The organism is Flavobacterium piscis, from assembly GCF_031457575.1.
Lineage (GTDB): Bacteria > Bacteroidota > Bacteroidia > Flavobacteriales > Flavobacteriaceae > Flavobacterium > Flavobacterium piscis_A.
Genome location: NZ_JAVDWQ010000017.1, coordinates 1 through 57,671, shown reverse-complemented (window position 1 = coordinate 57,671; position 57,671 = coordinate 1). Strand labels below are relative to the sequence as shown.

Sequence of the window (57,671 nt, the reverse complement as noted above, 5' to 3'; positions counted from 1 at the left end):
GCACTTGAGAATGACGAAAAATTAATGGCGTATGAAATTGTAGAATTTGAAAAGCTAATTGAATCACAATATATTACACGAAGTATTCAGGGACGCGCGGATGAATTGGTTGTACAGGCCAAAGAATTAAATTACCGCAATACCATTTCAAGCAAATTATCGAATTTGTCCCTTCAATTGTACGGAATTATGCTGAAAACCGGTTATGTAAAAAGCGATGAAGAATATAAATATATCGATGATTACTTTAATAAACATATATCAAAGCTAGATGAGAGCAAGTTTGGCTTCCGCGAAAAATATTGGTTTTATAATGCTAATTTATGGCGGAGTTTTCTGGTTCAGGATTTTCTGGCGAGTTACAAATATGCTTATAAATGGGTAAGACTTTTTTATGATAATCCGAATATGATTTACCAGAATCCTGTATTTTTTCTAAAAGGAAATCATTATTTTTTAGAGTCTCTTTATATGTTGAAATATATATCGAATTTCAAAAAATATTTAACTCTTTTAGAAGAAACTATTCAGGATCCTAAATTTCCGGTAAACGATAATATTGCCTCACTTTCATTTTTATATGTCTACAACAACAAGTTAAATTTTCATATCCTGGAAGGAACTTTTGCTGAAAGCGAATATTTAATTCCTGTAATTTTAGAAAAAATAAAATTACACAACGAACATCTTGATGAACATCATGAAATGTTGTTTTATTATAAAATTGCCTGTATTTACTTTGGAAATGAAAAATATAATGAATCAATCTATTACCTCGATAAGATCATCAATAATAAAAATTTAACGATGCGCGAGGACTTAATGTGCTTTGCCCGCATCTTATCATTAATCGTTCATTACGAGTTAGGTAAAGATTATTATTTAGAAAATCATCTTAAAAACACTTATAAGTTTTTATTGAAAATGAATGATTTACATGAAGTCCAAAAGGAAATTATTAAGTTTCTGAAAAACCTGAATAATTTTTATCCTGCCGATATCAAAAAAGAATTTATAAAGATGCGTCAGCGTTTTATTGAATTGGAAAAAAATACTTATGAAAAAAGAGCTTTTTTATATTTAGATATTATTTCCTGGCTGGAAAGCAAAATAGAAAACCGAAAAATTGCTGATGTCATGAGAGAGAAAGCAAAACTAAATAGTCGTTAAACATGAAAACCCGATAAATTTCTATCCGATTTCGCTTTTAAGTCATTTTTTATTTAGTTTTAAAACAATTTCTAATGTTACACAATCTAACAAAAGTTATTTTATGCCACAGAAAGCTCAAAAAGGCATCTTAAAAAATCTTAACTTATGCTCAACAAAGTAATAACAAAACCTTAACAGCAAAACCTTTAAATATACCTGACCTTTGTAATGTAATAAACTGGTTATTTATTATTTTGGTTTTGGTTAGTTAAATGATGCCGGCGTCTTTTAGATGTCGGCATTCTTTTTTGCACAACTTGTTTCAGGTTTTCTTTGCTACAGGCTTCAGGTTACTTTACTTTGAACAAAGGCTTATTGCTAAATTCACTAAGATTTTCCGTAAAGTTTCACGAAGAATCCTGCTTTATCTAAAGCTGCGGTTACAGAATGCATAATCCAAAACCTGATACCTGAACAAAACGCAGAGTTAATCCTTTAATCTTTCGTGTAAAATTTTAAAGTAGGGAAAAGCTTTTAATAATCGGCTTCCATGCCAGGAAAACATTTCGCCATCTACAAAAATAGTTTTGGCATGATGGGTAAAACGACCTATTTCGAAAGCATCTTCTTCCTTAAAAGGATAAGGTTCTGAAGAAAGAAATACCAAATCAGGATCTCCTTCCAATCGCATTTTTTTGAGTTCAATTTCCGGATAACGGCCTTTGTCTGCGTATATATTCTGAAAATGATTGAGTTTTAATAATTCATTTATATACGTATCATTTCCGGCAACCATATAAGGATCTTTCCAAATAAAATAAGCTGCTTTTTTAAGGGAAATATCCTGAACATATTTTTTGAAATCGTTTAAAGCAAAACTCAATTTATTATTCCATTTTTGTGCTTCGGTCCTGCAATTAAAAAGTTGTCCAAAGTCTGAGATCATTTGAAAATTATCTTCAATAGAAATAATATTAGTTACCCACACAGTACAAATGGCACTTAATTGCTCCACAATATCAAGAGTATTTTCTTCTTTATTACAAATGATAATATCCGGCTGCAATAATCTAATTTTCTCTAAATGAACTTTCTTGGTTCCTCCAACAACCTTTTTCGTAGATTTTAGATGATACGGATGCACACAGAATTTAGTAATTCCGATAATCTTTTCTTCTAAACCTAAATCATAAAGTAATTCTGTTTGAGACGGTACTAACGAAATAATGCGTTTTGGTGATATACTAAAAGCATGTATGGTACCGAGCTGATCTGTGAGTTGTTTCATGTTTTTGAAGTTTCAAGTTTTTTTGTTTCAGGATTGAAGTTTGTTGAATTTCGTTTTTTTACACTAGAGATTCACAAAAGTTGCACAAAGGAAATAATTTAACATGGTGAATCTCTGTGAAAAAACTTTGCGAATCTCTGTGGTAGAAAAATTATGTTCAAAGTCAGGCAACCTGAAACTTTAAACCTGAAACCTGAAACTAAGAATTCCTTCCATTTCCTGTTGCACTTTCAATGCTTCTTCTCTTGCCTTTTCTGCAAAATCAGTTCCTTTAGAAGCATAAATAATCGCTCTTGCAGAATTTACAAGTAATCCAATTTTGTCATTCATTCCGTATTTGCATACTTCTGACAAACTTCCGCCCTGGGCGCCAATTCCAGGAACTAACAAGAAACTGTCCGGAACAATTTTTCTAATTTCTGCAAAATACTCTGCTTTGGTTGCGCCAACAACATACATTAAGTTATGGCTGTTTTTCCATGTTTTAGAAGTTTCTAAAACCTGTTTGTATAATTCTTTTCCGTTTGTAATTAGGGTTTGAAAATCAAAAGCCCCTTCATTAGACGTTAAAGCCAACATGATAGTATGTTTATTTTCGAAAGCTAAAAATGGCTCAATTGAATCTTTGCCCATGTAAGGAGCAACAGTTACACTATCAAAATTTAAATCTTCAAAAAAAGCTTTTGCATACATGCTTGAAGTATTTCCGATATCGCCACGTTTTGCATCGGCTATGGTAAAAATATCAGGATAGTTTTCGTTAATATAATTGATCGTTTTCTGTAAAGACATCCATCCTTTTATGCCATACGCTTCAAAAAAAGCAGTATTGGGTTTGTATCCTACAGTCAAGTCATGTGTGGCATCAATTATGGCTTTATTGAATTCGAAAACAGGATCTTCGGTTTCTAATAAATGTGTGGGTATTTTAGTTAAATCCGGATCTAAGCCAACGCATAAAAATGATTTTTTCAGAAGAATTTGTTCGTGTAGTTGTTGTGTTGTCATTCTTGATTTTTTAGTTCTTCTAATTCAAAGAAATTATTTTTTAGAAAGTAGGCAAAAATAAAAAAAGCCATTCAATTAAGAATGGCTTTTTGGTTTTATATTGTATTTAGATTATAAATTACCTAAATATACAATTTCTGTTCTTCTGTTTTCAGCTCTTCCTGCAGCCGTTTTATTAGACTTAACCGGTTTTGATGCTCCAAAACCTTGTGAAGTTAAATTAGAAGGGTTGACACCTTTTTCAATCAAAGCATCCATAACAACTTTTGCCCTGGCTTCTGATAATTTTTGGTTAGCCTTAGCATTTCCTACATTATCTGTATGACCGTTAATTGCAAATTTAGCATTCGGATAATTTCTCAAAATCTCCTTAATAGCATCTAATCTTCCTAAAGTTTCACCTTTATTAGCATCACTTAAAGTAGCTTTACCTGTTACGAAGAAAATAGATTTTGCTTCTACTTTCAATTGTTCTAATATAGCTTTTGTAACCTTAGGACAACCTTTGTTGTCTGCAGAACCGGCAATTAGCGGGCACTCATCATCTTTATCTAAAACACCATCTTTATCGGCATCTAAATCCGGGCATCCTTTATTTTCTACCAAACCAGGAACATCAGGACAGGCATCATCTTTATCTAAAACTGTATCTCCGTCTGTATCTGGCCACGGACAACCTTTGTTTTCTACCGGACCTGCAATTGCCGGGCAAGCATCAACGTTATCAAGCAATGTATCTCCATCAGAATCTTTCCAAGGACAACCCTTATTTTCAACCGGACCTGCAATTTTAGGGCAAACATCATCTTTATCAAAAACTTTATCACCGTCTGTATCAGGCCAAGGGCATCCGTTATTTTCTGCAGGACCTGCAACTTTAGGGCAAGCATCATCCTTATCTATTACACCATCTTCGTCTCTGTCTTTAAATTTCTTCTGATAAACCGGGATTTTAACTCCCAAATGAAAATCGACTGCTTTAGATTCTTTTGAAACTAAATTGGTAATTACAGAACCAGAACCAATAAAGAAAGCCCCGACACGTAATCCTGATCCAACCTGCATTCCGCTGTATTCCATCCAGGTCATCGGCACATAAAAACTAAACCACCGGCTCTCATAACGAGGCGTTAAACTTACTCTGTCAGCAATACTGGTTCCGTTTAATTTGGTATTATTAACCATACTAATATCCCCATTAAGGTTCAGGTAAAATTTATTATACATATTCCAGTCTACATCAGCATGAAGTGCGGTTGGCAAATTTGTTTTTACTCCTTTTGAAGTAGAAACAGGAGTATAATTATCATTTAAGAAATCGTATAAATTATCTGCGTCCTCAATCATTTGTTGAGTAACATTTCCATCTATATTGTAGGTATCAAGCCTTGATTTTTTATAATTTATAGAACCAATGTCAGTAACAGATAATCCAAAACGTAATTTATACTTGTTTAAATCCCTGAAGTTATTATCAGCTGGTTTCGCATTATTTAAATCGTATTTATCATAATCAGGTCTCCACTCATAAACAAACCCTAAGTCAAGACCAAATCCGCTTGAATTAATATCAAATTCATAGTCTTCATTAGTTTCAAAATCCTGGCTTGCACCAATAGTAAGTTCCCCTTTTGTGGTTAAAATTCCATCTTTAGGATTAATTACATTCTCTGTAAAAGTTACATCAACATTCTTCCCCTGAATATAACCATTAACACCACCTTGCAAGTATTTTGCAGTTAAACCTCCTTTTAAGAAATGCTGCTTGTTTTGATATAAAACTGCAGCATAGGAAATTCCTAATTCTCCCCATGAATTTGTAGCGCCATTTGGATTACCTCCATTAAGGTTAAAACTTTCAGATTCATCTAAACCGTCTTTAACCTGATCTATCAGATTTCCATTAAAATTTCTTAAATTAGTAAGTGTTCTGGCCCTTGTAAATACTGCCAACGTATGTTTTGGAGCAATATTAAACATAAATGACGGCCCCATGATATCAAAGTTAACAATACCGTTATTATTGAATGTAGGTGTGACTTTAGCCTGACTATCAAAATCATAGCCATCTTTATAAACATCAAAAAGTCTAACGCCATATAAGTCATTCCCTACCGATCCGCTCAAGGAAAACAAGTTTATATCAGTTTTAAAACGAGAGTCAGCTATAGATGCAGGATTAAAAAGGACACTTTGTACACCGGCATAGTTATCGTGAAAATAGCCTAAATAAGATTGCGCCTTAGACGCGAATGAGTTGATTAAAATTAACAAAATGAGTAATTGTTTTTTCATTAAAATTTGAATTTTAGGGTTTAAGTTGGCGGCAAAACTACAACATTACAATTGATAATAAGTTATCAAAACATTGAATTCATATAACATCTGCAATAAATTATGTAAGAAAAAAAACAAGTCTGTCTTTTAATTTTGTAACAAACATAAAATCAATTAATTTATGATCCCAAATATTGGAATTTCAACAAAGAATTTAAAGAAAAGCACAACTATATTAGCCACAATTTTATCAAACGAAATGACGTTATATGTAAAAACAAGAAAATTTCACTGGAATATTTCTGGAAATAGTTTTATGGAACTGCATAAATTATTTGAAGACCAATACCGAGTTCTGGAAAATAATATTGATGAAGTAGCAGAACGTATTAGTCAGCTTGGAGAAAAAACTATTGGAACCATGACAGAATTTATTGAAAATTCAACTCTCAAAGAATCTCCAAAAGAATACGTTTCACAAAAAAATATGCTTGAAGAACTTTTACAGGACCATGAGCAACTTATTACAGAATTCAGGGATTATATTCCTGTTTTTGAAGGAGAAAGCCATGATGTTGGATCTTCAGATTTTGTTACAGGATTATTGCAACAGCACGAAAAAATGGCATGGATTCTAAGACGTTATCTGGTCTAAAACAATAATCTGTGAATTATATAATATTTCAATAAATACATGTAATGGATTTACCTGAATAAAATCGGAAATTTACAATTCAATTAAAAAAAATACATTATGAACACTACTGAAATAAAAGGAAACTGGAACGAGTTGAAAGGGAAACTGAAACAAAAGTATGCTGATTTAACTGATGACGATTTAATGTTTGCCGAAGGAAAAGAAGACGAAATGTACGGAAAACTTCAGCAAAAATTAGGAAAGACAAAAGAAGAATTGAAGCAAATTTTTTCAGATTTGTAAATCCTTTCAAATTTACCAGTGTACCGCCTAATTTATTTAGGCGGTATTTTTTTGATTTTCAAACATTAATGTTTTCAGTTGCTTAAAAGCTTATATTAAATCCAAAAACAAAAAATAAATTAATTATCTTTAGCCATATTTAAAAAAAATGAAACTATTTATAAAATTTGACATCAACACAATTTGCTCTCTTTACTTAAAAGAAAAACTGGAAGAACAAAATCTAAATTTTTCTTCTTTGGGGTTTGGAGAAATTGAACTTGAGGAAAATCTTAGTATAGATGCATTAGAAGAACTTAAAAAAAAATTAAGTCCTTTTGGTTTCGAAGTTGTAGAAAATCAAAAAAGCGTTTTAGTTCAAAAAATAAAAGATGCTATTATTGAGTTAGTTTATACTGATGATAATAATAATTATAAAAGCTCTGCGTATCTGGCTGATAAGTTAAATCATAGTTATGGTTATTTGTCGAATGTTTTTTCTGAGGTAACCTATTCCTCTATTGAAAACTTTATAATCATACAAAAAATTGAAAGAGCTAAACAATTGATGCTTATTAATGAAATGAGCCTGACTGAAATTGCTTTTTTACTTAATTATTCAAGTGTTGCCCATTTGAGCACTCAATTTAAAAATACAACCGGAATAACCCCATCTTCATTTTTAAGAATTATTAAAAAACGAAGAGAAAATTTAAAATAAACCCAAACACCCATATCAATGCAAAAAAACGCATTACATATTTTATTAGCTGATGACGATGAAGATGATCGTCTTTTTTTTAAGGATGCTTTTGAAGAAGTAAAAGTACAAACCAAAGTTGAGTTTGTTTTCGATGGTTTACAATTAATGGAGCATTTGATGAATCCTGATACTAAATTGCCTGACATTTTATTTCTGGATTTGAATATGCCAAAAAAAACAGGGAAAGAATGTTTGATTGAAATTAAAAAAACAGAGCATTTAAAAAATTTAATTATTGCTATTTATTCTACATCATCTTCTGATGAGGATATTGAGGATACTTTTATTCATGGAGCCAATATCTATATTAAAAAACCAAGTGATTTTAATGCCTTAAAAAAGATAATAAATGAGGTCGTAACCTTAAACTGGCATTATCATACTTCAGGATTAAACCGGGATAATTTCTTGCTAAGCCTAAAATAATTGAATTATAATGAAATGGATACCTAATTTTAATTCTTCAGGATCATTGAGGGTTATTTTTATAATAGCCATTTTCATTTTATTGTTTCTTTCATCGATTGCATACAAACACAATCAGGATTTAAATGAATCCAGTAAATTGGTAATGCATACGTATGAAATTAACATTCAGTTAGAACAATTGATGTCGGCAATAAAAGATGCCGAAACGGGTCAGCGTGGTTACATGATAACCCGAAACAGCCGTTTCCTTGCACCCTATCTTTTTTCACGGGATAAAGTGAATACATCTTTTATTACCTTAAAAAAACTTACAGAAAACAGTCCGAAACAACAGGAAAACCTCAAAAAGCTATTCAAATTAATCATTCAACGGTACGTTTCGTTTGAAAATTGTTTAAAATACAGCGAACCCAGAACCTACGATAAAAGAAAATTGGACAACCATATGTTTGGCGGTCGGATTTTAATGGAAAATATTCGTTTTCAGGTTGATAAAATGAATGATATCGAGAAAAAGTTTTTAGAGAAAAGCTTAAAAAAATACGATGAGGAAATTTCACTAGGACCATTATTTTCAATCTCTTTATTTTTAGCTGCATTAACTTTTATTTTACTTGCTTACAGACAAATCAGTAAGGATATTGTCCGATTAAAAATTTATAATAAAAAACTTTTAATCTCCTCAGGTCTTATGACCGAATCTGAGGCGATTGGAAAGTTCAGTACCTGGCAATGGGACCTGGACACAGACAAAATTGATTATTCTGATAATCAATTCCGTCTTTTAGGAGTAGAACCTAAATCATTTGTTCCTAATAAGGAAAGTTTTTTAGATTTTGTACATCCCGAGGATAAAGAAGCAATCGAAGAATCTATGCAAGGTATTATTGATAATAAACACCTTCCTTTTATTTATTATAAAGTGATCCGTAAAGATAATCAGGTGAGACATTTTAAATCTACAGGAAAACTTTTAATTGATAAACAAGGCAGTAAAATTTTACTCGGCATTAATTTTGACATTACAGACGAGCATTTATTAAACATAAAGCTTCAGGAGCGTAATAAAGAACTAGAAAAAAGCAATCAGGAATTAGCGTCATTCAATCATGTTGCAAGTCATGATTTGCAAGAGCCCCTAAGAAAAATTCAAACTTTTATTTCCAGGGTTTCTGATGCTGACAGGGCTATAATATCTGATAGCGCAAAGGAATATATTACTAAAATTGAAACTTCAGCCAAAAGAATGCGGGTTTTAATTGATGACTTATTACTATTTTCACGAACGAACACTACTAAAAAGGAATTTATCAAATCAAACCTAAATGATTTGTTTGAGAATGCAATTGTAGAATTAGCCGAGGTTATTGAGGATAAAAAAGCAAAAATATCCGTTTCCAAATTACCTAAACTATTAGTTATACCTTATCAGATAGAACAGCTTTTTATCAACCTTATTGGAAATTCCTTAAAATACAGCCAACCAGATTTGATCCCGGAAATTAATATTGAATCTGAAAAAGTTTTATCAGCTGATAATCCGGAATTATTAGATCAGTCTATAAAGAAATATCATAAAATTACTTTTAGAGATAACGGAATGGGATTTGATCCTCAGTTCAGGGAAACCGTTTTTGTATTATTTCAACGCTTACATTCAAAAACAGAGTTCCCCGGAACCGGAATTGGGCTCGCCATCTGCAAAAAAATAGTAGAGAACCATAAAGGTTATATTATTGCTGATAGTGCCATTAATCAAGGTTCTGTTTTTACGGTATATCTTCCTGAATAAATCCTTTAAAAATGCCTTATAAAACGTTATATAAACCCATAATGGGAATTATATAACGTTTCTTTTTTATGCTGTAAAGTAAAACTTATGATTGCTTAGCATCTTTGTAATGTAGTAATGAAGTAACAATTAAATAATGCCTTTATCAAATACATCATTTTTAAAAACAGGCTTTATAGTGATAATATTAGGCTCATTTTTATCCTGTAAAAAGAATGAACCAATTGAAAAGACAACAACTAAAAAAGACGTTCTTACAAAAAACAGCAAGGAAGAAAAAGAAGCTTACTTTTTTATTGCAGCATCAAATGTAACTAAATCGATTATTGCAAAAAGTCAGTTGGCGCAACATAAAAGTTTAAAAAACTCAGTCAGGGAAATCAGTACAATAATAGAAAACAATCAAAATCTGTTATTACAGGAAATTAATAAAGAAGCCCTAAAAAAATTGATTATAACCACTGAAGTTAGTTCAACAGTTGCAAACGATGACTTATATAATTTGATTGATACCGTTAATGTGAAATTTGATAAAGCGTACATCAGTTCGATAGTAAAATCTTTATCAGAGCAAATTAAATTATTTGAATCCATTGCTAAAGAAACGCAGGATGCGTCAATTTTAAAATTAGTTCTTTATTATTTACCCAAACAATACGAGCTTTTAAGAGAGGCAAAAAAAATTCAAACAAACTTATAACCAATTATTAATTAAATTTTAAAATTATGAAATCAAATTTTTTATACGCCTTAGCCCTTTTTATGACAGCTTCATTTGGAATGCTTCACGCACAGGACGATAACGTAACTACTGAGTTTGGTATTAAAGGAGGACTAAACATGTCAAACTTTTATAAAGATGATGCAGACGACAACAATGTATTATTCGGTTTTAATGCCGGTGTTTATGCGACGTTGCCAGTATCTGATTTTATTGCCATACAACCCGAATTACTTTTCACGACAAGGGGTTCAGAATTAGAGTTTGACAATCCTGGTGATAATCAAAAAATTAAATTCAAATTAAACTATATTGAACTTCCTCTGTTAGTAAGAGTAAACATTACCAGAATGTTTAATATACATGCTGGGGGATATGCATCTTATCTAGTGAGTTCTAAAGTTACAGGTGAAGGGCCTCTTGATTTTGAAAACGAATATGACACTGATGATTTCAACAAATTTGATGCTGGTCTTGCTGCCGGTATTGGATTGGACTTTAACCCTTTAAGTGTTGGATTGCGTTACAACTATGGATTAACAACGATCGTTAAGGATGGTGACAATTCATCAGATTTAAAAAACAGCAATCTGTCTTTATACTTGTCATACAAATTAAATTAATCAATTATTAACCATAAATAATTAACACCATGTCAAATTTATTATACACAATTGCAGTTATCCTTGTTATTCTTTGGGCTTTAGGGTTCTTTGTATACAGCGCAGGAGGTATTATCCATATTTTATTAGTAATTGCCGTTATCGCAATACTATTCAGACTTATTAAAGGTCGAGGAATTTAAAAAGTAATTATTAAAAACAAATTATATTAATCATTTAAATCAAATATTATGAAAACGAGTAACACAATTTTAGGAATTTTAGGAGCTGCAGCTGCAGGAGCATTTATCGGAGTTTTATTTGCACCGGACAAAGGATCAAATACAAGAAAAAAAATCAAAGATAAATCAAAAGATTACAGTGATAACCTTAAAGAAAAAGTGGATGGTATCATAAGTACATTAAGTACAAATGGAAAAGATATCATTGAAGAGGGTAAAGCTAAATTCAATCAGGTAAAAGATGAGTTTAATGCTGCTAAAGATGAAGCTAAAACTGTAAAAACTAACTATTAAAAAAGTGAAATTTTTAATCATAAATACACCTTATTATGGAAACTAATGCAACAACAAACGAAAACATCTTTGAAAAAGCTGAAAACTATACCAGAACGAGTTTAGAATTAGTTAAACTCAGAACAGTATCTGCATCGGCAGATGTTCTTTCAACAATAACATCGAAAATAGCTGTTGGCGCTGTTGTTGCATTTTTTACCTTGTTTCTAAATATTGGATTAAGTTTATGGATTGGAAAAGAACTTGGAGAATATTACTATGGTTTTTTTATCCTGGCAGGATTTTATCTGATTGTTGCAATCGTATTACATACTTTTCAACATTCACTAATTAAAACTCCAATTGGAAATCTGGTTATTTCCAGTATTTTAAAGGAAACTAAAACTGATTTAAACGAAACTGATCAAACTCTAAATTAAACTGTTATGGGGACTGTTAAAGGAAATGTTTTTGATGTAGAAAGATTAAATCAGATGATTCGCGAAACAGAAATTCGACAAGATTTGGACTGGATTGCAATCAAAGATGAAATTAAAGAACTTAAAGAGAATTTAAAACCTCTTAATTTGATCCGAAACACGGTTGAAGAAGTCAATGAAGCCGTAGGTTTCAAGAGTGATCTTGCCCAATCAGCTATAAGCATTGGAATAGGTTACCTGGCTAAAAAAATAGTAATCGGAAAAACCAACTCAACTTTTAAGAACATCATTGGTTCAATTTTGCAACTTGCCGTAACAACGCTGGTTTCTAAACCATCACATCATGAATCTCAGCAAGAAGAATCATTACCAAAACAAAATGCATGGGAAAAGTAATTGTCTCAACTAAATTAAAAATATTATGGAAAAGATAAACGAAATAATAATAAAAAATGGTGTGCACATTTACTCTAATTTCTACAAATGTTTTGAATATACAAGAGTATTTTTAGGTATCTAACTCGTTTATACGTTTCTGCTATAACAAACGGTTAAACAGTTAATACTTCACTATAAATCTAATTATTCAATTAGAGCCTTAGAAGAAAAAGCAAAGTCTACTCTTGTAAACTTTGCTTTTTTGCATTAAATTATGGCTGAACAATAAAGAAGTCTAAACTTAACAAATTGTTATTTATAATTTTGATAGATTGGAAGTTTTAAACCAACATACAGATTAATACCTTTTGAATTGTTCGAAAATAAATTAGAAACAAGGGACCCCGAACCTATAAATAAAGGACCAGCCCTAAAACCTGTTCCTATTTGAGTACCGCTGTATTTCATCCAGGTCACCGGAATATAAAAGCTAAATTGTCTGGTTTCATATCGCGGTGTAAATGTAACCGAATTAGAAATTGCAGTTGCATTCACTTTTTCTGCACTTACCAATCCAAAATCACCACTCAAATTCAAATAAAATTTATTGTCTATGTTCCAGTCAAAATTGGTATGGAGAGCCGTTGGCAAATTTGCTTTTACCCCTTTTCGTGAAGAAGTAATTGCATAATTAGCATCGAAAAACTCAAAAATATCATCTGCATCATCAATATCATCCTGGGTAACACTTCCTGTAAGATCGTAAGTATTCTCGACAGTATTTTTATAGTTAAGCTTGCCAATATCAGTTACAGCTACTGCAGCTTTCAATTTATATCGGTTTCCAACACAGGTATGACAGTTGCCACGATACTCGTAGGTAAAGCCTAAATCAATGCCTAAACCTGCTGATGTGGCATCAAACTCAGGGTCTTTTCCATTTTCATAATCATAACTTGCAGACGTTTTTAATGTACCGGTAGTGTTATATTCACTCAAAGCCGGATCAATATCATTTTTATTGAATGCAATACTCAGGTCTTTTCCGTTGATATAACCGTTTACACCTGCCATTAAATATTTAAATGTAATACCGCCTTTTATAAAATGTTCATCCTTATCCAGTAATATAGCGCCATAGCCCGCTCCAATTTCTGCCCAGGAATTGCTAACGGCATTGGGGGTTCCTCCAGTAATCAAAAAACTGTTCGATGCATCAATATCCTGATTAAGTTCATCAATCAGCTTTCCGTTTACATCAATAAGATTGGTTATGCTTCTTACCCGGGTAAAAAGAGCTATACTATGTTTTGGTGTAATATTCATCATAAAGGAAGGCCCTAAAATATCTACATTAAAATTCCCTCTATTGTTCGTTTTAATGTCTTTCTTTCCCTGTGCCTCAAGGTCATATCCCCCATCCAGCACCTCGGCAAAATTAACACCATACAAATCATTTTGTCCCGTTGAACTCACAGAAAACAAAGTAACATCGGCTTTGTATTTTGAATCTACAATAGCAGACGGATTGAATAAAGCTCCCTGAATTCCGGCATAATTATCATCCCGAAACCCAAAATACGATTGTCCCTGAGCATAAAATATGCTCCCTAAAAAGCAATAAATTAGTAAAGTTTTTTTCATAAATTATTTTTAAACAGTTAGTTAGTATGCCTTTTTACATTTATACAGGCATGCAAATATTCTAAAAAAAAGCCATAAAAAAAACTTAACTAATTGTAGATTAGTTAAGTTTTACTATTTAAGTGATAATTCAGAAGCTTCTTTCAGTTTTTTTAAAAGGTTCTAAGATTCTAAGTTGCTAAGTTTCTAAGAAAAAAAACTCCAAATAGAAATGCCGCAAGCCTTCTTCTCAATCTCAAAAAAAAGAGACTGTTTTGCATCTCGCAAAACAGTCTCTTTTTAAATTCTTAGCAGCTTAGGCCCTTAGAACCTTAGCAGCTTATTTTAAAATACCTCAGAAGCTTCTTTCAGTTTCTCCATATTGTTCACCAATTGTAACTCGGCAACAATTTTCTGGATATCACCATTCATGATATTTCCTAAATCGTATAAAGTCAAACCAACCCTGTGATCAGTTACACGCCCCTGAGCGTAGTTGTACGTACGAATCTTAGCCGAACGGTCACCAGAACTTACCTGAGAGGTACGTTTTGTAGCATCTTCGGCTTCTTTCTTGGCCAGTTCCTGTTCGTATAAACGGGAACGTAAAACGCCTAAGGCTTTATCTTTATTTTTATGCTGTGATTTCTGATCCTGACATTGCGCCACCAATCCGGTTGGAATGTGCGTTAAACGTACAGCAGATTTCGTTGTATTAACCGATTGTCCTCCAGGTCCAGATGAACAGAAGAAATCTACTCGAACATCGTTCATATCAATCTGTACATCAAACTCTTCCGCTTCCGGTAAAACCATTACAGTAGCTGCAGATGTATGTACACGACCCTGAGTCTCCGTTTGAGGAACACGCTGAACGCGGTGAACGCCCGCTTCAAACTTCAAAGTTCCGTAAACATCTTCTCCCGAAACCTCAAAAATAACCTCTTTAAATCCTCCCGAAGTTCCTTCGTTCATATCGACAACCGAAGTTCTCCAGCCTTGGTTCTCACAATATTTAGTATACATTCTAAACAAATCCCCGGCAAAAATACTCGCTTCATCCCCACCCGTTCCGGCACGAATCTCCACCATCACGTTTTTAGCATCTTCAGGATCTTTAGGGATCAGCATAAACTTAATTTCTTCCTCCAGTTCAGGCAATCTTTCCTTTGCTTCGTCTAGCTGCATTTTGGCCATCTCGGTCATATCAGCATCACTTCCATCCGCAATAATTTCGTTTGCCTCCTCTATATTAGCCATCAAAAGCACGTATTCATCACGCTTTTCAGCCAATGCTTTCAGGTTTTTGTACTCCTGATTCAATTGCACATAACGTTTCTGATCAGAAATAACATCCGGCTGGATAATCAAATCCGAAATCTCGTCAAAACGCTGTTTTACTATTTGAAGTCTATCTAACATTTTCTAATTCCTTTTATTGGAGTGCAAATTTACGAAATTTTTGTTGAAAATTCTATCATTACCTATTTGAGTTTTTTAGCTAGAATTTTTAATGGAATTATGATGTTTTCAGGAGCTGATTCCTGCTATCCGCTATATCTTTTTAGGCAGAAAGTTATGGTTGAATTAGATGTTTCAGTTTACCAAAAAGGGATATAGCTTCTATCAGGGCTAGGAGTTTTGTTTTCCAAAAGAAGATTTTACGGCTTTCCGTAAGGTTTTGTGACTTAAAGAAATTATGTTTGATAAATTCATTTTTAATCGGTTTTTTCGGTGTTAATTTATCTGTCTTGAATAGATATTCTAATAATTTATTAAAATTTACCCGCTTTAATTTAATAAATATTTTGTAAGATTGCGTTGCTTTTCAAAAACGCAAAAAATAGTTATAAATCAATATAAATTAACTTATTTTTAAATTTTATCATCTATTAAAAATGAAGAACTTTTTCAAAAATATAATATTATTTACTCTTTTTTGCTCCCCCTTCGGGGGCTGGGGGGATGCATACGCCCAATTATATCCGGTGCAGTTAACACCAGTTTTTAATAGTCCGTACAGTGTCAAAATATCAGATTATGCTACCAGCATGGATACAAAAATGCAGTTGCTGATCAATCCTACTGATATTGCTATATCGCAAAGGCAGGTACGCCTGAAATTGTACATACAAGGAAACGGACTTAACATACAAAGCAGCGATTTTATACAAGGACAGCGGCCAATTTTTATAAATGGCGGTGAATTGCAGACGCTGACCAATACTGATATTTCTGCCCTTTTCAGGTTAGAGAACCTGCAGGGAATTTCTCCCGCGCAATATGCCAATGGCTTACCCGAAGGCATGTATAGCTTTTGTTTTGAGATGTACGATTTTGTGACCAACCAGAAGATCTCACAAAAAAGCTGTGCCAGTTTATACCTGATCTTAAACGATCCGCCGCTATTAAATACACCACAGCGAAACGAACAAATTGCCTCGACAGAGTTTCCGAATATTTTATTTACCTGGACACCGCGCCAGAGAAATGCAACGAATGTATCGTATAAATTTGAGTTAAAACAGCTTATTGATCCTACATTAGATCCTCAATTCGGGTTTCAAATGTCTCCTGTTTTATATGAGGAAACACTTTTTGGAACTGCTTTGCTGTATAATGTAAGCATGCCCATTCTTACTCCTGGATTGCGTTATGCGTGGCGTGTAAAAGCGATTTCTACGACAGGACTTTCGGAGAATGCTGTTTTTAAAAATGACGGATACAGCGAGATATATTCGTTTAAATATACCGCTTCCTGTGCTGCGCCCACCTTTTTATTAAGCGAATCCCAAAGTTCTAAAAGTGTAAAAATCACATGGGAAGGAGTACCGGAACACACTCGTTATCAATTACAATACAAAAAACAGGATGTTCGTAATGCGCAATGGTTTTCGACTAATAGCTTAAACACGCAAAGTTTAATCACCAATTTAGAGCCGGGAGTTACCTATCAATTCAGGGTAGGTTCAAGCTGTGATCCCGCAGCTGAAGGTGTTCAGTCGTTTACCTATTCCGGAATCAGCACTTTTACGACACCTGTAGAAAGCACCGGCGTTGCAGCCTATAATTGTGGAATTATCCCGCAGATAAATATTCAGAACCAAAAACCGCTTACGAATTTAATACAAAGCGAAACGTTTAAGGCCGGAGATTTTCCGGTAACTATTTTAGAACTCCAAGGTGAAAACAGCCCGTATTCAGGACGAGGTTATATTGTTGTGCCTTATCTGGGAGATACTAAAATTGCAGTTGAGTTTAATAACATCGTGGTCAATACCGATTATCAATTGATTAGTGGTGTTGTAGAAACAAGTTATAATCCGAAATGGGGAAATGTTGTTGATGTAAAAGAAATAATTGACGATATAAAAGGATTACTGGAAGAAATAGCTGATCTCTTTAATAAAGCCGATGAATTAGAAAAGCAAAAAGCGGCGGGTACAACTAGTGAAGAAGATTATAATAAGAATTGGAAAGAAATATATACTGGTCTGGAAAAAGCTAAGGAACAATATAAAACATTAGTAAATGCTCCTGATATTCCTGAGGACTTAAAGGAAAAAGTTGCTGATTTAGATCCAGTTTTTGTTGAGTTGGCTTCTAATAATTATACAACGTCAGGCAATCAAAACCAAGAGAATTTAGCAAAAACAAACGCAGTTTTTGATGAAGTAAATAAGTTTTTTAGCGAAAAATGTGATGCTTCTTTAAAAAGTATTGTAGCCTTTTTAGCAACAGAAAAAGTTAATTATTTAAAATTAGTAGCTAGTGAAGTTTCAAAAACGACGGCATCAGTTTCAGGTAGCAAGACATATATGACTTCTATTTATGATGAAGGAAAAGGAATTTTAAAAATAACTCATTATAAGGGGTGGAGTATTAGTAATCCGGTTCAGAATTTGTTTTTGATTGAAACCAATGATGCAGAATTAAATAAATTAAAAGTCACAAAATTTTGGTTAAGCTACGCTCCTAATAGTGTTGATGGATATGCAGCTGGAGTTGAGGTAGTGGTTTATTTTAAAGATCCTGTACCAGATGTGGCAGACCCTTTTTGTACACAAAAAACTACTATTGTCAAAGGTGTGTCTGCACAAGCCCAGTTTGCAGACGCTATGGGACAGATGGTTTTTTATGGAGCTTTAGGATTAGGTTCAGTAGAAGCATTAGCGAGCGTAAAAGCAACCGAATGTATTACAGGATTTACACTTGATGCAGGGTTTCAAATGGGTATTAATGCTATTGTAAAAACATATTTAAAAGAAAGCTTTACAACGAAACAATTAATGAAAGAAATTTCCCTGCCAAGTGCAGCGACAAGTTGTGCAACAGCTGCTTTGGTAAATAAATGTGGAACGGGATGCGCAGGTGTTAGTGGTTTTGTGGTCGGTTTTAGTGATGATGTTTGGAATCAAGTAAAAAGCGGAAAAAGTATATCAGAGGTAGAAATTAGCCAAAGTACTTTAAACGGTATAAAACTGGGGATTTTAAATATCCTGGTTCAAAAAGTAGTTACTTTTGGGATAGGTAAATTTTCTGCCTGGAGAGGTAAATATACATCAAAACAAGTCGAAGATGCTTTAGAAGATTTGCAGGCACATCCTGAAAAATATGGGGTTGAAGGTAATGTTGTAGCAAACACTTTGAAAAAGGTCGTTTTAGGGAGCGAAGATTTAAGCCAATTTGCTATAAAATTTAGAAAAACATTAAGTGTACCAAACCACAGAGGAAATGTTGCTGTATTCGAATATTTAGATACTAGTGGGAATTTAATTAAAAAAGCTTTTACTACTGAAGTAGGTAATGATACTCATGCAGAGCAATTGGCGAAAATTTGGTTTGAGAAAAATGGCATTTCCAAGAGTGTTGTAAAACGTATTTATAGTGAATTAGAACCATGTGAATTAGGATCTGCTTGTAAAAAAATGCTCAACGACGATTTTCCAAAAGCAGGAAAAAGTTTTTCTTACGATTATCCAGGTGGTGATAATGCGACTGTTGATGTTATTACAAAAAGGAGGAAAGCTTTGGAAGATAGATATAATGAATTAATAGAAATTTTAAAATAAATAACTATGAATTTTAGAGGACAAAAAATTATTTTGGCAGAAAATATAAAAAAAATATTGGACGAAAATACCATTTTTATAATTGAAAAAATCGGACTCCCAAAAAAAATTATATATAACGAATATCTTTATTTATCTGAACCATATCTAAAAGATAAAGTATACCTAGTATTAGGTAAAATCCCCAATACAAATACAGAACATTATCTAATTATTAATATAGAGACAAAAGAAGTTTTCCACGAATGGAACTATGATAATATTCAAAATTTAGTTTTCTTAAATTCAAGTATTGAGAAATCGTTAATGTGTCGCTTTACATATGATTTTTTTATTCGTCGTTTAATTTTATCAGAATCATTAGGAGGATATTATGACAATTGTAACTACGAAAAATATGCTAGTTTGTTAAAAGAAATGATATTTGATATAGATAAAGAAGCTACCGAAAAAGGAGCTTGGGCAAGTTTGATCAGCGAAATGAGTATGGGTGCAATATAATATGTGAACAGGAATTTTAACTATCGTAGTTCAAAAAGTAGTTACTTTTGGTATAGGTAAATTTCCTGCCTGGCGAGGTAAATATACTCCAAAACAAGTCGAAGATGCTTTAGAAGATTTACAGGCACATCCTGAAAAATATGGAGTGGAAGATTTGGGGAATGTACTGGAAGACGTAGCATTGATAACGAGTTCTAATGCATCTAAACAGGCTCGAATTGTAATGATTTCAGAATGGCTGCGAAATATGGGTAAAAAGAATAGTGAGATAAATAATATCATTTCTGGCAAAGTTGATTTATCAGCAGGAGTTTCAATAATTGAATTAAAAAAGGGTGCTAAGGTATGGAGATTTGAACGAACAGTTGGAAATATAGAACCTGAAAAGCATTTTTTTACTGATGCTTATGCAGCAGATGGGGGGGTTAAGGCAGTTGGATTTGCAGACCCATCAGGATACAAGTTAGTGACTTATGAAATTATGGAAAACACACAAGTTTTAAAGACCAAAATGAATACAGGATATATACAATATATTACTGATAAGTTACAAAACAATATAAAAATAATTCTAGAAGAAGGAGCACACTAAAAAATAATTTTATGGATAATTTAATTTTAAAAAAAATAGATGGTGTAATTCAGGAAATAAGAAGAAAATATGAATCGAGTGGCATTACTGCTGCAGATATATTTATCATTTTGTCTTTTGAAATGTTAAGATGTGAAATCGTTTTGAAAAAAGTAAGTTCAAATTCAGTTTCAGCTATAAGAGAAATTGCGTCTACAACATCACATTTTTATTACTTCAGGGATTACCCTTTTTTATATAATGTTGTACAAGATGTTTATATTGAGATAAGTAAGATTGATGGCAGATTTAATGACGCAGATTTTGAGAGTTCTGTTAATTTTGGATTAGATAGCTGGACAAGGCATGTATCTGATACTTCAAGTAGCTTATTGAAAGAACTTCCGATGTCATATTTCACAAAGTAATGAATAGATTCTTATAATAACTAATTAGTGTAGGAAAGGAGAGCCTGATAAAATTAATGAAATATTTGATGCTTTAAAAATAAATCCTAAACAGGAAATAGACGGTGCTAATTCATGGTTAAGAAATACAGACAGTGAATATAAGATGTTAAATAGATTAGCAAATGACTTAAATGTTATTAAAGGAAAAATTTATAAGGAAATAAGAGGAGAGCTTAGGATTGTATCAGAGAGACCTTATTGTCCCTCATGCCAAGGTGTAATTCAATAATTTAGTGAAATGTTTCCAAACGTAAAATTAATATTAATAGATGGAATTAAATAAAATAAAAATAGCTACAGGAAATCCTACTATAGTAAAAAATATTATAGAAGATTTTAATAAAAGATATCAAACTAACTTTTCAATTGAATCAATAGAAGATTGGGATGGAGTCGAATTCGTAATTGTTAATGTAAATTCTTCCTCATTAGATGATATTTATCTTTTAGGTTTCTTTCATGGAATGGAAATTCAAGACCTTCGTCAAAAAGGAGAAATTGACTACTGAAGAATTACTAGATAAAGCAAAATAGTAAATAACAATCAGTATATACCAGCAAGTAGTTACTTTTGGTATAAGCAAATTTTCTACATGGCGAGGAAAATATACACCAGAACAAGTTGAAGATGCTTTAGGAGATTTACAGGCTCATCCTGAGAAGTATGGTTTAAAACTAAATAATGTTTTTAAATATGGAAAGTACTTTTTTTCAAAATTGAAGTTAAATTCATCATTAACTGAAACTGAAAAATCTATTGCAGAAGAATCCCATCAAATATTAAACCCGAGCTGTGCGAAGTCTCCCGACTTCGTACCCGTTCCCCGATAAGCGTCAATACTAAGTATTGATCTGTAAGAAAAACAACTGTATTTGAGCAAAAAATATTGTGCAAGACGGATACAAAATAAGGGATTAAAAGTTACCACATTTTATTACAGCAACCGTTGTAGATTGGGTGGATGTTTTTACAAGAAAAAACTACAGAGATATAGTTGTAGAATGTTTAGATTTCTGCATTACAAGCAAATCCATATATTGGAGCGGGGAATTTTTAATGGAATTATGATGTTTTTTAGGAGCTGTTTACTTCGTCAGTTCGCTATTGCTCGGGTCCTGCTATCCGTTATATCTTTTTAGGTAGATTGTCTACGGTAAAATTAAGAAGTTTTCGTTTGCCTAAAAAGGATGTTGCTTCTATCAGCGCTACACTTTTTTCAGTAGGCGAATCATAAAAATTGTTCAAAGATGATTTGCCGAAATTATTCCTATTTTTTCGATGAGTTCCTACTCTTAAAAATTAGTCTAAATGTGTAATTAGAAACAAAACTAAAAAAGCCTGTAAAAATTTACAGGCTCCTTAAAATTAACTTTTTGCAACTTTATCTTTATTCGTTATAACATTTACTTCCATGTTCGTGAATGTCTAAACCATCAACTTCTTCTTCTTTAGAAACCCTGATTCCCATAGTTTTCTTCAAGATGAAAATCACTACAAAAGAAGCTCCAATAGCCCAGGCTCCGATACCCAAAACACCTATTGCCTGTACACCTAATTTTTCAAAACCTCCTCCATACATCAAACCACCATCAGTAGCAAATACACCAACTAATAAAGTTCCAAGTGCACCACAAACTCCGTGAACAGAAACAGCTCCTACAGGATCATCAATTTTTAATTTTTTATCAATAAATTCAATCGAAAACACAACAGTTATACCACATATAATTCCAATCAGGAAAGCACCAACCAGACTAACTGCTGCACAACCTGCTGTTACCCCTACTAAACCTGCCAAAACACCGTTTAATGTCATTGAAACATCTGGCTTTCCATAAATCATCCAGGCTACAAACATAGAAGCAATTCCTCCTGCAGCCGCTGCTAAATTTGTCGTGATTACAATTCCGGCTACAGCAGTAACATTATCTCCTGATATTGCTAATTGTGACCCCGGATTAAATCCGAACCATCCTAACCAAAGTATAAAAACTCCTAAGGCTCCTAATGTAATACTATGACCAAGAATTGCATTTGATTTTCCATCGGTATATTTACCAATTCTTGGCCCTACCATGGCAGCAGCTACTAACGCAGCCCATCCGCCTAATGAGTGTACTACAGTAGATCCTGCAAAATCAACAAAGCCCAATTTAGCTAACCATCCTCCGGGATTCCAAACCCAGCTTCCCGAAATTGGATAAATTATCAAAGTCATTAATAATGAAAAAATCAGGTATGTTGTGAATTTTGTTCTCTCAGCAATAGCTCCTGATACAATTGTAGCAGCAGTAGCAGCAAAAACAGTCTGAAAAAACAAACTGTGCATGTCTTTTGCACTGTCAAAAAACCAACCTGGTGTCCCTATAAACCCGGCAATCGAGTCTCCGTACATTAATGAATACCCAACTGCCCAGAAAGCTAAACTTCCGATACAGAAATCCATTAAGTTTTTCATGATTATATTACTTGTGTTTTTTGATCTTGTAAAACCGGCCTCAACAAGTGTAAAACCAGCCTGCATAAAAAACACTAAAATTCCGCAGATTAAAATCCACATTATATCCAATACAGTATTCGTATCCATAGTATATTATTTAAATATTAAAAATTTCTTGATTGATTAATTTACTGCGTCAGTTCCTTTTTCTTTGGTTCTGATTCTATATGTTTCCTGAATTTCAGAGACAAATATTTTACCATCACCCACCATTCCTGTATAAGCTGATTTTAATATAGCTTCAACAGTTCTTTCTAAAAAAGGATCCGAAACGACAATAGAAATATAGCGTCTTTGAATATCAGACGTACTATAAGAAATTCCTCTGTATACTTCGCCCTGTTTCTCGTTACCAACTCCGGTAACATCCCAATAGCTAAAAAAATTCACTTCAACCTGATGTAAAGCTTCTTTAACTTCATCGAATTTGGATTTTCGAATTACTGCTTCGATTTTTTTCATAATAAAAAGGTTTTTAGTTTTTGATTTCGGCAGTAAAAATATATATTTTTTAACATACCCCCATATTTTTTATACATGTATAGCTAAATTTTTATTATTTTCACAATTACACCCCTGTTTTTTAAGCCTGTTAATAAAATAACATGCACTTTTTTAACAACTATCCCTCTCGTAATTTTCTATAATACAGGTTTTCTAATAGAATGAGCTGTTTTTTAGTACAGAAAAAATATTAAATCATAGTAACAATTATTAATTCATTAAACTGAAAAAAACAGGAAGAAAGCAACAGGAGTATTACAATGAAATGTGCTAAAGCAACAAAAAAGTATCTGCGGAGAACTGGAAAACAAATAACTAATCTCCTCTAAATTCCAATAAACTATTAAATCTGAGAAAACTAAATTTATGATTTTTATCCGGAGCTGATTACTTCGTCAGTTCGCTATCGCCCGGGTCCTGCTATCCGCTATATCTTTTTAGGCAGATTGTTTACAGTAGAATTAGAAGTTTTCGTTTGCCTAAAAAGGATGCCGCTGCTATCCTACCGTCTGGACACAAGTATAAAAACAACACGAATTTCACAAATTGACACTAATTAGTTTGTGAAATGAATTTCACAAAAGTAGGTTACCCCATTAAAATTTGTGCAAATTCGTGAAATCCGTGTTCAAATTGAATTATAATATTTGTGTCCAGACGGTAGGCTGCTATCAGAACTCATATTCCAGGAATTACTTTAGGAAACGATTAAATCAGTTTTAAATTAATTCATATATTTGAAACCGTACCCGCAACAACAAGACACAATACTAATAAACCATCCTTACGGTCACTGTTACAAATCAACTTAAATTAATTACCAGATAACAATAACTCAAATATGGAAAATTTCAACTGGACATCCTTTACAAAAAAAATAGCGATCAAAGCCAGCCTTAAGGATATCTACAATGCCTGGACAAAAGCTGATGAATTAGAAAAATGGTTTTTAGAAAAAGTTTCTTTTTTTGATATAAATCAGGAACTGTTAAGCAAAGACAAAAATGCAGAAGAAGGCCATACTTATGAATGGCTTTGGTATTTGTATAATGAACCCATGACAGGAAAAATCATTTCTGCCAACGGGGAAAACGAATTGCAATTTACATTTGAAGGAAATTGCCTTGTGGATATAAAACTGAGTGAGGCAAATAGTTATACAATCGTAGAGTTACGTCATCATAATATTCCAACAGATGAATATTCGAAACAATACATCAGGTTAGGCTGTTCAAATGGCTGGCATTTTTATCTTACCAATTTGAAATCGGTTTATGAAGGCGGATTAGATTTACGAAATAAGGATAGTAACTTAAATCCTATGATTAATAATTAAAAGATAATAATCTCTTCCATCAAACAATATTTAAAATAAACCACTCTGCACTGAAAGTGCAGAGGTTTGGTTGGCAGACTGAAAGTCTGCAAGGTTGCAGTACTTATTTATTAGCCACAAATTACACAAATTCTCACAAATTAATTAGCGCTAATTTGTGTAATTTGTGGTTAAAATATTTTTAGAAGCTAAATCTAAATGAACTAAAGTGCATAGTTTTAAACTACTTCTGAGACCAATAAAATAACACCCAGCATGCCCTTAGATAAAAAATATAGTATAATCTTCATTATTCTTTTTGTCTTCTTCATGTTTTACAAACCTGCAGTTTGTTTTCTGATGTTGGGAGCAACATCATTGTTTTATGCAATTTATTGTATATTATCTTTAAATAAGATGGACAAATACGGAATCGAAAATCTTGGTAAAATTGTCTCTTATGAATCAGATAACGAAGGTTACAAAACACTGTCATTGAATATCAAATCGATGAAGGAAGAAATTTTTCAGGAAAACCGCTTTTGCACACATCATCAGATTTAGACAAATTTCAATCATATCACTCCCATTAACAGCAGTTTCAAAATTATGTTTCTAATTAAATTTCAGAAGTAATCATAAAAAACACCTCACACTAATTTATTCATACACCTTTTTCGAGTCTTTATACCTAAATATAAAAGACTCAATACAATTTTTCACAAGTCAGTTTCTGAATTGGTTACTTTCAGGTCTTCAAAAGAGATAACTAAAAAATTAACTAAAGAAACCCAAGATGAAAACGACAAAAAAGGTATTACTTTTAATTACGCTAATCTCACTCTGCGCCTGTAAAAAGGATGCAAAAGGAGAAAAAGATAATTATACAACTATACAAAATAGTGCCGCTGCTGCTGATTGTTTAGCACCTGCCAATTGGTTTACAATGGTAAACAACACCAGACAAACCCCTCCGCCAAATGAAGGGCCAACAAGCGTATTTGCCAACAATGCAACAGTAACCAATTGTGACTTTCACCAATGGTCGTGGCAAAAATTTCTTTGGCTCACCAATGAGGTTAATGGAATGCCATCCTTTATGACAAATCTGATTCAGGTGAATTCGGCAGGTCAGCGATTAGATCCTGCTAACGGAATCGTTTTAACGGATACTGCTCAGGCAAGTTCTGCCACTGATATTTTAAAAACACCTAATTATCCATCGGGTGTTCCTAAATCTACGACGGTTTATTATTCTATTTTTATGGATAAACTGATGTACACAACAATGCTAAAATATGGTCCGATAGCAAAAAATGACCCTTCTAAAGTGAAAGGTATAACCTTTCCTGTAGGCTCATTAGAACTTAAAACTTCCTGGATTGATGCAAGCGTTCTTAAAGATCCTTCTTCGTATTTTACTACTCAGGGCGTGATCAATGGGGTAAAAACCAAAGTGGCTCTTTTAGGAATGCATGTCGTAGGAGTTGTAGAGAACCATCCCGAATTTGTATGGGCTACTTTTGAGCATGAAAATCTTGCACCTTCTTACGATTGGTCAAAAGCGACGCCAACAACTGATGCACCAGTGACCAGTACTGTTGATTATCCTTTCTTTAATAAAAGCAGTACTGCAACGGTTACAAATATAACTTCAGGAAATGGAATTTATACCGATGTGTTTTCGGTTTATAAATATGGTGTTCCGGTTGAAAAAGCAATGAAAGGTTCTTATGATGTTCAGCTTTATATGAAGACCAGCCAAAATGGTTCGGAGAACTTCAATAATATCCGTACTCTAAATCAAAGCGTTAAGTCGCAGCTGACAGGAATCTGGAATAATTATTTTTACAATGGTTCAATATGGATCAATACTGAGGGATACAAAACTACTCAGCAACAAGCCGCTTTATTAGACTCGTTAAGTGGTACTCTTTCAGAATCTACTCCTGGAAAATTGACCAGAGGTTCTGTTGCTGCCTACAATATTACTATGGAAACCTATGTTCAGGTAGGATTTGCCCCTAAATCAATACACCAGACTACAGTGAATAGCCTTGTGAATTGTTTCTCCTGTCACAATGCTTCTCACAGATCAAATCTTTCTCCCCTTTTTATTAGCCATGTCTTTAATGGATATGTAGGAAGCCTGAAGGGCTTAACCAGAAAACAAATCAAACAGGAACATGTTAAGGAAATCATGGACGACTATAATTTGCGCCTAAAATTAAAATAACCAAATAGTAAACTACTTTAGTTTTTAAAGCAAAAGATCAAATTTAAAAGCGCAAAAACCACAAGCCTCTGTTTGTGGTTTTTATTGAAATACATTACTCCGATCTCTGCAATGTCTCTGGCTTTGTACATTTTTTTGCTCTTAAGAATTGTAAAAGTTAAAATGTCCCTGACTTTACATTTTACTCTCAAATAAACTATGACTAAAAAAAGAGTTGTACGGATTTCCGTAAAATTGTTAAATGGAAAGGAGTTACTTTTGAAAACGATTTAATCAGTTTTAAATTATTAATTTATACATTTGAAAAATAACAACGGCGATATAACATTCGCATACATACCCGAATATGTGGGAGATTGGCGAAATGGAGTTTCGTGTATATACTAGTTATGCCTTATTATAAAAAAACGAAGAGAATTCAATAACCTAGAGAACTATGCCGATACTAAATGACATAATTGATTGGGCGGAAAATAAGCCAGTTTTTTGGCAAATAGCAATTGACCGCTTAATTAGAAATAATGAACTTACTGAAAATGACATTTCAGAACTCAAAGAAATTTGCAAAGTGGATTATGGATTATCTGAAGTTGATTTTAATGAAGTTGATTTTGACGATTTAAGAAATTTCGCAAATAACTCAATTAGCAGTGATGATGTGATACTTTCTAAAATTTCCAATGTAGATAATGTAAACGCTCTCTCTAAAGCTAGTGAATTAGAATTTGCGCCAAAAGGTTTAACAATTGTCTATGGAGATAATGGTTCAGGAAAATCAAGTTATGTGAGTATTTTAAAACACGCTTGTAATACAAGAGGTCATAAACCAAAAATAAATGTCAATTTATATGACCCTGCTTGTTTTGGAAAAGATAAAAAGGCAGATATAGAGTACACAACTGATGGGACAAATTTCAATACAGTAAATCTCGTAAACGAACAAGTAAATGACTCTGTTTTAAAAAGTATTGATGTTTTCGATACATTTAGTGCAAATCATTACATTGAAGGAGAAGATGAAATTGCTTTTATTCCACAAGGTTTATCTATTGTCGAAAAATTAGCACTCGATATAAAAAGGGTTGAAAACGGACTAAATTCAGAGTTGTTAAGCCCTGCTTTACAGAAATTTGACCATACACTTTTGGAAGTCTCTGATTGTTCAACTGCAAAAAAATTTCTTGAAAACTTAAGTTCAAATTCAACACTTGACGAATTAAGGGCAGAATCAATTTGGAATTCAAGTAAAAGTTCTAGAATTGAAGAGTTAAATGTAGAAATTGATAAATTAAAAGCAACAGATCCGAAGAAAAGTTTAAAAGAAAATGAAGAAAAAATAAAGCGTTTCGAAATTTTACAAAACAAATTTCAAGCGCTAGAAAACAACTTAACCGGTGCAATTTTAATAGAGTTAAAACAAACATTAAATAATCTTGTAACAACAAGCGAAGCTCTAAAAGAATCTTCTGAAAAAGCATTTTCTGAATTGCCAATTGAAGGTGTTGGTAATAGTTCGTGGAAATTACTTTGGGAAAGTGCTCGAAAATTCTACAATGTAAGTACCGAAACAGAAAATTTTCCAGAAGTAAATGAAGACAGCAATTGTCCACTTTGTCTACAAGTTTTAGATGAAGATGCAAAAAATAGATTTGTGTCTTTTGAAAGTTTTATAAAAAATGACATTCAAAAATCTTATGATGAAGCATTTGATAAATTTGATTTAGCAAATGAAAGTTTAAATAGAATAGATTTCTCTTTTGAGGAACAAAAGCCTACAACTATTGAACTTGATGAAATAATTGATGATTATTCACAAAGTCAAATACAATATTTAGAATTGCTTTCAAATCAAAGGGATAATTTAACAGGTCTTTTTGAAAGGAAAAAAATAGTTGAAGTAATTGACTCAATTGAAATTGAAAATACGCCTAAAACGTTAATTCAAGAATTAATTAAAAGCTTAAAAGAAACAAATGAAAAATTAAAAGTTCTATCAATTGAAGAAGATTTAAAACCACTCAATAAAGAATTAAATCAATTAAAAGGAGAAAAAAAGATTTTCGATTTTAAACCCAAATTAGCTCGCGAAATTTATCGTCAGAAAAAAATAAAACTACTTAATCAGTGCATCAGTAAATGTACTACTCGAGCAATTACGACACATAGTAATGAGTTAGCGACAAAATATATCAGTCAAAATCTTAAACAAAACTTCAAAAACGAACTTTCAAAACTAGGTTTTAAAAATATTAAAATAGAAACCGAAACTAAAGGACAAAGAGGTAAACAATACCATTATTTAAGACTTGACGAACAAAATGCAAATGGAATTGTATTAAAAGACATTTTAAGTGAAGGAGAACATAGATGCATTTCATTAGCTACTTTTTTGTCTGAATTATCCACTTCAGAGCATAAAAGTGCTATAATTTTTGACGACCCAGTTTCATCTCTAGACCATAAATGGCGAAATAAAATATCAAAAAGAATTGCAGAAGAAGCTTTAAATCGACAAGTTATAGTTTTTACTCATGACATCACGTTTCTGCTAATGATTCAAGAGCATTCTGAAAGTCTGAATTGTAATTTAGACATAAAGAGTCTTACAAGAAAGAAACAAGAAACAGGACTAATTGCAAGCAATCCACCTTGGGATGCTTTACCAGTTGGAAAGCGTATTGGATTGCTAAAAAATGCATATCAACAATTAGAAAAAATTGAACGAACTGAAACTGAAGAAGTTTATAAAGAACAAGCAAAATATTTATATGGCAAACTTCGAGAAACTTGGGAACGTTTTGTTGAAGAAGTATTCTTAAATGGAGTGATTCAAAGATTTGGCAGAGCAATACAAACGCAACGTTTATCAAAAATTGTGGATTTAACGGATGAGGATTATAATCTAGTTGACACAAATATGAGTAAATGTTCTACTTATTTCACAGGACACGATACCGCAGGAACTTTAATTGAGGAAATGCCTGATTCTGCTGAATTTCTTGCTGATTTAACTATATTAGAAAATTATATAGCTGAAATTAGAAAACGTAGAAAATAACAAGGCATAATCGTCGTTTGGCAATATGGCGGGATTAGGCTTGGTTTGAAGATGGTTTTGTACTTGGAAAATTAGTCATTAACCGAAAGTTTAGACTTCTTTAATCCGCCACATCCCCAAGCAACCAAACGTCAGGCTGTGAAAAAACCTCTTTAAATTTAGAAAGTATCCAGAGGGCTACCGGAGAAAAATCTCAAATATGAGATTCTCATGAGGTCTATTTTAGTTTTTTCACAGACTGACGTTAGCGGTCTGCTCCATTAGAATCAAAAAAACTGAATAATAGACATTAAAAAAACAATTATTCAATAATTAAGACTCTTTAAAATGTATAATGAAAGTTTCAAAAATTTAGTGAATTTAGCCTTTAATAAAAGTATCGAATTCTATAAAAATGAAAATAATTTAAACAAACCTAATCCCTATTTTATTGGTTTTGGTAATTCAAATTCCAAAATTTTGATTTTAGGAAAAGAAAAAGGTTTTGATGAAAGTAATTTGAAACAATTACAATATGAAAGTATAGAAAACCCAAGTGAATGGAAAAACTATATTGAAAGTGGAATTGTATCGAATAGAACCAAATTTTACGATTCAGAACATTATATAAATGTATTCCGCCCATATTTAACAAAAATGAAAGGTGGACATACTTGGACTAAATATTACATGTTATTGAAAAATATTTATCCTCAAATTGAGAAAAATGGAAATGAGTTTTTAGACTATGCTTTTTTAAGTGAAATTAATTTTGAACCATCGAAATTAAGTAAAATCAAAGTTTTCAACAATTCTAACAGAATCGAATTACTAAAAAATGATTATTACAAATCGTTTAATGTAATAATATGTGCTTGTGCCGACTACTTAACAGATAATCAAATAGAAGATTTTTTTGACGTGAAATTTGAATCTGATTTATCAAATCCAAGTGAAAAATTAAAAATATTCAAAAATGAAAATCGAGTATTAATTAACACTAGACAATTAAGTATGAATATCAAAAATGATTATTTAATTAGAATATCAGAAGTTGCGAAAAAGTACTTGTAAAGCATTATAAATCAAAGAGCCGAACCGCTAATCCCCCGCTACCGCACGAATCCTTTCGTGTGGTACGTTCCTACTTAAACATCAAACATCCTAAAAACAATTATATCATCAACTAATCCTTGTCTTGAATAATCAATTGCACTACTATATACATAATCCTCTGCTTTATAGACTAATCCCTCTTCAACAGGATTGGTATGTACATAATCAATTTTTTGCTGTATAACCTTATTACTCCATAATTCAATTGGTTTATTATCGTGTTAATGCTTTACATTAGAACCCTTTCCTACTTCTTTTTAAAGAAATCTAATAAAATTCCTTCCTGCTTTCTCTCGTATTTTCTTGTATGCTTTTGGCAATCGATTGACTTGTAAATCTCTTTAAATCTTCTATCAATAATTCAGGATTTTGACCTTTTATACTTCTAAAAACCTAAATGCACATGATTAGTCATAATACATCACGCATGAATCTCCAAACCCTTATTTTTTGACAGTATTCTAAACTCTCCAGAAACAAATCTTTATACTCATTCCTTGTAAATACATCAAGCCACCCCACAACAGCAAAGCTTATAAAGTACAAACCCTCCGGATTATGAAACTTGTAATTCCTACTCATAATTACCTTTATTCTTTACATTTGACGTTATTGATCAACAGCCACACGAAAGGATTCGTGCGGGAGCGGGGGCCGTGGCATTGAAAAAGTTGTTGCTCCATAAACTAATTATTTTTTTTTATAAAACAATATTATAGATAACGGAAAATAAGCCAAAAACAGATTTTTTGCCACATTCCATAAAAAAATAGAGCTTCCTTCTATAAAAGCAAAAAATAAAAGAATCAATAAATAAAAGATTATTGGAAACAAAAAAAAGTATTTTCTTCTTTCGCATTCATCCCTAAAAAAAAATCTTAAAAATGAACTGAAATACAAAATAGTAAAGCAAAACAATTCCATAAAATAGACCAAACCCTCTTCTTTACTATGAAATCCTCCAGATAGATCTATTTTACATAACATGATAATTAATATAGATCCTACTATGTAGTTAATAGCTCCATAAAGTTTATACTTAAAAAAAACATAAAACATTAACACTACTATTATAATAATAAACAGTAACAATACTATTTCTAGCTTCATAACTTTCTAATTTACAGTTATTTTATATGCCTCAATATCAAATACGCCATTAATATTGATTTTTCTTTCCACCCCTTTAATCTCTTCTACTTTTATATTATTCTCAGAAATGCCTTGTTCAATTAAATATTTTTTTGTATTCTGAACTATATCTTTACTTACTTGCAAATAATCAGAAATTAACACTCCGTCTGCGGTTGCAAGTGCTCTTCCATCTGAAAAAAACACAGGGACATAAAATACTTTTTTACCTATTTTTTTTTGCAATTTCATAATCAATGATTCCTTTCATAGAACATTTATTTTTAGTAACAAAATAAACCATTCGACTGAAAATTTTCGTGTCTAACTTTGAATTATCCAATTTAAATTTTTCAGATATTAACCATGACAAATTTTTCATATAAAGAATATACCAATTTGGTCTAACATAAATTTGATCCGGATAACCTCCGTCAGTCAGAGCATGCTCTTGAAAGGTAAAAATAGAATTACCATACATAATAAAATCACTTGATTTATTTGTCAAATAAATATCCTTTAAAACTTGCTGAAGTGTCTTTCCTTTAAATATTGAAATTTGTAATTGAACGTCATCCAAAAAATCAATTCCATATTTACCTAAATAATAATTAAAAAACTTTATCCATGGTTTTACCTCACTCTGCAAAGAATTTTCAGATTCAATTTTCCATTCATTAGTATATTTTTGAATAGTTAATGAATCTACATTTTTTAAATCTTTATCTTCTAAAACATCTTCAGGTTTTAAATTACCAATTTTCGTATGAGCATAAGTATCTCCAAATCGATGCAATAATTTTCCTAGTTCATTAATATCATTGGTTTTCGGATTTAAAAATTTTATTGCAGTAAAAAACTCTTCAATTCCATGAAACCCTCCTGTTAATGAATGAATATTTTGCTGGGAACCATTCATATGTGCCCATGTATCATTCATCTCAAATTTCGTTTCACTATGAATTGTAGTATCTGGTGCTTCTGTTGCTTTAGCCAACTCTAAAGCTTTAGCAGGATTCATCCCTAACATAAGAGAAACTAAATAAACTGTAGAATAATGGCCATCTGTTTCATACTCCCCACTAGCCTGACTCTGAAACGCATACAATTTAAACACGGGATCATTAATCTGTTTCCAATCCTGATGATTCAGGACTGTTCCTGAACTATAATCCATCAATAAATCAGTGCTTGATTCAGTTGTTTTATACGTTTCAAAAGGATGCTCCAGTTTAAAGATTCCGTGACCTAATTCGTGTGCAGGAGTTTTCCCCCCAGTCCCCGAAGGGGGAGCAAATACATAACCAAACTGACCGTTCAGACGCATATAACCGCTTTGTCCGGTAGAAGCTTGTTTATCAGTTATAAAAAGCACATAACTATTGTCTGTTCCTGTGTATAATGCATTTATAGCCTGTTGTTCAGTACTGTAGGTAGAAGTTAGTGTATTCTTTTCAGTCTTAATTCTATTTCCTGAAACCACACTGCTAATATTCAAAACAGGCTGTTTTGTGAAATTGACTTTTACTCCTGCTTTATCATAAATTTTCTGAGTAATGGCAATTATTTCGTCCAGCTTATTCTTGGAAACGTCATCTGTAGGAACCAACGCCACATTCACCTCTTTTGATGAAATATGTACCAGCATAAAAGCGCCTATAACTTTCCACTTATCCCCTTGTTTTATAGTGACCAGTATTTGCTCTTCGGCATAACTAAGGTTTCCTTTTAATACTTAATATTGCTTTAAAGTTGATTTTGATACTGTTAGTTCCTTAAAACAAAACGTGAGTCGACTATTAAAATTTCAAGTAAAAACTTCTTTTTTTTCAGTATTTCAAAGAACAAGCGTAATATTTGTAAACTTTTATTGTAATTATTTCTTTTTATTCTAAATCAATTTCAAAGTGATTCATTTTTTTGATTATAATCATCCAAACAACAAATTGTAAAACTAAAAACACACCCATACTAATTAATTGAAAATGAACAGATCCACTATTAATTTCATAATAATAGTAAGTCCGTATATATTCAACCAAAACCCCATTCACATCATGCCAGCTAGTTACTGATTCCTTTGTGAAAATTTTATTGAGAAAGTTTATTAAATGAATTAGATTCAAACCGCTAAAAACTAAATATGATATTAATGTATTTTTTCTGATATCATATATGTTATAGAAAAAAATTGGTAAACTCATAAGAAGATAATACCAACAATATATTAGTACAAATGGAGATGAATCAATCATACTAGTAATAATCACAGAAAAAAGATATATTAAAAATAAGTTCTTCAACAAAAACAAATTAAACCTAAGTCGATTACTGTCCATACATTATTTTTTTAAATTGATTTCAAATGCAGCTGTTCTAAAAAAACCTGTATTCATATTAAATTTTATATTCATATCTTTTATTGGATTTACTACTATGTTTCTATAAACTCCATCCTTAGAAATATATAATTTTGTTTTATCTACAACATCAAGAGCTGTTTGATAATAATCAGTATTTTTCACTGCATCAAATGATGCGGCAATACGACTAGGATTAGAATATAAAACAGGAACATAAAATTTGACTTTTTTCATTTTTTTTGCTATTTCATAATCAATAATTCCTTTTAATGAACACTTATTCGAAACTGCAAAATTTGTCATTATTTCAAATAGCTTAATATCGAAATTAGAATCTTTTAAATTATATTTCATTGATAACAGCCAAGCTAAATTTTTTACATAATCTAAATACCAATCTGGTCTCAAATATATCTTATCAGGAAAAGAACCATCAGATTTCGCATGATCAAGAGTTGTACCTAAATATTTTTCCCCTCCATACATAATATATTTATCAGTCTCAGAAACTAAATAAATATCAGCCAAAGCCTCATTTAAAGTTTTTCCATTAAAAATTTCTCTTTGCTTTGTGAAACTTGTAAAGAACCCCATCCCCGATTTTTTTAAATAATAATTGAAAAATAAAATCCAAGGTTCTACCTTATCCTTTAATCTTACACTTCCTTGGCCCTTCCATGATTTAATCACTAATTTTTCATTTTCAGGATTTTCATATAAATTATATTTATTTAAATTATTAGGCTTTATATTATCCAACTTTGTATGTGCATAAGTATCCCCGAAACGATGTAGAAGTTCTCCTAATTTAGAAATATTTTCCTTTGGTGTATAAATAAATTGTATTGCGGTTAAAAATTCTTCCGTTCCATGGAAACCCCCAGTTAAACTATGGATAGTTTCTTGATACTCACCATCAATCCAAGTGTCATCTAATTCAAAATCTGTTTCACTATGAACATCAGTATCTGGTGCTTCTGTAGCTTCGGCTAACTGTTTGGCTTTATCTGGACTCATTCCTAGCATAAGAGAAACTAAATAAACTGTGGAATAGTGGCCGTCTGTTTCGTACTCTCCACTAGCCTGACTCTGAAATGCATATAATTTAAACACAGGGTCATTAATCTGTTTCCAGTCCTGATGGTTTAAAATAGTTCCTTCACTGTAATCCATCAACAAATTTGTACTTTTTTCAGCTGTTTTATAAGTTTCAAAAGGATGTTCTAATTTAAAGATTCCGTGACCTAATTCGTGTGCGGGTGTTTTCCCCCCCGCCGAAGGGGGAGCAAATACATAACCAAACTGACCGTTCAGACGCATATAACCATCCAGCCCCTTGCTTGAAGGTTTATTGGTTATAAACAGAACATAACTATTGTCTGTTCCTTTGTATAATGCATTTATAGCCTGCTGCTCTGCACTATATGTAGACGTAAGTGTATTTTTCTCCGTCTCAATTGTATCTCCTGCTTCATTATCTATATTTAAAACCGCTTGTTTTGTAAAATTAACTTTTACTCCTACTTTATCATAAATTTTCTGAGTACTGGCAATAATTTCATCCAGCTTATTCTTAGAAATGTCATCGGTAGGAACCAACGCCACATTAACATTTTTAGATGAAATATGAACCAGCATAAACGCACCAATTACCTTCCATCTATCACCTTGTTTTATAGTCGCTAATATTTGCTCTTCAGCATAACTAAGGTTTCCTTTTACTTTTATTGTAAATACTTTATCATTTCTGTCAAAGTCGATTTTAGCGCCATTTTGGGTTTTAAATACAATACTGTCTAATTTTATATTGGCATCTGTAACGATTACAGTTCCCAGTAAAGTATCTGTATCGCCATTTAAAACCGCTTTGTAAGGCAGTGCAACGCCACCTACTTTTTTATATAACTTTTCTAGCGCAACAGGTGGTTTCTCCGGCATTACATCAAAAGCATATTTACTTTCATTACCTGAAAATGAAATGGAAATTCCTTTGGCTGTAAATGCTGTTGCCTGACCGCTTTTATCTACACCATCAGTATTTTCCGGAGTTGGTTTTCCTCCCAAGGCAGGTTCTGTAGGCTCATTACTTCCGTTTCCGTCTTTGTCTACATTATAAGTATTTCCTTTGCTATCTGTAATAACAGTATCTTTTCCTCCGGGAATGGTTACTTGTTGTCCATCAACACCATTTACTACTATATCACCATTGGCATTGATAACAATGTCTTTTATCACAAACGGAACCGTTTCTTCGATCTGACCTCCTTGTCCCTCGCCAGTGAAATCTTCTACATCGGTAACATTTTTCCAGTCCGGATTGTAACTCGTCTCCACAACACCACTTATCAACTGATAATCAGTATTAACTACAATGTTATTAAACTCAACCGCAATTTTTGTATCGCCCAGATAAGGCACAATAATATAACCTCGTCCTGAATACGGGCTGTTTTCACCTTGGAGTTCTAAAATAGTGACAGGAAAATCTCCAGCTTTAAAGGTCTCACTCTGAATTAAATTGGTAAGCGGTTTTTGGTTCTGAATATTTATCTGCGGAATAATTCCACAATTATAGGCTGCAACGCCGGTGCTTTCTACAGGTGTCGTAAAGGTGCTGATTCCGGAATACGTAAACGACTGAACTCCTTCGGTTGCGGGATCACAGCTTGAACCTACCCTGAATTGATAGGTAACTCCCGGCTCTAAATTGGTAATTAAACTTTGTGTGTTTAAACTATTAGTCGAAAACCATTGTGCATTGCGAACATCCTGTTTTTTATATTGTACCTGATAACGTGTATGTTCCGGTACTCCTTCCCATGTGATTTTTACACTTTTCGAACTTTGGGATTCGCTTAATAAAAAGGTTGGCGCTGCGCAGGAAGCGGTATATTTAAACGAATATATCTCGCTGTATCCGTCATTTTTAAAAATGGCGTTCTCTGAAAGCCCTGTGGTCGAAATAGCTTTTACCCGCCATGCATAACGCAATCCAGGAGTAAGAATGGGCATGCTTACATTATACAGCAAAGCGGTTCCAAAAAGTGTTTCCTCATATAAAACAGGAGACATTTGAAACCCGAATTGAGGATCTAATGTAGGATCAATAAGCTGTTTCAACTCAAATTTATACGATACATTCGTTGCATTTCTCTGACGTGGTGTCCAGGTAAATAAAATATTAGGAAATTCTGTTGAGGCAATTTGTTCGTTTCGCTGTGGTGTATTTAATATCGGTGGATCATTTAAGATCAGGTATAAACTGGCACAGCTTTTTTGCGAGATCTTCTGGTTGGTCACAAAATCGTACATTTCAAAACAAAAGCTATACATACCTTCAGATAATCCATTGGCATATTGCGCAGGAGAAATTCCCTGCAGGTTCTCTAGCCTGAAAAGGGCCGCAATATCAGTATTGGTCAGCGTTTGCAATTCACCGCCATTTATAAAAATTGGCCGCTGTCCTTGTATAAAATCGCTGCTTTGTATGTTAAGTCCGTTACCTTGTATGTACAATTTCAGGCGTACCTGCCTTTGTGCTATAGAGATATCAGTAGGATTGACCAGCAGCTGCATTTTAGTATCCATGCTGGTGGCATAATCCGATATTTTGACACTATACGGACTATTAAAAACTGGTGTTAACTGCACCGGATATAATTGGGCGTATGCATCCCCCCAGCCCCCGAAGGGGGAGCACTGTAAAAACAGGATAAGTAATATTATATTTTTGAAAAGGTTCTTCATTTTTTAATACATTATAGGCAGATAAAAGGTTATAGAAAAGCGGGCTGTTTTACTTTGCAAAAGTTGTAAATAGTTCAATTCATCATTTTTTGCTAAAATACATTTTATCTGTAAAAGTAATCTCATTAATTAATTAATTTTGTTTTAAAGGCTTAACAAAATGAGTGCAAAAAAAAACATCATTCTATCTTGGTAAATGTTTTTAAGGAACATTTTTTTGTAAAAACCTAAACTCAAATGTTTAAAACTCTTATATTTTACTATTTATTTGAAATCAATTTTTGAAAAATTATTATTGATTAATTTTTCAAGCCTTGATATCATATTGTCTTTTTTCTTTCAGCATATACTCAAACAAAGCAATCTCTTTTTCATGCAATTGGATAACCTTTTCAATTGGATTCTAATTATTAATTATAAATCCAATTCCATTATCATTGTTATTAAATGTATTTGCAATAACATTTACTACTTGCTCCTCATCAAAATTCTAAAACGCTTTCACGAGAGTTCTTAACCCTGCTCCACGAAGTATTCTCTTTAAAAAATAGCGATAGCTGTGCGAAGTCTCACGATTTTGTACCCTCTCCTAATAATCGACAATACAAATTAAGATTGAATAAATCTCAAGCTAATCCTGTTACTTAAAAATGTACAGCATTTAAACCATGACTTTTAAAAAAAACTCAATTTTCATAAGGCTTTCAAATGAATTTTATGCAGATCATCTAATAAATCCATTTCATCATCTGGTAGGAGCTGCAAGGCAATTTCCAGTAAATTCACAACATTGGTATCCGTAACAGCGGTTAAACTGGACAAATTCCTGGCATCATCATTAAGCAAAATTATACTTGCTTTAAGGAGATTTGAAACCATCATATTCAATTCACTATAACCAGATACTTGTAATGTTACACTAAACGAATTGCGATTATCATTCTCTTGTTTTAATTTTCTGAATTTATTTACTTTAGTCATTGGCTCTATAAATTATGTTGCACTTTGATTATGTTGTATTTCCATCATTTAATTTATTAATTGCTTTTTTTCGGAACCGAAATTACAAGTAATAGTTTACATTTTTAGGATTGTATACAACCGATAAATAAATTAAAAATCATCCCTATAACTCCCCAGTTGTGCGATGTCTCCCGAGTTCGCACCGGATTTTATAAGCAATAATTATAAAAACAATGAAAATCAGGGAGCGATTCGCACCCCAGATCTGCGAAGTGTTCTTCTTAAATGTCACAGGTTGCTGTGCGAAGTCTCCCGACTTCGTACCTGTTTCAATAAGCAATTGCTACTTGGCAAGTATTTTTCTTCAAATAAGATTTAAACTTTATTGGACAGAGAAATGCAGAACGGATATAGCATGCGGGTACGAAGTCGGGAGACTTCGCACAGCACCCGGAGTTACAATAGGTGACGAAGGTTCAACGCAACTTCATGTAGAATTTGATACTTTATTGTGTAAGTAATAATTAAATCTTCGCCCGCTACACAAATTGTACTTGATGAAAAGCTATATTATTTGCATTTATAAAATTTTGCTGTGTCTTTTATTTATATTTAACTAATAGTCAGATACTTTATAATGTATTCGTTGGCAAGATTAATTTTTCTAGTAAAGAAAAAAAATATATTTTTAACTATCAAAAAATCAAATTAATAGAAATTATTATGAAAAAACAACTATTTATTTCATTAACAGCTTTGTGTTTTAGCATTTTAAGCAGTTGCAATTCAAAATCAACAACTCCCGAAGATACCGGTGTAATTACAACCGAAACCAATGAAATACCTGACGAGATTGTAAGCAATTCAAAACTGAAAGTATCCTTTAATTTTAACGGAAGAACCTTTAAAAATGATTTAAATCAGCCCAAGGAATTAAAAGGAATGCGAACCGACGGAACTAATTGGTTCATTGCGCTTAGTGGTGTTGAAACTGACAAAGAGATCTCTTTACAATTTGCAATAAATAATTTCAACTTAGAGAAAGGTGTTACAAAGATTAAAGTCTGTACACTCAATCTAATGGGTTTTGATGAAACTGAAGTAAGCGACGCAATTCTTTTTTCCAAAGAAACTATCTTTTTGGAAATTACAAATATTGAAAAAGTCAAGTCTCAAAGCAGCATGGGAACCAGCATGGAAGAATACAGTATCAGTGGAAAATTTCATGGCGAATTTAAAAACATCACTAATACTAAAACTTATAAAGTGGAAAATGGTACTTTTGAAAACTATACTTTAGTTGATTTTAAAAAAAGTTAGTTTGAAAAATTGAATCAAAAAAAAAAACAATGAAACTAATAATTGCCACCTTACTTTTAATATCCCATCCCCTCTTCGCACAATCCAATCAGTTCGTTGGTGATTATAATCGTACACTTGGTGAAGAAGGAAAACATATCATAGAATATAAATTGACCTTAAATCAGGACGGAACATTCCTATTTTATTCCTATTCAAAAATAAAAGGAGGAATTCCGCCTGAAGTAAATAAATACGGAAAAGGAAAATGGAGCACTAAAGATAATCTGATTACTTTTTCTTCCAATAAACAAGAAGACTTTGATGCAAAATACACCTTGAATTTTAATAATTCCACGGCGAGATTTGTAACTAAAAACCCGAGAGATAAAAGTGATAAAATAGTTAAAACAAAACTTATTTTTTTAGAATCAGAAATCTTTTGGCTACGAAAACTTGATATTTTTAAAATATAAATCCGCATTATAATCTGCTCTGTAAACTCTCCCAACTTCCTAACGACAAACAAACTTTGCAATTTTTCTTTGTATTATTTTTTTAAAATCATACAACAGGACACTCAATCTTTTTTTCTTGGATTATCTTCAAATCAATTATTTTTTGAGCAACGTCTCCTTTTTCAAATAAGCGAATAAATTTAAAAACGGCACTCACAAAATACCCTGGATTTGAAACTAATCTGGCAATTTTTGCGATTTTTTCATCTCTTTCCTGTGTGCAGGCTTCCCTTTGATTTTCTGGAATCGCTACAAATTCATTAGCAAATTTCCAGGCACCATCTCTGGCTGTTTTCATGCTAAAGTCAATAAAGAAGTTGTCTATTTTGCCTGATAATTTGAGTATAATCGTGAGTGTTGGCCAAATTTTGATTAAGCATTTTTCAACATGTTCTACCAGGCTGCTAAGGATAGCGTTTATTTGGTCAAAATCAGATTTTAAATCTTCGATATTTTCTATTGTACTGACTTCGGCTGAAGCTATTCCTAAATCGAGATTTACATGGGCATTAATTCCGAGCAGTAAATGCTGAACAACTATTGGCCAAAAGGTTTCTGCCTGTTGAAAGGAAAATTCCCAACATTCGGATGGTTTTTCTTTGGCTTTATATTGGTAATACGCCTTTAAATACCTATTGGCAAAAATGACATCGAGCTTTTCCATTCGCTCACCATTTTGAAAAGAACCATTGTTGATCCCCTCTTTTATTTTTAGTGTAACTTCACGGTACAGCATAGTAAACAAACCTATTGCACTTTGTTCTATTTTAGATATTTCTATTATTTCATCCAATAATTGAATGACCTCGTCTATAGTAGTAGCTTGTTTTATATTCATTTTATAGTTGGTTATGGTTAATTAGGAAGAGCGAATATAATTCTTTTAATCTTTTAAAAAAGATTATTTAGAAGTAATATCTTGTTATTTTTTAATACCATAAAGCTAAGTTAATGGCTGACATAATAATTGAATCTGCTTTTGGAAAAACTATTTTCACCTGGAATCATTCAAATATGGTAAAGGCTAACGAAACACGAGCGGAATATATAAAATCAATTAGAGAAGCAGACAAAGAAAATAGTGAACGATTAATTAATTTTGTCAGAATCTGACAAAGGTGTTTCGATATAAATAACTGTGTGAAATATATTTATATTTAAAAATACCTCTCACTTAATAAACCCCGTTTACAACTCCACAAAATTTCATTTCAATACCAATTTCTAAATTCCTAATTTGCACCTTCAAATCAAAAGTAAAAAATGAAGGTCTGTATTGCCGAAAAACCAAGTGTCGCACGAGAAATCGCATCCGTTTTGGGAGCCAATACCAAGTACGATGGCTATTACGAGGGCAATGGTTATGCCGTGACCTACACTTTTGGGCATTTATGCACCTTAAAAGAACCCAACGATTACAAACCACATTGGAAAAGCTGGGATTTGAACAACCTGCCCATGCTTCCTGAAAAATTTGAAACCAAAGTCGTCCAGAATTCGGGTATTGAAAAGCAATTCAAAATCATAAAAAGTTTATTCGACAAAGCCGAATTGGTTATCAACTGCGGGGATGCCGGGCAGGAAGGAGAACTGATTCAACGCTGGGTAATGAACGAAGCCAACTACAAAGGCGAAGTGCAGCGGTTGTGGATTTCGTCTTTGACAACAGAAGCTATAAAAGAAGGTTTTGAAAACTTAAAACCTTCTGTTAATTACGATAATTTATTCTACGCCGGATTTTCAAGAGCGATTGGCGACTGGCTACTCGGCATGAATGCTACACGTTTGTATACTGTAAAACATGGTGGCTACAAGCAAGTCTTGTCTATCGGTCGAGTACAAACTCCGACCTTAGCGATGGTTGTGGACCGTTTTAAGGAAATTGAAAATTTCAAGCCCCAACCCTATTGGGAATTACAGACTTTATACCGGGAAACACTTTTTAGTTATGAAGAAGGCCGCTTTCTGAAAAAGGAGGATGGAGAAATTTTAGCCAATAAAGTCAAAGAAAGCGAGTTTGAAATTGTTTCTGTTGAAAAGAAGAACGGAAATGAGTTCGCCCCAAAACTGTTTGACTTAACAGGTTTACAAGTCTATTGCAATACCAAGTTTGGATTTTCGGCAGATGAAACGCTCAAAATTGTACAAACCTTGTACGAACAAAAAGTAGTTACGTATCCAAGAGTAGATACTACTTTTTTACCCAATGATATTTATCCAAAAGTACCGGGGATTCTGCAAAAATTAACCAAATATGCCGAACTGACCCAGCCAATTTTAGAAAAGAAGATTAAAAAATCCTCTAAAGTTTTCAACGATAAGAAAGTTACGGATCACCACGCTATTATTCCAACGGGAATAGAAAGCAATTTGCCATACAATCAGCAGCAAGTGTATGATATTATTGTAAAACGCTTTATTGCCGTATTTTACGATGATTGTTTGGTTGCCAATACAACAGTAATAGGAAAAGCAGCCGATGTAATGTTTAAAACTACCGGAAAAGAGATTTTGAAAAAAGGATTTCGTGTTGTTTTTGAAGACCCGAATGTCAGGGAAAAAGAGGCAGATATATTGCCCAGTTTTGTGGTGGGAGAAAAAGGGCCACACGAACCTTCATTTTTAGAAAAAGAAACCAAACCGCCGAATCAGTTTACAGAAGCGACTTTACTTCGGGCTATGGAAACTGCAGGGAAACAAGTTGATGATGAAGATTTACGCGAATTGATGAAAGAAAATGGAATCGGCCGTCCGTCAACGCGGGCGAATATTATTGAAACACTTTTTAAACGTCAATACATTATTCGGAACAAAAAACAGGTTTTGCCAACGCCAACTGGCATTCAGCTTATCGATACGATTCAGAATGAATTAATAAAGTCAGCTGAATTGACTGGTTCCTGGGAAAAACAGCTGAAAGATATTGAAAAAGGAGCGTTTACCGCCGGAGCGTTTATAAAAAACATGAAACGAATGGTAGAAGCTTTGGTGTTTGAAGTAAGAAGTGAAACCAGACATGCCAATATTTCGCATGCAGGGAATGTTCAAAAAGAAGCGGTAAAAATTGAGAAAAAGAAAGCTGCCGGAATTTTGGCAGAAGTATGTCCCAAATGTAAAAAAGGGAATCTGATCAAAGGTAAATCGGCTTACGGATGCAGCGAATATAAATCGGGTTGCGATTTTGTATTGCCTTATGTTTTTGCAGATAAAAAGATTACAGAAAACCAGTATTTACGATTGCTTCAAAAAGGTTCGACAGTTAATTTAAAAGACTTTAAAACGGATTCCGGAACTGTAGAAGGTTTAATTCGTTTTGAAGAAGGCTTCCAACTTAAATTAGAAACAAAGAAAACAGCCCAAAAAGCAAATTCAGATACAATAGCAGATGCAATAACATGTCCGAAATGTAAAAAAGGAACAATTCTGAAAGGAAAAACCGCTTATGGCTGTACTGAATACAAATCGGGCTGTGATTTTAAAGTTACTTTTGATGATGTCAGAGCTAAATTAAAAGATCTAAAACCAACAAAAGAATTGGTTTATGCTATTTTAACGGAAAGTGTTTAAAGTTTTTTGCTACAGATTAAAATGATTGGCATAGATTTATTTTACTTCGATTTTCGCTACGCCGAGCGATAGCGAATAAGCGAAGCAATTCACAAATTTTCGCTAATTTATTTGTTAATCTAAAACTGTAAAGTAGCTATCTAAATCATTTTAATCCTTTGATCGGTGGTAAGTTTTTCGTATTTCAAATTCAGTAATTAATTCGTGTAAATTTGTGCAATTCGTGGCAAACTTTTTTTTCATACTTTAGTACTTCCATTTAACATCAAATACATATAGAATATGTTTCAGAAAATTACTCTTTTAGCACTTATTTTAATAGCTGTCTCTTGTCAGAAAAAAGAAACTGCTGAAAAAGATAAAATAAAAGCAGCCGACTGGCTTATCGGAAACTGGCAAAACACTTCACCAGATGGTGTTCTGACAGAAAACTGGCAAAAACTAAATGACAGTACATTTAGTGCAACCTCCTACTTTATAAAAGGAAAAGATACTTTGCATTTTGAAAGTATTATTCTGGCACAAAAAGGAGAAACATTAACTTACAAAGCAACCGTAAAAGGTCAAAATAATGACAAGCCTGTAGATTTTCCTTCGACCAGTGAAACCGAAAACAAGTTGATTTTCGAAAATCCACAACACGATTATCCCCAAAAAATCACGTATACAAAAGGTGCTAATAATACTTTGACAGCTGAGATTTCAGGAAAACTGCAAGGAAAATTGACTACGGAGAGGTTTATTTTGGTTAAGAAATAGGTATCCTGAAATTTTTTGTTGTTGCTAATAATTTCTTTGCATTAATATTTCTTTCTAAAAATAAAAATAATAAACCTACTCCTCCGCCCCAATCTTATTCACCATCATAATCATAAGTATTCCTAATAGTGACATGACCAAAAAGGCCCATTTCATACTTAGAAATTCTGAGATAAACCCCACCATTGGCGGAACCAACAAAAAACCCAGATAACCAATAGTCGAAATAGAAGTCAAAGCTGTGCCATTGCTTAATTTTGTCGATCTTCCGGCTATGCTGAAAACCAAGGGAACAACACAGGAAACGCCTACTCCAATTAAAACATAACCAAAAATAGTTGGATACACATACGGCAGTATAAAACAAACAAAAAATCCAATAGTAATTAAAATTCCGCTGTAAAAAAGGATTTGTTTAACTCCAAATTTCATTACGGCATAATCCCCTAAAAAGCGTCCTAAAGTTACGGCTGTCATAAAAAACACAAATGCTGCTGTGGTTAATTTTGGCGAAGCGTGCAATATATTTTGAAAGTAAATTCCGCTCCAGTCGTACATTGTGTTTTCACAGGCCATAGAAACAAAACAAATCATGGCAAACTTAACCATGTTTTTATCGGGTAATGTCAGGAATTTCTTTTTCTCCTGCGGTATAGGTTCGGTAAGTATCGCCATTGGATAAAAACAAGCCGTAACCGCCATCATGGCCACACTTATTCCAAGTAAATGATAAGACGGCGCTATATGTTGCGTTACCATTACATATCCTAAACCTGCCCCGGCAAATCCTGCCAGACTCCACACGGCATGAAATCGGGTCATGATTGATTTTGGATACAACTTCTGAACTTCAAGCGACTGGGCATTAATCGATAAATTAAAAATATTTCTTGATGCACCAAACATCAAAAGTATAATAATCAACTGCCATACAAAAGCAGAAAAACCGGGTAATGCCAGCATAATATTAAACATAACAGCTCCCAAAACCATACAAAATCTACTGCTGTATTTATTTAATAATTTTCCTGTAACCGGCATGGTAAACATTAATCCAATTGGGAAAGCAAATAAGACTGCCCCGAATTGAGCTTCGGTTAAATTCAATTGTGTTTTGATATCCGGAATTCTGGACGCCCAGGAAGAATATCCAAAACCTGAAACGAAAAAAAATACAGTATTTGCTACTCTAAATCCTTTAGGTGTATTCTGTATTTTTTTTAAGAAGGGAATAATCATTTAAGCAGTTACAATTTGAATTGGTTTGCAAAATTAAGGTTTTTAAAAACCAAATTAAACGAAACCTGCACTTTAATAAAAACTTAAAAGGGATTACCAATTGCATCAATTTATTGAAAAGAAAAACAAATTGAATTCATTTAAGGGCTTTCTTTAAAGTAAATTTTTACATTTACATAATTTTTAACCACTCCAAATAACCATATTTACTGACTAAACCATGAACTATTCTAATCAACGATTTCTCGTTTTTATTTTTACAATTTGTTTATTTCTAACGTCAACTATTAATGTTCTTGCCCAACAAAATTCTGGAAAAATAAAAGGAATTATAACCACTTCAGATGGCGAAATGGCAACGGCAGTAAATGTGATTCTAAAAAACTCAAAATACACCACAATTACTGATGAAGTGGGGAGTTTTGAATTTAATCATGTAAAAGCCAATACCTACACATTGCAAATTTCATTAACCGGTTATGAAACTACAGAACAGGAAGTAATTGTTTCAGATGGCAAAACCAGTACACTAAATGTACGACTAAAGGTGTCTGATAAAGAACTGAAGGAAGTAATCATTACCAATAACAAGGCAAAAAATTTCCCGAAACAAAGTGCCTATGTTTCCAAAATGCCACTGAAAAATATAGAAAACCCTCAGGTTTATAATGTAATTTCATCAGATCTTTTCAAAGAACAAGCCGTGACCAATTTCGATGACGCCTTAAAAAATGTGCCGGGTATTCAAAAATTATGGGAATCGACTGGTCGTGGCGGCGATGGAGGATCTTATTATACTTTACGTGGTTTTGAAGCTCAGGCCAATATTGTAAATGGATTACCAGGATTAACAAACGGTAGTTTAGATCCTGCAAATATTGAAAGGGTTGAAGTTATAAAAGGCCCATCAGGAACTTTATTTGGAAGCAGTTTAATATGTTATGGTGGACTTATTAACACGGTAACAAAAAAACCATATTCGGGTTTTGGTGCAGAAGTATCCTATCTTGCCGGAAGTTTTGGTCTTAACCGCGCTACTGTAGATGTGAATACCTCTTTAGATGAATCTGAAAATGTTTCCATAAGAATTAATTCAGCCTTTCAGACAGAAAATAGTTTTCAGGATGCAGGTTTCCGTACGTCTTATTTCATAGCTCCTTCCCTATCCTATAAAGTAAATGATAAGTTGTCTTTCTTAATTAACACCGAATTTATGCAGGAAGAAAAAACGACGCCTCCAATGTTATTTTTGGGAAGAGATAAGCCATTACAATTCGCTAATATGAAAGAGTTAAATTATAATACGAATCTCTCCTTTACCAGCGATGAATTATCCATAAAAAACCCTAAATACAATCTTCAGGGTCAAATATATTATAAAATATCTGATCAATGGACATCGCAAACAGCAGTATCAAAAGGAGCTACAAAATCTAATGGTTATTACGCATATGTTTATGATCAGGAAGATGACCAGGGAGATTTTGCAATTTATATTACCAAGGAGAATTCGAGAACCAAAACAATTGATATTCAGCAGAATTTTATTGGAGATTTCAAAATTGGAAATATGCGCAATCGAATTGTAATAGGTCTTGACTATTTTCAAAAAGATGTAATGTACGGAGGAACAGGATGGACAGGCGTTTATAATGTTACGCCTCAGGGAGAAATTAGGCAATATGACGAAAATAATCCAAATTATTTGACCCGGTCATCAGTTGACCAATTACTTTCAGCTACCGGAAATAGTGACTATAATTCAAGAGATAACACCTATAGTACTTATGCTTCGGATGTAATCAACATTACACCTCAATTACTTGCAATGGCAAGTTTACGTGTAGATTACTTTGACACTAAAGGTGATGTTACAACAAATGAAGATGATTATGACCAAACGGCATTATCTCCAAAATTTGGATTATTATATCAGCCCATAGAAGACAAATTAGCCATATTTGCTAATTATATGAATGGCTTTAGAAACATTTCTCCTGGCGAAGGAAGAGATTCTAATGGTAACTCAACAGGAATTCAAACATTTGAACCGGAACATGCCAATCAGTTAGAATTTGGAATCAAAGCAAATTTACTGAATGATAAATTAAATGCAACTGTAAGTTATTATGATATCAACGTTGCCAATTTGGTTACAAGCAATCTTAATTACAGTGTTCAGGGTGGTAAGGTACAAAGCAAAGGTTTTGAATTTGATCTGAATGCAACTCCTGCAAAAGGTGTAAGCATTATTGCAGGATACAGCTATAATGACAGTAGAATAAAAAAAGGAGATACAGATAATATTTGGTTAGAAGAAGGAAAAAGACCAATGTGGTCAGGACCTGAAAATTTAGTAAACCTTTGGGCAACATACAAATTCGATTATGGAACTCTTAAAGGGTTTGGTTTAGGATTTGGAGGAAATTATGCAAGTAATAATGCAATCCTAAATAGTGAGTTAACCGGAAAATTTGAAATACCATCCTACACTGTGATAAATGGTTCTGCTTTTTATGGTACAAACAAATTCAGAGTAGCACTAAACATTAATAACGTCGCTAATAAAGAATATTTTAATGGTGGATGGTCAACGGTAAATCCCCAAAAGCCAAGAAATGTTGTGGCCAGTTTTAGCTACAAATTCTAAAAACTAATCATGACAGAAGTAATTAGGTCTAATAATAGGAAACAAAAATCAATTCATTAGAAGTCAGTAAATTAAAAAAGAATCTTTAAATTATTTTTAATTATTCTAAATAAGACTTAAGTTTGTAGAAATTTAATTTATAACTTATAATACATCGGACCTATGAAATCAAATATATTAAAAAAAATAATACTGGTATTTTTACTATTAGTTGCAACACCATCATTATTTGCTCATGCCCTTTGGATTGAAACCAAAGCTACGGGCACAAAAGGAAAAGCGCAGGAAATTTCTGTTTACTTTGGAGAATTTTCAGATAATGATATTACCAAATCAGAAAAATGGTTTTCAGATTTAAAAGACTTTACGTTGGTATTGATTTCTCCTTCAAAGAAAGAAACTAAGTTATCGACAAAAGCTTTGGAAGATAAATATCAGGCTTTTTTCACACCGGATGAAGATGGGGTTTATACTGTAGTAATGCACCATAAAGTAAAAGATGTTTACGGGACTATGGTTTTAGATTACAACTCAAGTGCTACAGTTGTGGTAGGAAACAAAAAAACCGGCAACTATGCAACTGCTAATAATAATGTAATTGGAGTGTTTAGTGAAAATGCAGATATAGCTAAAAAAGATGTAAAAATAAATGTATTTGCATTATATGAAGGTGCAGCTGCAAAAGAGCAAAAAGTAAAAGTTATTGCACCTAATGGCTGGGAAAAAGAATTATGGACAAACGATAAAGGAGAAATATCTTTTACACCAATCTGGTCTGGAAATTATATGGTTGAATTTGCTCATACTGAAAAAACTTCAGGAGAACACAACGGAAAAAAATATGACGAAATATGGAAAATGGGAACTTATTTAATTGCTGTAAAGTAGTTCTCCGTTATTTCTGACAGCATTTTATATTTATCATTTTAAGCCTTGTTCTAGTAGTACAAGGCTTTTTTTTGCTTCAAAATAATACCAAATACAATTATTTCAAAGTTCAATTTTATCTAAAAACACATAGACATACCCACAGATACTCATTGCCTCTTTTTTACTATATTAAAAATAAAATCTTCAACATCTTCTAATAAATTATAAAACTTATTAGAAAACTCTCTTTTGTATTTTCCCCACATTTTTTCAGCTGGATTAAGTTCCGGACAAAAGATGTTTTTTATTTGGAAATTACTCTAACTCTTTCACTCCAAATACAGTACAACTGTAGATTTGCAGCCTATAAAACCTTCTATTATTGATCAATACGAAGCTCAAATACTGCTAATTTAAGTTTCTTCTGCACTTTATATTAAAAGGTATCTCTACTGAAGCAATCGGTAATTATATTGGAGATAGAATTGGCGGATGGAACAGTTAATATGATTCTAATATGGGATAGAGAAATTCCTTTAAAAGGTTACACTACGGTTGATATATCGGCTGGATAGACCTGGAAAAAATATCAATTTTAGGTAAAACATCAAACATTACAGATGAGTTGAATTATGCATTCATGAAAATTATAGTGTTAATCCAATAGCGCCACGTTAGCTAATGGTGAGCTTGCGGTATAAGTTATAATTTATTTACATTCGATTACCTACAATTAAAAAAAACTTTTTCTGCCTCTTTCCTTTTTGAAAAGCAGAAAAAGTATTTCTTTTTAAAATAAAAAGTATTTTTGCCAACAGAACTTTCAATTATTAAAAATCTTATTAATTAAAATATGCCTAGTCCAGTTTCAGAATGTCTTTATTGTCAAAACAATGACACTTTACAACAATTAATGATAAAAATTGGAGATTTAAAAGTATCTCAACTTTTTCTGTTTAAAGAGCAATCCTATACAGGACGCTGCAATGTAGTTTACAACAATCATGCTGTTGAACTTTATGAATTAAGTGAGGAACAACGTAATTTATTTATGGAGGATGTTGCTACTGTTGGTAAAGCTATAACAAAAGCATTCCATCCAACCAAAATTAATTACGGTGCGTTTAGTGACACACTATCTCATTTACACATGCACATTGTTCCAAAATATGAAGGTGGATACGGATTTGGAAGTGTTTTTGAAATGAATCCTCAAAAAGCTTATTTATCTGATACAGAATATGAAGCTACTATAGAAAGCATAAAAGCAAACTTATAAAAAACCAAATTGTTTTTTTATATCTTCAAAAAAACTTTTTCTGCCTCTTTCCTTTTTGAAAAGCAGAAAAAGTTTTTTGTTTTTATAAACTTATATAGAAATCTATTTTTACAATATTACTCTTAATTAAGACAAAAGTTTCAATCGTATTTATAACTTTTAGAATTAGTAATTCTACTTCATTTATTCTATATTTACGTTAAGTCAATATTTATTTACTTGAAATTAGTGCTTAAATTTTGAATTTGATATATAATACTAAATTTCAGTTCCGGTAACGAGTTAATAATCATTAAAAAAAGTAATATGAAAATAGGATTAATCGGATTTGGAAAGACAGGTAAATCAGTAGCTTCTACACTACTTGAAAATAAAGGTTTTAGTTTAGAATGGGTTTTAAGACAAAGTACAGTTTTAGAACAAAGATCTGTACCTGAATTTTTTGGAATTGCTTCAGAAGAACCTGGTCTTATCTACTCTAGTTCTAAAACAAATATAGATGATTTGTTAGATAAACATCCTGTAGATGTAATTATTGATTTTTCGTCCAGTCAGGGAATTTATACCTATGGTGAAACAGCTGCCAAAAATAAAATTAAAATCATTTCTGCGATATCACATTACAAAGAAAAAGAACTAAAATTACTAAAGAAATTAGCAAATCAAACTACTGTATTTTGGTCTCCTAATATTACTTTAGGTGTAAATTATTTACTATTTGCTGCCAAACTTTTAAAAAAAATAGCCCCTTGGGTTGATATTGAAATTAACGAAGAGCATTTTAAAATGAAGGAAGGCACATCTGGGACAGCCATAAAAATTGCCGAAGCATTAGATGTTGAAAAAGACAACATCAATTCTGTCAGAGCCGGTGGTATTGTAGGCAAGCACGAAGTTATTTTTGGATTTCCGTATCAAACAGTAAGACTGATACATGAATCCATTTCAAGGGAAGCTTTTGGTAATGGAGTTATATTTGTTGCTGAAAACTTAAAAGATAAAGAAAAGGGATTCTATAATTTTGAAGACCTCTTATCCCCTTATTTTACAACATAATAAAAAAGCACTAAAATTTATAGGACTAAATTAAAATGGGGATTATTTATATAACTCCCATTTTCTGCATTAAAAAAGTAGCGCTCTTATTTTTACAAATTCCGTTACGAAGTTTATAATCAAAATGTAAATCATTATTTTTAATTTCAACTTCAAAACATTGGTTCGTCAGAATTTCAGGATATTCATTTGTTGTTAAACAAACCTCGATATCGTGTGTTGCTATGGCGCCAATTGCGTTTTTAGCTATAATTTTTTTCACTACTTCAATTGTTCCGTTTCTTTTATCATCAGAATTGGTTCCCCGCAAAATTTCATCTAACAAAACAAAAGCGGGTTTTTCTTCAAGAGCATCCATAATTTGTTTCAATCGCTTTATTTCAGCAAAAAAATAAGATTCACTATCCGATAAAGAATCAGACAGACGCATTGACACCAAAACAGGCAAAGGGTGCATTGTCGCTTTTGAGGCACAAACTACAGAGCCCATTCCTCCCAAAACCATATTAATTCCAAGGCTTCTTAAAAAAGTACTTTTCCCTGACATGTTTGATCCCGTTAATATCATGAAAGATTCCGGATAAAAATGAGTGTCATTCCCTACTCTGGTTTCCGGATTCAACAAAGGATGGCTTAAATTTTTAAAGTCAATTTTAAATTCTGAATTAATTTCAGGAAAAACAAAATCAGGATTATTGTAAGCTAAATTTGCCAGACTATTTAAAGTTTCCAATTCACCAATAACTCCAATCCACCTTTCAAGCTCTGAGGAATAATCTTCTTTCCATTTCAAAAGTGCTTTTAATACATGAATATTAAATAAAAATGTGCCATTAAATAAAAATGCAGTTACAAGATTGCCAATCGTATCCATCCTTGAAAACAATTCGGACAACTGTTTCAGGTGAATACTTGCTTTAGCATTTTTAAATAATAACTGCTTTTGTAAATCAATTAATTTTTTAGATTGAAAAGTTTCAGTTTCAATTTTTTGCACCAATAAACTATATTGCTTTATTATCTTATCTATATTATCTGCTTTTGCTATTTCAGCCTGAATGCGTTTTAAAGTCCTGCCTAAAACAATCAAATTAGCTATAAAAACATACGTTAAATAGTTAAGTAAAATAGTTTTTGAAGTAATAAAGTAAGCTGTTAAAAATCCAATAAACAAGGTAGGAAGTATATATGACAATGCCACAATAACTTTAGGTAAAGTATCATTTTTACATGAATTCCAATACATTAACGTTGTATAAGAATCCTTAGTGTCATAACTGACAGTAGCCAATGCCAGAAATTCCTGTCGCCAGTCTATTTTATATTTTAGTTCGTTTATAGCCTGCTGATTTTCAATAATGCTTTCATTCGTATTCAATGTCAATAATTGATTGGCGAGTGTTTTTTTACCGATAAAAGTAGCTGTTCTGTTTAGATTTTGGAATAAGGAATAATCTCCGAAAATATCTAAATCATACGCATAAGGGTGATGAAAATCATTAAATTCTATTCCATTCCCAAAAGGGAATTTTTCTCTTTTTAGAAAAGAAATTTCATTTTCATTAATTTTTAAAAGTGCAGAAGTAAGTTGTTTTTTAAAAGACAAACGGGAATGAATCCTCATTAAAAAAATAAAACCAACAAAAGATAAGAAAGCAGAAGCTAAGAATCCTATTTCATTTGTTTTAATGTAATTAAATAATAAAAACAAAAAGAGAAAAGCACTTAAGAGACGTAAAATACTAATGCTATTGTATCTTTTATTGATTTTTTGAAAAACTTTGGTATAGTGTTCTACTTTGCTTTTATATGCTTCCATTCTTTAAATTTAATGAAATACAAATATAAGTTTTACACTTCCAAGTTTACTATTTCATGCGAATTTTAGTTGTCATGCATTACTAAAACCGGAACTGAGACTTCTTTCGTTATTTTAGTACTGAAACTAGAATCAAAAATATCTTCAAGAAAGGATCTTTTGTGTGTAATAGTGGTCAAAATATCAATGTCTTTATAAAGTATAAAATCAAGTATGGTTTCTTTTACTTCGTCACTTGGCAATACTGAAAATTCGACATTATCGTTAGCAAAATCCCTTTCCCATTCTTTAATAGTTTCTGAAGACACATCTGAATAGCTTGTCTTTACATACAAACTACGAACTTTCGCATTTGTTTTTTTTGCTATTTCTAATACTTTACGGAGTTCTTTTTTGTCTTTTTCACGGTATCGGGTTGTAAATCCAATTGTTTTTATTTTTTTAAATTTGGCATTAATTGGCACACATAAAACAGGAACATCTACTCCTGAAATTACAGAACTGGTATTAGAACCTACAAAAAAAGTAGTCCAGTCAGAAACGCCGTTCGTACCCATAATCACAAAATCAACTTTATCTTCTTCTACCGCATTTTTTAAATTATAAATTAAATCACCATCCATGAGGCGGTGTTTAATTACAATGTCATCTAGTTTTCGTTCCGCTGCGATAGTTCGCAATTTTGGAATTTCATCTTTAAACATTTCAAATTTAGCTAATTCAATAGAGCTGTAAATGGCTGCATAATTTTCAGGAAAAAATTGGCTGTCATAAACGGGAATTTCAAAAGTATGAAGCAAAATAAGTTCTGCATTTACAATTTTAGCAAATTCTAAAGCATGGACAAATGCATTTGTAGCGGCTTCAGAAAAATCAGTTGGGAATAATATCTTTTTCATTTTGATTCGAATTAAATAGGTTGTTCTCTCAAATTTACTCATTCTACAAACAAAACAACCTGATAATTATCAGTTATTTAACACTTAACTATTTCTTAAAGTAAACTAAACCACTCCTATGAACTGGAAGTCCGTAGATTTGGTTGGCAGACAGAAAGTCAGCAAGGTTGTAACACTATTTATTAGCCACAAATTACACGAATTAGCACTAATTAATCGGTGTAATTTGTCGCAACTATTTTTTTAGAAGCTAAAGCAAAATCCACTAAAGTACACCGTTTTAAACTATATCTGGGACTAATAAAATTCTTTTGAAAGTCTGTTTTGAGAAATCCATTCGGCTCGCAGATTCAAGGCTTTTTTTATACCTTTGCTGTATGATAAATCAAGATTCTATAGTTGCATTGGCCACTCCCTCCGGAGCCGGAGCAATTGCCATCATTCGAATTTCCGGTTCTGAAGCTATTGCTATCGGAAATTCGGTTTTTAAATCCATCAAAAACAAAGACTTAACGAGGCAAAAAACACACACCTTGCATTTGGGTCATATTGTCGATGATTCAAAAACACTTGATGAAGTACTCGTTTCTGTTTTTAAAGGCCCCAACTCTTATACCGGTGAAAATACTATAGAAATTTCATGCCACGGATCAACTTACATTCAACAACAAATTATTCAGTTATTATTGAGAAAAGGCTGCAGAATGGCTGATGCGGGTGAATTTACCTTAAGAGCTTTCCTGAACGGAAAACTGGATTTATCACAGGCAGAAGCGGTTGCCGATTTAATTTCATCTGATAATGAAGCCTCACACCAAATTGCCATGCAGCAAATGAGAGGTGGTTTTAGTAATGAAATTGCAAAATTAAGAGAAGAACTTTTGAATTTTGCATCCTTAATTGAATTAGAATTGGATTTTGCTGAAGAAGACGTAGAGTTTGCTGACAGAACTCAATTTCATGAATTATTAAACCGAATTGAATTTGTCTTAAAACGCCTGATCGATTCTTTTGCTGTTGGAAATGTGATTAAAAACGGAATTCCGGTTGCCATTGTTGGTGAACCGAATGTTGGAAAATCGACTTTGCTAAATGCCTTATTAAACGAAGAACGTGCTATTGTTTCAGACATTGCGGGAACGACTCGTGATACAATTGAAGATGAATTAGTGATTGGTGGAATTGGTTTCCGATTTATTGATACAGCTGGAATTCGTGAAACCAAAGATGTAGTAGAAAGTATCGGAATTAAGAAAACTTTTGAAAAAATAGAGCAAGCACAACTCGTAATCTATTTGATGGATAGTTTCAAGTTTCAGGTTTCAAGTGAATCCTTCATCGTTGAAATTGAAAAAATAAAAAACAAATATCCTTTAAAAGAGATTTTAATTGTCTGTAATAAAATAGACCAACTAAGCGACCAAGAGCTTCAAGCGATCCAAAAACAACTTGAAACTTTAAACTTGAAACAAATTTTTTTGAGTGCAAAAGAAAACATTGGTGTCGAAGAATTAAAGAATCAGTTACTTTCTTTTGTAAATACAGGAGCATTAAGAAATAATGAAACCATTGTAACCAATACAAGGCATTACGACTCTTTATTAAAAGCTTTAGATGAAATACAAAAAGTAAAATTTGGTTTAGAAACTAATCTTTCAAGTGATTTAATTGCGCTTGATATACGTGAAGCTTTATATCAATTTGGGCTTATTACTGGTCAGGTTTCTAATGATGAATTGTTAGGGAATATCTTTGCTAATTTCTGTATTGGCAAATAAATAAGAAAAATCTTACTTTTTTAATCCAAAAATTACTCTTTATTGTAAGATAAAACTTTAAAAATAGCTATTTTTTTATCCATTTCTGTCATATTTGTACCATAATTGTACCTCAAATCTAAAAAATAGGTTTTGGGTCATTTTGGGGGCAAATAACGACGCTTAAATCCTCTTAAATCTGCTTAATATCTTTAAAAATGACCAAATTTGTAGGCAGAATAGCATCTTTCTTTGCATTTATTTTGTTTTATTTTGTTCAAAATTGTACCACGCTTTTATCTAAACCTGTGAGCTGTTGTAAATACTGGTTTGCTAATTTCTTTTACAGAAATTAGCAAATTTTTGAAACTACTTAAATAAATCAATAAACATAATTATTGGAATTGAAAGCGTTATATTTACTGGAGTAAATGAATTACCCCGAGGCAGAGCCTCGAGGTATCGCGTTACTCGAAAGATAACCGCAATTGATTTTTGTTAAACGATTTATAAACTATTTTTTCT

The 57,671-nt window shown here is 32.4% G+C and carries 48 protein-coding genes and 1 pseudogene (1 of these 49 running past the window's edge); 33 read left to right on the top strand and 16 right to left on the bottom strand.

Annotation, left to right across the window (positions count from 1 at the left end):
* On the top strand, positions 1-1,170 hold the 3' portion of the coding sequence (locus J2W48_RS19140; RefSeq protein ID WP_310283394.1) for a hypothetical protein. It extends 375 nt beyond the left edge of the window; 1,170 of the gene's 1,545 nt are visible here — the last part of the coding sequence; its start codon lies off the left edge, out of view; the stop codon is at positions 1,168-1,170.
* 469 nt (positions 1,171-1,639) lie between these two features.
* On the opposite strand, the gene J2W48_RS19135 is transcribed toward J2W48_RS19140, so the two are convergent.
* The 3 genes from J2W48_RS19135 to J2W48_RS19125 form a co-directional block, all read right to left on the bottom strand.
* Entirely contained in the window at positions 1,640-2,440 is an 801-nt protein-coding gene (locus J2W48_RS19135; RefSeq protein ID WP_310283393.1) for an ABC transporter substrate-binding protein, read from the bottom strand.
* A 180-nt stretch (positions 2,441-2,620) separates the two neighbouring features.
* Entirely contained in the window at positions 2,621-3,448 is an 828-nt protein-coding gene (pyrF, locus tag J2W48_RS19130; protein ID WP_310283392.1) for an orotidine-5'-phosphate decarboxylase, read from the bottom strand.
* A 111-nt stretch (positions 3,449-3,559) separates the two neighbouring features.
* On the bottom strand, positions 3,560-5,743 hold the full coding sequence (locus J2W48_RS19125; protein ID WP_310283391.1) for a DUF5723 family protein: 2,184 nt from the start codon (positions 5,741-5,743) through the stop codon (positions 3,560-3,562).
* A 163-nt stretch (positions 5,744-5,906) separates the two neighbouring features.
* Here J2W48_RS19125 and J2W48_RS19120 point away from each other — a divergent pair, with 163 nt between their 5' ends.
* The 11 genes from J2W48_RS19120 (at position 5,907) to J2W48_RS19070 (ending at position 12,302) form a co-directional block, all read left to right on the top strand.
* Positions 5,907-6,380: a Dps family protein gene (locus J2W48_RS19120; RefSeq protein WP_310283390.1), complete on the top strand. Its 474-nt coding sequence runs from the start codon at positions 5,907-5,909 to the stop codon at positions 6,378-6,380.
* Positions 6,381-6,479: 99 nt separating this feature from the next.
* Positions 6,480-6,665, top strand: a complete 186-nt coding sequence (locus J2W48_RS19115) for a CsbD family protein (RefSeq protein ID WP_310283389.1) — start codon at positions 6,480-6,482, stop codon at positions 6,663-6,665.
* Between the two features lie 148 nt (positions 6,666-6,813).
* The gene (locus J2W48_RS19110; protein ID WP_310283388.1) at positions 6,814-7,365 is read left to right on the top strand and encodes a helix-turn-helix domain-containing protein; all 552 of its coding nucleotides are present in this window, start codon (positions 6,814-6,816) and stop codon (positions 7,363-7,365) included.
* A gap of 18 nt (positions 7,366-7,383) precedes the next feature.
* Positions 7,384-7,833, top strand: coding sequence for a response regulator (locus J2W48_RS19105; RefSeq protein ID WP_310283387.1), 450 nt, complete (start codon positions 7,384-7,386; stop codon positions 7,831-7,833).
* A 10-nt stretch (positions 7,834-7,843) separates the two neighbouring features.
* Positions 7,844-9,628: a CHASE3 domain-containing protein gene (locus J2W48_RS19100; protein ID WP_310283386.1), complete on the top strand. Its 1,785-nt coding sequence runs from the start codon at positions 7,844-7,846 to the stop codon at positions 9,626-9,628.
* A 136-nt stretch (positions 9,629-9,764) separates the two neighbouring features.
* Complete coding sequence (locus J2W48_RS19095) at positions 9,765-10,328, top strand: DUF4142 domain-containing protein (RefSeq protein ID WP_310283385.1); 564 nt, start codon at positions 9,765-9,767, stop codon at positions 10,326-10,328.
* A 26-nt stretch (positions 10,329-10,354) separates the two neighbouring features.
* Positions 10,355-10,972, top strand: a complete 618-nt coding sequence (locus J2W48_RS19090) for a porin family protein (RefSeq protein ID WP_310283384.1) — start codon at positions 10,355-10,357, stop codon at positions 10,970-10,972.
* A 29-nt stretch (positions 10,973-11,001) separates the two neighbouring features.
* Positions 11,002-11,154, top strand: coding sequence for a lmo0937 family membrane protein (locus J2W48_RS19085; RefSeq protein ID WP_310283383.1), 153 nt, complete (start codon positions 11,002-11,004; stop codon positions 11,152-11,154).
* Between the two features lie 48 nt (positions 11,155-11,202).
* Entirely contained in the window at positions 11,203-11,487 is a 285-nt protein-coding gene (locus J2W48_RS19080; RefSeq protein ID WP_310283382.1) for a YtxH domain-containing protein, read from the top strand.
* Positions 11,488-11,522: 35 nt separating this feature from the next.
* Positions 11,523-11,906: a hypothetical protein gene (locus J2W48_RS19075; protein WP_310283381.1), complete on the top strand. Its 384-nt coding sequence runs from the start codon at positions 11,523-11,525 to the stop codon at positions 11,904-11,906.
* Between the two features lie 6 nt (positions 11,907-11,912).
* Positions 11,913-12,302 (top strand): hypothetical protein, encoded by a 390-nt coding sequence (locus J2W48_RS19070; protein ID WP_310283380.1) that lies wholly within the window; start codon positions 11,913-11,915, stop codon positions 12,300-12,302.
* Between the two features lie 294 nt (positions 12,303-12,596).
* On the opposite strand, the gene J2W48_RS19065 is transcribed toward J2W48_RS19070, so the two are convergent.
* Together J2W48_RS19065 and prfA are read right to left on the bottom strand one after the other, a co-directional pair.
* Positions 12,597-13,928, bottom strand: coding sequence for a DUF5723 family protein (locus tag J2W48_RS19065; protein WP_310283379.1), 1,332 nt, complete (start codon positions 13,926-13,928; stop codon positions 12,597-12,599).
* Positions 13,929-14,252: 324 nt separating this feature from the next.
* Positions 14,253-15,329 (bottom strand): peptide chain release factor 1, encoded by a 1,077-nt coding sequence (gene prfA, locus J2W48_RS19060; RefSeq protein WP_310283378.1) that lies wholly within the window; start codon positions 15,327-15,329, stop codon positions 14,253-14,255.
* Between the two features lie 476 nt (positions 15,330-15,805).
* On the opposite strand from prfA, the gene J2W48_RS19055 reads away from it, so the two are divergent.
* The 6 genes from J2W48_RS19055 to J2W48_RS19030 all read left to right on the top strand — a co-directional run bounded on the left by J2W48_RS19055 (position 15,806) and on the right by J2W48_RS19030 (position 21,030).
* On the top strand, positions 15,806-18,979 hold the full coding sequence (locus J2W48_RS19055; RefSeq protein WP_310283377.1) for a nucleic acid/nucleotide deaminase domain-containing protein: 3,174 nt from the start codon (positions 15,806-15,808) through the stop codon (positions 18,977-18,979).
* A 6-nt stretch (positions 18,980-18,985) separates the two neighbouring features.
* Entirely contained in the window at positions 18,986-19,480 is a 495-nt protein-coding gene (locus tag J2W48_RS19050) for a hypothetical protein (RefSeq protein ID WP_310283376.1), read from the top strand.
* Positions 19,481-19,625: 145 nt separating this feature from the next.
* Positions 19,626-20,072, top strand: coding sequence for a hypothetical protein (locus J2W48_RS19045; RefSeq protein WP_310283375.1), 447 nt, complete (start codon positions 19,626-19,628; stop codon positions 20,070-20,072).
* 11 nt (positions 20,073-20,083) lie between these two features.
* Positions 20,084-20,479 (top strand): hypothetical protein, encoded by a 396-nt coding sequence (locus J2W48_RS19040; RefSeq protein WP_310283374.1) that lies wholly within the window; start codon positions 20,084-20,086, stop codon positions 20,477-20,479.
* Positions 20,480-20,531: 52 nt separating this feature from the next.
* Positions 20,532-20,750 carry a deaminase domain-containing protein gene (locus J2W48_RS19035; RefSeq protein WP_310283459.1) on the top strand — a complete coding sequence of 73 codons (219 nt, stop codon included), beginning with the start codon at positions 20,532-20,534 and terminating at the stop codon, positions 20,748-20,750.
* 40 nt (positions 20,751-20,790) lie between these two features.
* Positions 20,791-21,030: a hypothetical protein gene (locus J2W48_RS19030; protein WP_078228559.1), complete on the top strand. Its 240-nt coding sequence runs from the start codon at positions 20,791-20,793 to the stop codon at positions 21,028-21,030.
* 879 nt (positions 21,031-21,909) lie between these two features.
* On the opposite strand, the gene J2W48_RS19025 is transcribed toward J2W48_RS19030, so the two are convergent.
* Together J2W48_RS19025 and J2W48_RS19020 are read right to left on the bottom strand one after the other, a co-directional pair.
* Positions 21,910-23,109: an ammonium transporter gene (locus J2W48_RS19025; RefSeq protein ID WP_310283373.1), complete on the bottom strand. Its 1,200-nt coding sequence runs from the start codon at positions 23,107-23,109 to the stop codon at positions 21,910-21,912.
* 36 nt (positions 23,110-23,145) lie between these two features.
* Positions 23,146-23,484 carry a P-II family nitrogen regulator gene (locus J2W48_RS19020; protein ID WP_310283372.1) on the bottom strand — a complete coding sequence of 113 codons (339 nt, stop codon included), beginning with the start codon at positions 23,482-23,484 and terminating at the stop codon, positions 23,146-23,148.
* Between the two features lie 883 nt (positions 23,485-24,367).
* Between J2W48_RS19020 and J2W48_RS19015 the strand changes: the two genes are divergently transcribed.
* From J2W48_RS19015 to J2W48_RS18995, 5 genes are all read left to right on the top strand, one after another.
* Positions 24,368-24,862, top strand: coding sequence for an SRPBCC family protein (locus J2W48_RS19015; protein WP_310283371.1), 495 nt, complete (start codon positions 24,368-24,370; stop codon positions 24,860-24,862).
* A gap of 255 nt (positions 24,863-25,117) precedes the next feature.
* Positions 25,118-25,405 carry a hypothetical protein gene (locus J2W48_RS19010; protein WP_310283370.1) on the top strand — a complete coding sequence of 96 codons (288 nt, stop codon included), beginning with the start codon at positions 25,118-25,120 and terminating at the stop codon, positions 25,403-25,405.
* A gap of 232 nt (positions 25,406-25,637) precedes the next feature.
* Positions 25,638-27,077, top strand: coding sequence for a hypothetical protein (locus tag J2W48_RS19005; protein WP_310283369.1), 1,440 nt, complete (start codon positions 25,638-25,640; stop codon positions 27,075-27,077).
* Between the two features lie 436 nt (positions 27,078-27,513).
* Positions 27,514-30,135 (top strand): AAA family ATPase, encoded by a 2,622-nt coding sequence (locus tag J2W48_RS19000; RefSeq protein ID WP_310283368.1) that lies wholly within the window; start codon positions 27,514-27,516, stop codon positions 30,133-30,135.
* A gap of 459 nt (positions 30,136-30,594) precedes the next feature.
* Positions 30,595-31,188 carry a hypothetical protein gene (locus tag J2W48_RS18995; protein WP_310283367.1) on the top strand — a complete coding sequence of 198 codons (594 nt, stop codon included), beginning with the start codon at positions 30,595-30,597 and terminating at the stop codon, positions 31,186-31,188.
* A gap of 1,158 nt (positions 31,189-32,346) precedes the next feature.
* On the opposite strand, the gene J2W48_RS18990 is transcribed toward J2W48_RS18995, so the two are convergent.
* From J2W48_RS18990 to J2W48_RS18975, 5 genes and pseudogenes are all read right to left on the bottom strand, one after another.
* Positions 32,347-32,613 carry a hypothetical protein gene (locus J2W48_RS18990; RefSeq protein WP_310283366.1) on the bottom strand — a complete coding sequence of 89 codons (267 nt, stop codon included), beginning with the start codon at positions 32,611-32,613 and terminating at the stop codon, positions 32,347-32,349.
* Positions 32,588-34,009: a hypothetical protein gene (locus tag J2W48_RS18985; protein WP_310283365.1), complete on the bottom strand. Its 1,422-nt coding sequence runs from the start codon at positions 34,007-34,009 to the stop codon at positions 32,588-32,590. Before J2W48_RS18985 ends, J2W48_RS18990 begins: the two co-directional genes overlap by 26 nt.
* 694 nt (positions 34,010-34,703) lie before the next feature.
* Positions 34,704-38,471: a fibronectin type III domain-containing protein gene (locus tag J2W48_RS18980; protein ID WP_310283364.1), complete on the bottom strand. Its 3,768-nt coding sequence runs from the start codon at positions 38,469-38,471 to the stop codon at positions 34,704-34,706.
* Between the two features lie 264 nt (positions 38,472-38,735).
* A pseudogene (locus J2W48_RS23160) lies at positions 38,736-38,961 on the bottom strand (hypothetical protein); the annotation flags it as partial.
* A 203-nt stretch (positions 38,962-39,164) separates the two neighbouring features.
* Positions 39,165-39,452 (bottom strand): hypothetical protein, encoded by a 288-nt coding sequence (locus J2W48_RS18975; RefSeq protein WP_310283363.1) that lies wholly within the window; start codon positions 39,450-39,452, stop codon positions 39,165-39,167.
* Positions 39,453-40,157: 705 nt separating this feature from the next.
* On the opposite strand from J2W48_RS18975, the gene J2W48_RS18970 reads away from it, so the two are divergent.
* Entirely contained in the window at positions 40,158-40,754 is a 597-nt protein-coding gene (locus J2W48_RS18970) for a hypothetical protein (RefSeq protein ID WP_310283361.1), read from the top strand.
* A gap of 29 nt (positions 40,755-40,783) precedes the next feature.
* A complete protein-coding gene (locus J2W48_RS18965) occupies positions 40,784-41,209 on the top strand; it encodes a hypothetical protein (protein WP_310283360.1) in 426 nt (141 codons plus the stop codon).
* 88 nt (positions 41,210-41,297) lie between these two features.
* Here the strand turns inward: J2W48_RS18965 and J2W48_RS18960 are convergent, their stop codons facing one another.
* Positions 41,298-42,089 carry a DUF5995 family protein gene (locus J2W48_RS18960; RefSeq protein WP_310283359.1) on the bottom strand — a complete coding sequence of 264 codons (792 nt, stop codon included), beginning with the start codon at positions 42,087-42,089 and terminating at the stop codon, positions 41,298-41,300.
* A gap of 113 nt (positions 42,090-42,202) precedes the next feature.
* Between J2W48_RS18960 and J2W48_RS18955 the strand changes: the two genes are divergently transcribed.
* The 3 genes from J2W48_RS18955 (at position 42,203) to J2W48_RS18945 (ending at position 45,577) form a co-directional block, all read left to right on the top strand.
* On the top strand, positions 42,203-42,364 hold the full coding sequence (locus tag J2W48_RS18955) for a hypothetical protein (RefSeq protein ID WP_310283357.1): 162 nt from the start codon (positions 42,203-42,205) through the stop codon (positions 42,362-42,364).
* A 150-nt stretch (positions 42,365-42,514) separates the two neighbouring features.
* Positions 42,515-44,818, top strand: a complete 2,304-nt coding sequence (locus J2W48_RS18950; protein ID WP_310283356.1) for a DNA topoisomerase 3 — start codon at positions 42,515-42,517, stop codon at positions 44,816-44,818.
* A 282-nt stretch (positions 44,819-45,100) separates the two neighbouring features.
* The gene (locus J2W48_RS18945; RefSeq protein WP_310283355.1) at positions 45,101-45,577 is read left to right on the top strand and encodes a DUF6265 family protein; all 477 of its coding nucleotides are present in this window, start codon (positions 45,101-45,103) and stop codon (positions 45,575-45,577) included.
* 75 nt (positions 45,578-45,652) lie between these two features.
* On the opposite strand, the gene J2W48_RS18940 is transcribed toward J2W48_RS18945, so the two are convergent.
* Positions 45,653-46,816 carry an MFS transporter gene (locus J2W48_RS18940; protein ID WP_310283354.1) on the bottom strand — a complete coding sequence of 388 codons (1,164 nt, stop codon included), beginning with the start codon at positions 46,814-46,816 and terminating at the stop codon, positions 45,653-45,655.
* 220 nt (positions 46,817-47,036) lie between these two features.
* Between J2W48_RS18940 and J2W48_RS18935 the strand changes: the two genes are divergently transcribed.
* The 4 genes from J2W48_RS18935 (at position 47,037) to J2W48_RS18920 (ending at position 52,671) form a co-directional block, all read left to right on the top strand.
* Positions 47,037-49,466 carry a TonB-dependent siderophore receptor gene (locus J2W48_RS18935; RefSeq protein WP_310283353.1) on the top strand — a complete coding sequence of 810 codons (2,430 nt, stop codon included), beginning with the start codon at positions 47,037-47,039 and terminating at the stop codon, positions 49,464-49,466.
* Positions 49,467-49,628: 162 nt separating this feature from the next.
* Positions 49,629-50,354 (top strand): hypothetical protein, encoded by a 726-nt coding sequence (locus J2W48_RS18930; RefSeq protein ID WP_310283352.1) that lies wholly within the window; start codon positions 49,629-49,631, stop codon positions 50,352-50,354.
* 835 nt (positions 50,355-51,189) lie between these two features.
* On the top strand, positions 51,190-51,615 hold the full coding sequence (locus J2W48_RS18925; RefSeq protein WP_310283351.1) for an HIT family protein: 426 nt from the start codon (positions 51,190-51,192) through the stop codon (positions 51,613-51,615).
* Between the two features lie 306 nt (positions 51,616-51,921).
* Positions 51,922-52,671, top strand: a complete 750-nt coding sequence (locus J2W48_RS18920) for a 4-hydroxy-tetrahydrodipicolinate reductase (RefSeq protein WP_310283350.1) — start codon at positions 51,922-51,924, stop codon at positions 52,669-52,671.
* Positions 52,672-52,717: 46 nt separating this feature from the next.
* Here J2W48_RS18920 and J2W48_RS18915 read toward each other — a convergent pair whose 3' ends face one another.
* Both J2W48_RS18915 and J2W48_RS18910 read right to left on the bottom strand, forming a co-directional pair.
* The gene (locus J2W48_RS18915) at positions 52,718-54,490 is read right to left on the bottom strand and encodes a MutS-related protein (protein ID WP_310283349.1); all 1,773 of its coding nucleotides are present in this window, start codon (positions 54,488-54,490) and stop codon (positions 52,718-52,720) included.
* Positions 54,491-54,555: 65 nt separating this feature from the next.
* Positions 54,556-55,389: a universal stress protein gene (locus tag J2W48_RS18910; protein ID WP_310283348.1), complete on the bottom strand. Its 834-nt coding sequence runs from the start codon at positions 55,387-55,389 to the stop codon at positions 54,556-54,558.
* A gap of 377 nt (positions 55,390-55,766) precedes the next feature.
* Between J2W48_RS18910 and mnmE the strand changes: the two genes are divergently transcribed.
* Positions 55,767-57,167 carry a tRNA uridine-5-carboxymethylaminomethyl(34) synthesis GTPase MnmE gene (gene mnmE, locus J2W48_RS18905; RefSeq protein WP_310283347.1) on the top strand — a complete coding sequence of 467 codons (1,401 nt, stop codon included), beginning with the start codon at positions 55,767-55,769 and terminating at the stop codon, positions 57,165-57,167.
* Positions 57,168-57,671: the final 504 nt, after the last annotated feature.

What these genes read in the sequence shown, in the direction of transcription:
- J2W48_RS19135 (WP_310283393.1), bottom strand. Translation starts at nt 2,440, where the DNA reads ATGAAACAACTCACAGATCAGCTCGGTACCATACATGCTTTTAGTATA.
- pyrF (WP_310283392.1), bottom strand. Translation starts at nt 3,448, where the DNA reads ATGACAACACAACAACTACACGAACAAATTCTTCTGAAAAAATCATTT.
- J2W48_RS19125 (WP_310283391.1), bottom strand. Translation starts at nt 5,743, where the DNA reads ATGAAAAAACAATTACTCATTTTGTTAATTTTAATCAACTCATTCGCG.
- J2W48_RS19120 (WP_310283390.1), top strand. Translation starts at nt 5,907, where the DNA reads ATGATCCCAAATATTGGAATTTCAACAAAGAATTTAAAGAAAAGCACA.
- J2W48_RS19115 (WP_310283389.1), top strand. Translation starts at nt 6,480, where the DNA reads ATGAACACTACTGAAATAAAAGGAAACTGGAACGAGTTGAAAGGGAAA.
- J2W48_RS19110 (WP_310283388.1), top strand. Translation starts at nt 6,814, where the DNA reads ATGAAACTATTTATAAAATTTGACATCAACACAATTTGCTCTCTTTAC.
- J2W48_RS19105 (WP_310283387.1), top strand. Translation starts at nt 7,384, where the DNA reads ATGCAAAAAAACGCATTACATATTTTATTAGCTGATGACGATGAAGAT.
- J2W48_RS19100 (WP_310283386.1), top strand. Translation starts at nt 7,844, where the DNA reads ATGAAATGGATACCTAATTTTAATTCTTCAGGATCATTGAGGGTTATT.
- J2W48_RS19095 (WP_310283385.1), top strand. Translation starts at nt 9,765, where the DNA reads ATGCCTTTATCAAATACATCATTTTTAAAAACAGGCTTTATAGTGATA.
- J2W48_RS19090 (WP_310283384.1), top strand. Translation starts at nt 10,355, where the DNA reads ATGAAATCAAATTTTTTATACGCCTTAGCCCTTTTTATGACAGCTTCA.
- J2W48_RS19085 (WP_310283383.1), top strand. Translation starts at nt 11,002, where the DNA reads ATGTCAAATTTATTATACACAATTGCAGTTATCCTTGTTATTCTTTGG.
- J2W48_RS19080 (WP_310283382.1), top strand. Translation starts at nt 11,203, where the DNA reads ATGAAAACGAGTAACACAATTTTAGGAATTTTAGGAGCTGCAGCTGCA.
- J2W48_RS19075 (WP_310283381.1), top strand. Translation starts at nt 11,523, where the DNA reads ATGGAAACTAATGCAACAACAAACGAAAACATCTTTGAAAAAGCTGAA.
- J2W48_RS19070 (WP_310283380.1), top strand. Translation starts at nt 11,913, where the DNA reads ATGGGGACTGTTAAAGGAAATGTTTTTGATGTAGAAAGATTAAATCAG.
- J2W48_RS19065 (WP_310283379.1), bottom strand. Translation starts at nt 13,928, where the DNA reads ATGAAAAAAACTTTACTAATTTATTGCTTTTTAGGGAGCATATTTTAT.
- prfA (WP_310283378.1), bottom strand. Translation starts at nt 15,329, where the DNA reads ATGTTAGATAGACTTCAAATAGTAAAACAGCGTTTTGACGAGATTTCG.
- J2W48_RS19055 (WP_310283377.1), top strand. Translation starts at nt 15,806, where the DNA reads ATGAAGAACTTTTTCAAAAATATAATATTATTTACTCTTTTTTGCTCC.
- J2W48_RS19050 (WP_310283376.1), top strand. Translation starts at nt 18,986, where the DNA reads ATGAATTTTAGAGGACAAAAAATTATTTTGGCAGAAAATATAAAAAAA.
- J2W48_RS19040 (WP_310283374.1), top strand. Translation starts at nt 20,084, where the DNA reads ATGGATAATTTAATTTTAAAAAAAATAGATGGTGTAATTCAGGAAATA.
- J2W48_RS19030 (WP_078228559.1), top strand. Translation starts at nt 20,791, where the DNA reads ATGGAATTAAATAAAATAAAAATAGCTACAGGAAATCCTACTATAGTA.
- J2W48_RS19025 (WP_310283373.1), bottom strand. Translation starts at nt 23,109, where the DNA reads ATGGATACGAATACTGTATTGGATATAATGTGGATTTTAATCTGCGGA.
- J2W48_RS19020 (WP_310283372.1), bottom strand. Translation starts at nt 23,484, where the DNA reads ATGAAAAAAATCGAAGCAGTAATTCGAAAATCCAAATTCGATGAAGTT.
- J2W48_RS19015 (WP_310283371.1), top strand. Translation starts at nt 24,368, where the DNA reads ATGGAAAATTTCAACTGGACATCCTTTACAAAAAAAATAGCGATCAAA.
- J2W48_RS19010 (WP_310283370.1), top strand. Translation starts at nt 25,118, where the DNA reads ATGCCCTTAGATAAAAAATATAGTATAATCTTCATTATTCTTTTTGTC.
- J2W48_RS19005 (WP_310283369.1), top strand. Translation starts at nt 25,638, where the DNA reads ATGAAAACGACAAAAAAGGTATTACTTTTAATTACGCTAATCTCACTC.
- J2W48_RS19000 (WP_310283368.1), top strand. Translation starts at nt 27,514, where the DNA reads ATGCCGATACTAAATGACATAATTGATTGGGCGGAAAATAAGCCAGTT.
- J2W48_RS18990 (WP_310283366.1), bottom strand. Translation starts at nt 32,613, where the DNA reads ATGAAATTGCAAAAAAAAATAGGTAAAAAAGTATTTTATGTCCCTGTG.
- J2W48_RS18985 (WP_310283365.1), bottom strand. Translation starts at nt 34,009, where the DNA reads ATGCTGGTACATATTTCATCAAAAGAGGTGAATGTGGCGTTGGTTCCT.
- J2W48_RS18980 (WP_310283364.1), bottom strand. Translation starts at nt 38,471, where the DNA reads ATGAAGAACCTTTTCAAAAATATAATATTACTTATCCTGTTTTTACAG.
- J2W48_RS18975 (WP_310283363.1), bottom strand. Translation starts at nt 39,452, where the DNA reads ATGACTAAAGTAAATAAATTCAGAAAATTAAAACAAGAGAATGATAAT.
- J2W48_RS18970 (WP_310283361.1), top strand. Translation starts at nt 40,158, where the DNA reads ATGAAAAAACAACTATTTATTTCATTAACAGCTTTGTGTTTTAGCATT.
- J2W48_RS18965 (WP_310283360.1), top strand. Translation starts at nt 40,784, where the DNA reads ATGAAACTAATAATTGCCACCTTACTTTTAATATCCCATCCCCTCTTC.
- J2W48_RS18960 (WP_310283359.1), bottom strand. Translation starts at nt 42,089, where the DNA reads ATGAATATAAAACAAGCTACTACTATAGACGAGGTCATTCAATTATTG.
- J2W48_RS18955 (WP_310283357.1), top strand. Translation starts at nt 42,203, where the DNA reads ATGGCTGACATAATAATTGAATCTGCTTTTGGAAAAACTATTTTCACC.
- J2W48_RS18950 (WP_310283356.1), top strand. Translation starts at nt 42,515, where the DNA reads ATGAAGGTCTGTATTGCCGAAAAACCAAGTGTCGCACGAGAAATCGCA.
- J2W48_RS18945 (WP_310283355.1), top strand. Translation starts at nt 45,101, where the DNA reads ATGTTTCAGAAAATTACTCTTTTAGCACTTATTTTAATAGCTGTCTCT.
- J2W48_RS18940 (WP_310283354.1), bottom strand. Translation starts at nt 46,816, where the DNA reads ATGATTATTCCCTTCTTAAAAAAAATACAGAATACACCTAAAGGATTT.
- J2W48_RS18935 (WP_310283353.1), top strand. Translation starts at nt 47,037, where the DNA reads ATGAACTATTCTAATCAACGATTTCTCGTTTTTATTTTTACAATTTGT.
- J2W48_RS18930 (WP_310283352.1), top strand. Translation starts at nt 49,629, where the DNA reads ATGAAATCAAATATATTAAAAAAAATAATACTGGTATTTTTACTATTA.
- J2W48_RS18925 (WP_310283351.1), top strand. Translation starts at nt 51,190, where the DNA reads ATGCCTAGTCCAGTTTCAGAATGTCTTTATTGTCAAAACAATGACACT.
- J2W48_RS18920 (WP_310283350.1), top strand. Translation starts at nt 51,922, where the DNA reads ATGAAAATAGGATTAATCGGATTTGGAAAGACAGGTAAATCAGTAGCT.
- J2W48_RS18915 (WP_310283349.1), bottom strand. Translation starts at nt 54,490, where the DNA reads ATGGAAGCATATAAAAGCAAAGTAGAACACTATACCAAAGTTTTTCAA.
- J2W48_RS18910 (WP_310283348.1), bottom strand. Translation starts at nt 55,389, where the DNA reads ATGAAAAAGATATTATTCCCAACTGATTTTTCTGAAGCCGCTACAAAT.
- mnmE (WP_310283347.1), top strand. Translation starts at nt 55,767, where the DNA reads ATGATAAATCAAGATTCTATAGTTGCATTGGCCACTCCCTCCGGAGCC.